The sequence below is a fragment of the Streptomyces sp. NBC_00683 genome (assembly GCF_036226745.1).
In the GTDB taxonomy this organism is placed as follows: Bacteria; Actinomycetota; Actinomycetes; order Streptomycetales; family Streptomycetaceae; genus Streptomyces.
Genome location: NZ_CP109013.1, coordinates 7,448,150 through 7,505,820, shown reverse-complemented (window position 1 = coordinate 7,505,820; position 57,671 = coordinate 7,448,150). Strand labels below are relative to the sequence as shown.

Here is a 57,671-nt window from a genome sequence, read left to right as displayed (position 1 = left end):
GCCCGTGTCGTAGGGCCATGACCATCTTGATCACGCCTGCCGCTCCGGCGGCGGCCTGGGTGTGCCCGATGTTCGACTTGACGGAACCGAGCCACAGCGGCTCGTCGCTCTCACCACGGTCCTGGCCGTAGGTAGCCAGCAGGGCCTGCGCCTCGATCGGGTCCCCGAGACGGGTTCCGGTACCGTGCGCCTCCACGGCGTCGATGTCGGCGCCTGTGAGGTGGGCGTTGGCGAGGGCCTGGCGGATCACCCTCTGCTGGGAAGGGCCGTTGGGTGCGGTCAGACCGTTGCTCGCACCGTCCTGGTTGACCGCGCTGCCCCGTACCACCGCAAGGATCCGGTGTCCGTTGCGCTGTGCGTCGGAAAGCCGTTCCACCAGCAGCAGACCGACACCCTCACCCCAGCCCGTCCCGTCGGCCGCCGCGGCGAACGCCTTGCACCGGCCGTCCGACGCCAGACCGTCCTGCCGGTCGAACTCCACGAACGCCCCTGGGGTGACCATCACCGTCACACCACCGGCCAGGGCGAGTTCGCACTCACCGGCCCGCAGTGCCTGCCCCGCCCAGTGCAGTGCGACCAGCGACGACGAGCACGCCGTGTCCACGGTGACCGCCGGGCCCTCCAGCCCGAAGGCGTACGAGACCCGGCCGGACAGCACCGCCGCCGCGTTCCCGACAGCCGCGTGCCCGTCACCGGCGTCCTGCGACGCCGCGAGGACCTGTGCGTAGTCCTGGCCGTTGGTTCCGGCGAAGACCCCCACACTGCGGCCGCGCTGCGACCGCGGGTCCATCCCCGCCGACTCGAACGCCTCCCACGCGGTCTCCAGCAGCAACCGCTGCTGCGGATCCATCGCCAGCGCCTCACGCGGCGAGATCCCGAACAGGCCCGCATCGAACTCGGCCGCGTCATGGACGAACCCGCCCACACCACTCGCCACGCCGGACACCTCCGCCGGCCATCCCCGGTCGACCGGGAACACCGACAGCCCGTCCACCCCATCGGCGACCAGATCCCACAACTGCTCGGGCGATCCCACCCCGCCCGGGAAACGACACGCCATCCCGACTATCGCAAGGGGCTCATCGGCTCCCGCCGACGGCGCCACCGCACCGGACGCCACCGCCACTCCCGTACCGGCCAGTTCCGTGCGGAGGTGGTCGACGAGGGCGTCAGGCGTCGGATGGTCGAAGACGAGGGTGGTCGGCAACGGCAGCTCGGTGGTCGCAGCCAGGAGGTTGCGCAGTTCGACTGCCATCAGCGAGTCGAAGCCCAGATCCCGGAAGGCGCGATCCGGCTCCACCGCCTGCGCACCCGCATGCCCCAGGACCGCAGCGGCCTGAGCCCGGACCACATCCAGCAGCACCTGACGACGCCTACTGTCCGGCACACCCTCAAGCTGCTCCCGCAGGCTCGGCCCACCGCCACCTGTCGGCAACGCCGGTGCAACAGCAGCTACTTCGGGCAACTCCGCCAGCAGACGGCTGGGACGCGCCGACACGAACCCGGGAACGAACCGCTCCCAGTCGATGTCCGCCACCGTCACATCCACACCACCACGAACCGCCTCACCGAACACCCGCAACGCAAACTCCACGCCCAACGGACGCACCCCACCACGCCGCAACCGCTCCACCACCACACCGTCAGCCGCCATACCCCCCTCAGCCCACGGACCCCACGCCACCGACACAGCCGGCAGACCACGCCCACGACGCCACTCCACCCACGCATCCACACACGCATTAGCCGCCGCGTAATTACCCTGACCCGCACTACCCACCGTCCCCGCCAACGACGAGAACACCACCCACCACTCCACCGGCAAACCCGACGTCACCACATCCAGATTCACCAACCCATCCACCTTCGGCGCCATCACCGACACCAAACGCTCCGACGACAACCCCTCCAACAACCCGTCATCCACCACACCCGCCGCATGCACAACCCCGGTCAACGGCAAGCCGACGGGAACACCCGCAACAACCTCCGCCAACGCCTCCCGATCAGCCACATCACAAGCCACAACAGTGACCCGCGCACCCAGCGCGGACAGCTCCTCGACCAGACCCTCCGGCGCCACACCCCGCCGACTCGTCAACACCAGATGCGGCACACCCCGACCCGCCAGCCAACGCGCCACCTCCACACCCAACGCACCCGTACCACCCGTAACCAGCACCGTCCCCGACGGACACGGATTCCACGACGCATCCACCGCCCCGGCCGGAACCGCACGAACCAACCGCCGACCGAACACCCCGGAACCACGAACCGCGACCTGATCCTCACCACCACCGGCAGCCAGAACCCCCACCAAACGGGCACCCGCCCGGCCATCCAGAACCTCAGGAAGATCGACCAGACCACCCCAACGGTCCGGCACCTCCAACGCCGCAACCCTGCCCAGACCCCACACCGAGGCAAGGCTGGGGTTCACCAGCCGATCCGAACCGCCCACGGACACCGCGCCACGCGTCACCACCCACAGCGGCGCCGTGACCTCACCCAGCCCCTGCACCACGGCCAGCGCCTCCGCCACCCCGGACGCAGACAGCACCACACCCGCCAGGCCAGACAGCCCCGACACCTCTTCGGCAGGAACACCGACCACGGTCGCACCAGCCGAGGACAGTGCCTCGGACACCTCGGGGTCCTCGGTACCGACAACCGCCCACACACCAGTCAGCACCGCCGACGACGACAAGCTGTCCAGCGGCTTCCACATGACCCGATAACGCCACGAATCAAGCGTCGACCGTTCCTGGTGACGCTGCCGCCAGGCGGACAGCGCCGGCAACGCCGACTCCAGACCCGCAAGTTCCTCCAGGTCCTCACGCTCCACCGCATCCCAGAACGCCGCATCGATCAGATCACCGCCACCGCCCGCAGCGGACGTCAGCGAAAGCTCCGGCCAGAACCGCTCACGCTGGAACGCATACGTCGGCAGATCAACGGGCCTGCCGCCCCAACCGGCGAACAGCGCCGTCCAGTCGACATCGACTCCGGACGTCCACAGACTGCCGACCGCCGTGAGTGCGGTGTCGGTTTCGTCGCGATCCTTGCGCAGGACGGGGACGAACTGGGCGTCGGCAGCGGTGTCCTGGGCCATGGCCGACAGGACCCCGTCGGGGCCGAGTTCCAGGTAGCGGGTCACGCCCATCGCTTCGAGGGTCGTGACACCGTCCGCGAACCGGACCGCCTGCCGCACCTGGTTCAGCCAGTACTCCGGCCGCTGCATGACACCGGGGTCGGCGACGGCTCCGGTCAGGTTCGAGACGACCGGAATCCGCGCAGGGTGGAACGTCAGTCCGGACAGCACCGTGGCGAACTCGCCCAGCATCGGCTCCATCAGCGCGGAGTGGAACGCGTGCGACACCGACAAGACGTTGAACCGCAGACCGCGCTCCGCGCACCCGGCCGCGTACCGCTCGATGGCCCCGGCGTCGCCGGACAGGACCACGGAGTTCGGACCGTTCACAGCGGCGACGTCCAGGCCGGAGTCCGCGACATCGGCTTCGGTGGCCTGGACGGCGAGCATGCCGCCACCCTCAGGCAGTGCCTGCATCAGTCGGCCGCGCTCGGCGACCAGCACGCACGCGTCGTCCAGGTCGAGGATCCCCGCGACATGCGTGGCAGTGATTTCACCCAGCGAGTGACCCAACAGCACATCCGGGGTCACGCCCCACGACTCGACGAGCCGGAACAGCGCAACCTCAAGGGCGAACAAGCCGGTCTGCGCCCACACGGTGTGGTTCAGGTCGACGCCGTCGGTGAGGACCTCGTGCAGCGGACGCTCCAGCCGGACGTCGAGCCGGGCACACACCGCGTCGAAGGCTTCCGCGAACACCGGGAACTGCTCGTACAGCCCCAGGCCCATCCCTGCACGCTGCGAGCCCTGACCGGTGAACAGAAACGCAATCCGGCCCTCCACAGTCGCACCCGCAGCGAGCACATCCCCACCAGCAGCCAGCACCACGCGATGCTCCAGCGCGGCCCGGGTTGTCGCCAGCGACCAGCCCACGTCCACCGGATCCAACTCCGGCCGCTCCGCCACGAACTCCCGCAGCCGCTCCACCTGCGCCCGCAACGCCGCATCGGAGTTGGCCGACACCACCCACGGCACCAGCCCGGGACGTATCACCGACGGCTCGGCCGCCACCGGCTCCCGCTCGACGGACTCCGGAGCCTGTTCCAGGATGACGTGCGCGTTGGTGCCGCTGATACCGAACGAGGACACCGCAGCGCGGCGCGGACGTTCCACCTCGGGCCAGGAACGCGCCTGGGTGAGCAGTTCCACGGCGCCCGCCGACCAGTCCACCTGAGGCGACGGCTCATCGACATGCAGTGTCGCCGGAAGCACACCGTGCCGCATCGCCATCACCATCTTGATCAGGCCCGCGACACCCGCCGCGGCCTGAGTGTGACCGATGTTGGATTTGACCGACCCCAGCCACAACGGCTCACCGGTCTCGCCCCGCTCCTGGCCGTAGGTCGCCAACAGCGCCTGCGCCTCGATCGGGTCACCCAGCCGCGTCCCCGTCCCGTGCGCCTCCACGACGTCGACATCCGCGCCAGTCAGCCGGGCGTTGGCCAGTGCCTGCCGGATCACCCGCTGCTGCGACGGACCGTTCGGCGCCGTCAGACCGTTCGACGCACCGTCCTGATTCACCGCACTGCCACGCACCACCGCAAGAATCCTGTGCCCGTTGCGCTGAGCGTCCGACAGCCGCTCCACCAACACCAGGCCCACACCCTCGGCCCAGCCCGTCCCGTCCGCAGCACCCGCGAACGCCTTGCACCGACCATCCGCAGCCAGCCCGTCCTGCCGGTCGAACTCCGTGAACGCAGCCGGCGACACCATCACCGTCACACCACCGGCCAACGCCATGTCGCACTCACCCGACCGCAACGCCTGCCCCGCCAAATGCAACGCCACCAACGACGACGAACACGCCGTGTCCACCGTCACCGCCGGCCCCTCCAACCCGAACACATACGCCGCCCGGCCAGAAATCACACTGTTCGCCGCACCCGACAGCACATGCCCCTCACCACCAGCCACATACCCCGACGACAACGCCCCCGCAAACACACCCACACTCCGCCCCCGCAGAGAACGCGGATCCATCCCCGCCGACTCGAACGTCTCCCACGCCGCCTCCAACAACAACCGCTGCTGCGGATCCATCCCCAACGCCTCACGCGGCGAAATCCCGAACAACGCCGCATCAAACCGATCCGCCCCATCGACGAACCCACCCACACCGGCACCCCGGTCCACCAGGTCCGCCGGCCAACCCCGGTCGGCCGGGAACTCCGACAGCCCGTCCACCCCGCCAGTGACCAGGTCCCACAGCTGCTCGGGCGACCCCACCCCACCCGGCAGCCGGCACGCCATACCCACAATCGCCAACGGCTCATCGGACCCGGCCACCGCGACCTGCCGCACCGGCTCCGCAACCGCCTCCAACCCACCGAAGAACTCCGACAACAAACGCTCACTCAGCGCCGCCGGACTCGGATGGTCGAACACCAACGTCGCCGGCAGCCGCAAACCCGTAGCCCCGGTCAAACGGTTACGCAACTCCACCGCAGTCAGCGAATCGAACCCCAGATCCTTGAACGCCTGACGCTCACCCACCGCATCAACCGACGCATGACCCAGCACCGCCGCAGCACTCCCACGCACCAACTCCAACAACATCTGCCCACGCTGAACACCAGACACCGACCGCAACCGCTGCGCCAACGCCAAACCCGCACCCGACGCCTGCGCAACCCCACGCCGCACCCGACCCGACACCAAACCACGCAACAACGCCGGAACCTCACCACCCGCCCGCACCACCGCCAGATCAAGATTGATCGGCAGCAACTGCGCCTCGGCACACCCCAATGCCGTGTCGAACAACGACAGAGCCTGCTTCGTCGACATCCCGCTCGAAAGCTGGTCGCGGAGATGACCGGTCATGCCGCTGGCCTGTTCCCACAGGCCCCAGGCCAGAGACAAACCAGGAAGGCCCTCTGTGCGGCGGCGGACGGCGAGGGCGTCGAGGTAGGCGTTGGCGGCGGAGTAGTTGGCCTGGCCGGGAGTACCGAAGGTCGCCGACGCCGAGGAGTAGAGGACAAACATGGCGAGGTCCGTGTCGCGGGTCAGCTCGTCTAGGTTCGCGGCGGCGGTCGCCTTCGCCCGCAGGACCGTTTCCAGGCGCTCCTGGGTCAGTGCCGTGAACACACCGTCGTCGAGAACACCCGCCGCATGCACCACGCCGGTCAGCGGATCCGCGGCGGGGATTTCCGCGAGAACGGCAGCGAGAGCGTCCCGATCGGCGGCATCGCACGCCACGATCCGCGCCCGCGCACCGAGCGAAGCGAGTTCTGTGGTGAGTTCTGCAGCGCCAGGGGCGTCGGGGCCCTGGCGAGAGAGCAGGAGAAGGTGCCGGATGCCGTGTTCGGTGACCAGGTGGCGGGCCAGCAGTCCGCCGAGCGTTCCAGTGCCACCGGTGATCAGTACGGTGCCGTCAGCATCCAGCGCCACAGCCTCCTCCCGGCCCACGGCACGGGCCAGGCGGGGTACCAGGAGTGCACCGTCGCGGATGGCGACCTGCGGCTCGTCGACGCCGGCCAGCAGCGCCAGGTCCAGATCCTGTTCCTCGGTGGCCGGGTCGGTGTCCACCAGGACGATCCGGTCCGGGTGCTCCGACTGCGCCGAGCGCACCAGACCCCACACCGCCGCACCCACCACGTCCACGACCGCACCGGAACCAGCAGACATGGCACCGCGGGTCACTACCGCCAGACGCGAGCCGAACGAACCCTCGTCAGCCAGCCACTCCTGCACACCACGCAGGACCTCACCCAGCACCTGATCCACCGGACCGTCACCAGCCGGCAACACCGTCCACGCCGAAACATCGTCCGCCTCGCCGGAAGCAGCACCATCCGGCGGCAACGCAACCCACTCCACCGCGAACAAAGCGTCATCACCACGCCCGGCAGTCGACAGCTGCTCCGCCGACACCGCACGCGACATCAAGGAACGGACGACCGCGACCGGCGCACCGGTCCCGTCTGCCGCCTGAACGGTGATGCCCTCACCCTCCGGGCGGATCGCCACCCGCAGCGTGGTCGCCCCCACCGCGAACAGCTCCACACCCGACCACGCGAACGGCAAACGCGGCCCCTGCTCCCCCGGCCCTTCCGACAGGAGATTGGCCGGATGCAACGCGGCGTCCAACAGCGCCGGGTGGATGCCGAACGTATCGACCTGGCCCACACCCGGCTCCGGCAGCACCACATCGGCGTACACACCGGACCCATCGCGCCAAGCCGCCTGAACACCCTGGAACGCCGGCCCGTAGCCGAAGCCCACCCCGGCCAACGCCTCGTAGAACCCGTCGACATCCACCGCGTCCGCGCCCTGCGGCGGCCACACGCTCAGATCGAACCCGGGCGCTCGGGTGTCCGAGGCGGCGAGGAAGCCCGATGCATGCAGCGTCCACTCGTCCGTGCCTTCTGCGCGGCCATGGATGTGGACCGGCCGGTCACCCGAGGCATCCGGGCCCTCGACCCGCACCTGGACCTGGACGCCACCGGACTCCGGCAGCACCAGCGGCGCCCGCAGCACCAACTCCCGCAGCACACCGCAGTCCACTTCCTGACCGGCCCGCAGCACCATCTCCACCAACGCGGCACCCGGCACCACAACCCGGTCCAGCACGAGATGCTCGGCCAGCCAGGGCTGTGCACCCACCGCGAGCCGGCCGGTCAGCACCACCGCATCCCCATCGGCGAGCTCTACGGCCGCACCCAGCAAGGCGTGCCCGGCATCCGTCATACCGACAGCGGTCAGGTCCCCCGCGCCCATGTTCGGCTGCGGCCAGAACCGCTCCCGGTGGAACGCATACGTCGGCAGATCGACCACACGGCCGCCCCAACCGGCGAACAGCGCGGTCCAGTCGACATCGACTCCGGACGTCCACAGGCGGCCGGCCGCAGTGAGCGCGGTGTCGGTCTCGTCGCGATCCTTGCGCAGGACTGAGATGAACTGGGCGTCGGCAGCGGTGTCCTGGGCCATGGCCGACAGGACGCCGTCGGGGCCGAGTTCCAGGTAGCGGGTCACACCCATCGCTTCGAGGGTCGTGACGCCGTCGGCGAACCGCACCGCCTGCCGCACCTGGTTCAGCCAGTACTCCGGCTGCTGCATGACACCGGGGTCGGCGACGGCTCCGGTCAGGTTCGAGACGACCGGAATCCCGGCCGGGTGGAACGTCAGTCCGGACAGCACCGTGGCGAACTCGCCCAGCATCGGCTCCATCAGCGCGGAGTGGAACGCGTGCGACACCGACAGCACGTTGAACCGGCGCCCCTGCTCCGCGCATTGGGCCGCGTACCGCTCGATGGCTTCGGTAGTGCCGGACAGGGCCACGGAGTTCGGGCCGTTCACAGCGGCGACGTCCAGACCGGAGTCTGCGACATCAGCCTCGGCCGCCTGGACGGCGAGCATGCCACCACCCTCAGGCAACGCCTGCATCAGTCGGCCCCGCTCCGCCACCAGCACGCAGGCGTCGTCCAGGTCGAGGATGCCGGCCACGTGCGCGGCGGCGATCTCACCCAGCGAGTGCCCCAACAGTACGTCCGGGACTACACCCCACGACTCGACGAGCCGGAACAGCGCAACCTCAAGGGCGAACAAACCGGCCTGCGCCCAAACAGTGTGGTCCAGGTCGACACCGTCGATCAGGACCTCGCGCAGCGGACGCTCCAGCCGGACGTCGAGCCGGGCACACACCGCGTCGAAGGCTTCCGCGAACACCGGGAACTGCTCGTACAGCCCCAGGCCCATCCCTGCACGCTGCGAGCCCTGACCGGTGAACAGAAACGCAATCCGGCCCTCCACAGTCGCACCCGCAGCGAGCACATCCCCACCAGCAGCCAGCACCACGCGATGCTCCAGCGCGGCCCGCGTCGTCGCCAGCGACCAGCCGACATCCACCGGATCCAACTCCGGCCGCTCCGCCACGAACGCCCGCAGCCGCTCCACCTGCGCCCGCAACGCGGGCTCGGACTGCGCTGAGACCGGCCACGGCACCAGATCCGGAGCCTTCGGCGTCACATCGAGCGCTGCCGGTCCGGGCTGAGGCGGCGCCTCGAGGATCACATGCGCGTTGGTACCGCTGATACCGAAGGACGAGACACCCGCACGCCGCGGCCGACCCGACTCCGGCCAAGAACGCGCCTCGGTCAGCAGCTCCACCGCACCCGCCGACCAGTCCACCTGCGGCGACGGCTCATCGACGTGCAGCGTCGCCGGAAGCACACCGTGCCGCATCGCCATCACCATCTTGATCAGGCCCGCAACACCCGCCGCGGCCTGAGTGTGCCCGATGTTCGACTTCACCGACCCCAGCCACAACGGCACGTCGCCCTCACCACGGTCCTGACCGTAGGTCGCCAGCAGCGCCTGCGCCTCGATCGGGTCACCCAGCCGCGTCCCCGTCCCGTGCGCCTCCACGACGTCGACATCCGCGCCAGTCAGCCGGGCGTTGGCCAGTGCCTGCCGGATCACCCGCTGCTGCGACGGACCGTTCGGCGCCGTCAGACCGTTCGACGCACCGTCCTGATTCACCGCACTGCCACGCACCACCGCAAGAATCCTGTGCCCGTTGCGCTGAGCGTCCGACAGCCGCTCCACCAACACCAGGCCCACACCCTCGGCCCAGCCCGTCCCGTCCGCAGCACCCGCGAACGCCTTGCACCGACCATCCGCAGCCAGCCCGTCCTGCCGGTCGAACTCCGTGAACGCAGCCGGCGAGACCATCACCGTCACACCACCGGCCAACGCCATGTCGCACTCACCCGACCGCAACGCCTGCCCCGCCAAATGCAACGCCACCAACGACGACGAACACGCCGTGTCCACCGTCACCGCCGGCCCCTCCAACCCGAACACATACGCCGCCCGGCCAGAAATCACACTGTTCGCCGCACCCGACAGCACATGCCCCTCACCACCAGCCACATACCCCGACGACAACGCCCCCGCAAACACACCCACACTCCGCCCCCGCAGAGAACGCGGATCCATCCCCGCCGACTCGAACGTCTCCCACGCCGCCTCCAACAACAACCGCTGCTGCGGATCCATCCCCAACGCCTCACGCGGCGAAATCCCGAACAACGCCGCATCAAACCGATCCGCCCCATCGACGAACCCACCCACACCGCTCGCGACGCCTGACACCTCCGCCGGCCATCCCCGATCCCCCGGGAACGCCGACATGCCATCCACTCCATCGGCAACCAGGTTCCACAGCTGCTCGGGTGACCCCACCCCACCCGGCAGCCGGCACGCCATACCCACAATCGCCAACGGCTCATCGGACCCGGCCACCGCGACCTGCCGCACCGGCTCCGCAACCGCCTCCAACCCACCGAAGAACTCCGACAACAAACGCTCACTCAGCGCCGCCGGACTCGGATGGTCGAACACCAACGTCGCCGGCAGCCGCAAACCCGTAGCCCCGGTCAAACGGTTACGCAACTCCACCGCAGTCAGCGAATCGAACCCCAGATCCTTGAACGCCTGACGCTCACCCACCGCATCAACCGACGCATGACCCAGCACCGCCGCAGCACTCCCACGCACCAACTCCAACAACATCTGCCCACGCTGAACACCAGACACCGACCGCAACCGCTGCGCCAACGCCAAACCCGCACCCGACGCCTGCGCAACCCCACGCCGCACCCGACCCGACACCAAACCACGCAACAACGCCGGAACCTCACCACCCGCCCGCACCACCGCAAGGTCGAGGCTGATCGGCACCAGGTGTGCCGCAGGGCGTGTCAGGGCTGTGTCGAAGAGAGCAAGGCCTTGCTCCGTGGACAGGGCGGCGCCGGCACTGGTCACCCGGGACCGGTCGTTCTCGGCGAGTCGGCCGGTCATGCCGCTGGCCTGCTGCCACAGACCCCAGGCGAGGGAGAGGCCGGGCAGGCCTTCCGCACGGCGGCGGGTGGCGAGGGCGTCCAAGTAAGCGTTGGCAGCCGAGTAGTTGGCCTGACCCGGAGTACCGAAGGTCGCCGACGCCGAGGAATACAGCACAAACATGGCGAGATCCGTGCCGCGGGTCAGCTCGTCCAGGTTCGCGGCGGCGGTCGCCTTCACCCGCAGGACCGTCTCCAGGCGCTCCTCGGTCAGGGCGGTGAACACACCGTCGTCGAGGACACCCGCCGCGTGGACGACGCCGGTCAGCGGTGTGTCGGCAGGGATGTCCGCGAGGACGGCTGCGAGGGCATCGCGGTCGGCGGCGTCGCAGGCCACGATCCGTGCCTGGGCGCCGAGTTCGGCGAGATCTGCGACCAGATCGGATGCGCCGGGGGCGTCAGGGCCCTGGCGGGAGAGCAGGAGCAGGTGCCGGATGCCGTGCTCGGTGACGAGGTGGTGGGCCAGCAGCCCGCCGAGGGTGCCGGTACCGCCGGTGATCAGTACGGTGCCGTCACCGTCCAGCGGAACAGCCTGCTCGCCGCCCCCGGCACGGGCCAGGCGTGGCACCAGCAGTGCACCGCCGCGGATGGCGACCTGTGGCTCGTCGACGCCGGCCAGCAGCGCCAGATCCACGCCCTCTTCCTCGGTGGCCGGGTCGGTGTCGACCAGGACGATCCGGTCCGGGTGCTCCGACTGCGCCGAGCGCACCAGACCCCACACCGCCGCACCCACCACATCGACCGCACCGGATTCCGCCGGAACCGCGCCCCGAGTCACCACCGCCAGACGCGAACCGAACGAACCCTCGTCAGCCAGCCACTCCTGCACACCACGCAGAACCTCACCCAGCACCTGCTCCACCGGACCGTCACCAGCCGGCAACACCGTCCACGCCGAAACATCCTCCGCCTCGCCGGAAGCAGCACCACCCGGCGGCAACGCAACCCACTCCACCGCGAACAACGCGTCATCACCACGCCCGGCCGACGACAACTGCTCCGCCGACACCGCACGCGACACCAGCGAACGAACGACCGCGACCGGCGCACCGGTCCCATCGGCCGCCTGAACGGTGATGCCCTCACCCTCCGGGCGGATCGCCACCCGCAGCGTGGTCGCCCCCACCGCGAACAACTCCACACCCGACCACGCGAACGGCAACCGCGGCCCCTGCTCCCCCGGCCCTTCCGACAGGAGATTGGCCGGATGCAACGCGGCGTCCAACAGCGCCGGGTGGATGCCGAACGTATCGACCTGGCCCACACCCGGCTCCGGCAGCACCACATCGGCGTACACACCGGACCCATCACGCCAAGCCGCCTGAACACCCTGGAACACCGGCCCGTAGCCGAAGCCCACCCCGGCCAACGCCTCGTAGAACCCGTCGACATCCACCGCGTCCGCGCCCTGCGGCGGCCACATGCTCAGGTCGAAGTCCGCCTGCGAAGACGTCTGTTCAGCCAGCGAACCGGACGCATGCAGCACCCACTCGTCCGCGCCTTCGGCATAGGCATGGATGTGGACCGGCCGGTCACCCGAGGCATCCGGGCCCTCGACCCGCACCTGGATCTGCACGCCACCGGACTCCGGCAACACCAGCGGCGCCCGCAGCACCAACTCCCGCACCAGAGCGCAGCCCACCTCCTGACCGGCCCGCAGCACCATCTCCACCAACGCGGCACCCGGCACCACAACCCGGTCCAACACGAGATGGTCGGCCAGCCACGCATGCGCACCCATCGACAGGCGGCCGGTCAGCAGTGCCCCGTCGCCCTCGGCCAGCGTCACTGCCGCGCCGAGCAAGGCATGCTCGGCACCCGTCATACCAACAGCGGCCAGGTCCCCCGCGCCCATGTTCGGCTGCGGCCAGAACCGCTCCCGGTGGAACGCATACGTCGGCAGATCGACCACACGGCCGCCCCAACCAGCGAACACAGCCGTCCAGTCGACATCGACTCCGGACGTCCACAAGTGGCCGACCGCCGTGAGCGCCGTGTCGGTCTCGTCACGATCCCTGCGCACTACGGGTATGAACTCGGCACCGACGACCGTGTCCTGAGCCATGGCCGACAGGACACCGTCCGGGCCGAGTTCCACGTACCGCGTCACACCCATCGCTTCGAGCGCTGTGACGCCGTCGGCGAACCGCACCGCCTGCCGCACCTGGTTCAGCCAGTACTCCGGCCGCTGCATGACACCGGGCTCGGCCACCGCGCCCGTCACGTTCGACACGACCGAGATCCGCGCAGGGTGGAACGTCAACCCGTTCAGGACGGTCGCGAACTCGTCCAGCATCGGTTCCATCAGCGCAGAGTGGAACGCGTGCGACACCGACAGCACGTTGAACCGCAGGCCCCGCTCCGCGCACTCGGCCGCGTACCGCTCGATGCTCTCGAGGTCGCCGGAGAGGACCACGGAATTCGGGCCGTTCACGGCGGCGATGTCGAGGCCGGAGTCTGCGACGTCGGCTTCGGTGGCCTGGACGGCGAGCATGCCGCCACCGGCGGGCAGTGCCTGCATCAAGCGGCCCCGCTCCGCCACCAGCACGCACGCGTCGTCCAGATCGAGGATGCCGGCCACGTGCGCGGCGGCGATCTCACCCAGCGAGTGCCCCAACAGTACGTCCGGGACCACACCCCACGACTCGACGAGCCGGAACAGCGCAACCTCAAGGGCGAACAAACCGGCCTGCGCCCACACGGTGTGGTCCAGGTCGATGCCATCGATCAGGACCTCGCGCAGCGGACGCTCCAGCCGGACGTCGAGCCGGGCACACACCGCGTCGAAGGCCTCGGAGAACACCGGGAACTGCTCGTACAGCCCCAGGCCCATCCCTGCACGCTGCGAGCCCTGACCGGTGAACAGAAACGCAATCCGGCCCTCCACAGTCGCACCCGCAGCGAGCACATCCCCACCAGCAGCCAGCACCACGCGATGCTCCAGCGCGGCCCGCGTCGTCGCCAGCGACCAGCCGACATCCACCGGATCCAACTCCGGCCGCTCCGCCACGAACGCCCGCAGCCGCTCCACCTGCGCCCGCAACGCGTCCGGCGACTTCGCCGATACCGGCCACGGCACTGGAGTGGGACGCCCGGTACGCGTAGGCGCCGCCTCGACGGCCTGCGTGGCGGGCGGCTCCTCCAGGATGACGTGCGCGTTGGTGCCGCTGATACCGAACGAGGACACCGCAGCGCGGCGCGGACGGCCCGCCTCGGGCCAGGGGCGTGCCTCGGTGAGCAGTTCCACCGCGCCTGCGGACCAGTCCACCTGGGGAGAGGGGGCGTCGACGTGCAGGGTCGCCGGCATCAGGCCGTGTCGCAGGGCCATGACCATCTTGATCACGCCTGCCGCTCCGGCGGCGGCCTGGGTGTGCCCGATGTTCGACTTGACGGAACCGAGCCACAGCGGCTCGTCGCTCTCACCACGGTCCTGGCCGTAGGTAGCCAGCAGGGCCTGCGCCTCGATCGGGTCCCCGAGCCGGGTGCCGGTGCCGTGGGCCTCGACGACGTCGATGTCGGCGCTGGTGAGGTGGGCGTTGGCCAGTGCCTGACTCATCACCCGCTGCTGGGACGGACCGTTGGGTGCGGTCAGGCCGTTCGACGCGCCGTCCTGGTTGATGGCACTGCCGCGGACGACGGCGAGGATGTGGTGTCCGTTGCGCTGTGCGTCGGAGAGCCGTTCCACGACCAGTACCGCCGCGCCCTCTGCCCAGCCGGTGCCGTCCGCGGCAGCAGCGAAGGATTTGCAGCGGCCGTCGAAGGCCAGTCCGCCCTGCCGGGCGAAGTCGACGAAGACGCCCGGTGTGGACAGCACCGTCACACCGCCGGCCACCGCCAGATCACATTCACCGGCCCGGAGTGCCTGAGAAGCCAGGTGCAGAGCGACCAGCGAGGACGAACATGCCGTGTCCACCGTCACCGCCGGACCCTCGAGCCCGAAGGTGTAGGCCACCCGCCCGGAGAACACGCTTCCGGCGTTGCCCGTGGCCAGAAAGGCCTCCACGCCCTCCGGCACGACGCCCAGACTCTGCGCGTAGTCGTGGTACATCACGCCCGCGTACACGCCGGTCGACGAACCGCGGAGCGACATCGGGTCCAGCCCCGTCGACTCGAAGGCCTCCCAGACGCCTTCCAGCAGCAGCCGCTGCTGCGGGTCCATGGCCAGCGCCTCACGCGGGCTGATCCCGAACAGGCCAGCGTCGAAGTCCCCGGCACCGGTGACGAAGCCACCGGATCCGGAGACCCCGCCCCAGGTCACGTCCCAACCGCGATCGTCCGGGAAGTCCGTCACCCCGTCACCGCCGGCCGTGACCAGATCCCACAGCCCTGCCGGGGAGACCACACCGCCCGGCAGCCGGCAGGACATACCCACGATCGCGATCGGCTCGTCGACGGCCGCCGGGACCATCCGCCGTGGTGCCACCACGGCCGGATCACCGGCACCGGACAATGCCCCCGCCAGATGACCGGCGAGCACCTGAACGTTCGGGTAGTCGAATACCAGCGTCGCGGGCAGTCGAAGCCCGGTGGCGGCGTTGAGCCGGTTGCGGAGCTCCACCGCGGTGAGCGAGTCGAAGCCCAGGTCCTTGAACGCCTGACGCTCGCCGACGGCATCCGCGGAGGTGTGCCCGAGGACGTGGGCCACCTCGGTGAGGACCATCTCCTGCAACAGCGCGCCCCGCTCGGCCGACGACAGACCGGCCAGCTGCCGCAACAGTTGAGGCTCGCCTCCGACCGTTCGGCCTGCCCTTCGTACGACGGCGGCCGGGACGAGGCCGCGCAGGAGTGCGGGTATGGGGGTGGTGCCGTTCCAGGAGCGGAGGGCGCGGGTGTCGAGGAGCATGGCGACCACGTCGGCGCGGTCCGCGTTCAGGGCGGTGTCGAACAGGGCCAGGCCCTGTTCGTCCGTGAGTCCGGGGCCGAGCCGGCCGGTCCGGTCCTGGAGGTGGCCGGTCATGCCGCTGGCCTGCTCCCACAGGCCCCAGGCCACGGACAGGCCGGGCAGACCTTCCGCACGGCGGCGGGTGGCGAGGGCGTCCAAGTAGGCGTTGGCGGCGGAGTAGTTGGCCTGGCCGGGAGCACCGAAGGTCGCCGACGCCGAGGAATACAGCACGAACATGGCGAGGTCGGTGTCGCGGGTCAGCTCGTCCAGGTTCGCGGCGGCGGTGGCCTTGGCGCGCAGGACGGTTTCGAGGCGTTCTTGGGTGAGGGCGGTGAACACACCGTCGTCGAGGACTCCGGCGGCGTGGACGACGCCGGTCAGCGGTGTGTCGGTGGGGATGTCGGCGAGGACGGCTGCGAGGGCGTCGCGGTCGGCGGCGTCGCAGGCCACGATCCGTGCCTGGGCGCCGAGTTCGGCGAGTTCGGTGGTGAGGTCTGCGGCGCCGGGCGCGTCCGGTCCTCGCCGGGAGAGCAGGAGGAGGTGTCGGATGCCGTGTTCGGTGACCAGGTGGCGGGCCAGCAGCCCGCCGAGGGTGCCGGTACCGCCAGTGATCAGTACGGTGCCGTCACCGTCCAGCGGCACAGCCTGCTCCCCGCCCACAGCACGGGCCAGGCGGGGTACCAGGAGTGCACCGTCGCGGATGGCGACCTGCGGCTCGTCGACACCGGCCAACAGGGCCAGATCCACTCCCTCTTCCTCGGTGGCCGGGTCGGTGTCGATCAGCACGATCCGGTCCGGGTGCTCCGACTGCGCCGAGCGCACCAGGCCCCACACCGCCGCACCCACCACATCGACCATGCCGTCAGGACCCGCGGGCATGGCGCCCCGCGTCACCACCACCAGGCGCGAACCGAACGAACCCTCGTCCGCCAGCCACTCCTGCACACCCCGCAGGACCTCACCCAGCACCTGCTCCGCCGGACCGTCACCAGCCGGCAACACCGTCCACGCCGAAACATCGTCCGTGACGGCTGCGGTGACCCCAGGCGATGCCGGGACCGGCACCCACTCCACCGCGAACAACGCGTCACCGGCATTCCCGGCCGACGACAACTGCTCCGCCGACACCCCACGCGACATCAAGGAACGGATGACCGCGACCGGCGCGCCGGTACCGTCGGCGGCTTGAACGGTGACGCTCTCACCCTCGGGACGGATCGCCACCCGCAGGGTGGTCGCCCCGACCGCGAACAGCTCCACACCCGACCACGCGAACGGCAGCCGCGCCCCGGACCCTTCACCGTCGCCGGTCAGCAGCCCCGATGGATGCAACGCCGCGTCGAGCAGGGCGGGATGGATACCGAACCCGTCCGCCGACTCCGCGACCACCACCTCGGCGTACACACCGGATGCGTCGCGCCAGGCCGCCTGCACTCCCTGGAACGCCGGGCCGTACTCCAAGCCCGCCCCTGCCAGGACGTCATAGAACCCGACCAGGTCGACTGCCGTGGCATCCTGCGGCGGCCACAGCTCCAGATCGAACCCGGGCGCCCCGGTGTCCGACGCGGCGAGGAGGCCCGACGCATGCAGCGTCCACTCGTCCGTGCCTTCGGCGCGGGCGTGGATGTGGACCGGTCGGTCGCCCGAGGGGTCGGGATCATCGATCCCTATCTGGACCTGGACTCCGCTGCTCTCCGGCAGCACCAGGGGTGCCCGCAGGACCAGTTCCCTGAGCAGACCGCAGTCCACTTCTTGACCAGCGCGCAGCGCCATCTCCACCAGTGCGGTGCCGGGGACCACGATGCGGTCCAGCACGACGTGGTCGGCCAGCCATGGCTGGGCGACCACCGACAGGCGGCCGGTCAGGAGCACGCCGTCTGCGTCGGCCAACGCCACCACGGAGCCCAGCAGCGCGTGCCCGGCGCCCTCGATACCGAGCGCACCCGCATCCCCGCCGAACACGCCCGGCTGCGGCCAGAACCGCTCCCGCTGGAACGCATACGTCGGCAGGTCGACCACGCGGCCGCCCCAGCCGGCGAACACGGCCGTCCAGTCGACGTCGGTGCCGGTGGCCCACAGGCGGCTGATCGCGGTGAGTGCGGTGTCGGTCTCGTCGCGGTCCTTGCGCAGGACGGGGACGAACTCGGCGTCGGCGGCGGTGTCCTGGGCCATGCCCGACAGGACGCCGTCGGGGCCGAGTTCCACGTACCGCGCCACGCCCATGGCTTCGAGGGCGGTGACACCGTCGGCGAAACGCACCGGCTGCCGCACCTGCCGCAGCCAGTAGTCCGGCTCCTGCATCAGTCCGGGTTCGGCGATCGCGCCCGTCAGGTTCGAGACGACCGGAATCCCGGCCGGGTGGAATGTCAGTCCGGACAGGACGGTCGCGAACTCGTCCAGCATCGGTTCCATCAGCGCAGAGTGGAAAGCGTGCGACACGGACAGCACGTTGAACCGCAGTCCCCGCTCGGCGCATTGGTTCGCGTACCGCTCGATGGCGTCGGTAGTGCCGGACAGGACTACGGAGTTCGGACCGTTGACGGCGGCGATGTCGAGGCCGGAGTCCGCGACGTCGGCTTCGGTGGCCTGGACGGCGAGCATGCCTCCACCGGCGGGCAGTGCCTGCATCAGTCGGCCGCGTTCGGCGACCATGGTGCAGGCGTCGTCCAGGTCGAGGATGCCTGCGACATGGGCTGCGGTGATCTCGCCCAGGGAGTGCCCCAGGAGCACGTCAGAGGTGACGCCCCAGGACTCCACCAGCCGGAACATTGCGACTTCGAGGGCGAACAAGCCGGCCTGCGCCCACACAGTGTGGTCCAGGTCGACGCCGTCGGTCAGGACCTCCTTCAGGGGGCGTTCCAGCCGGACGTCCAACCGGGCACACACCGCGTCGAAGGCTTCCGCGAACACCGGGAACGCCTCGTAAAGCCCCAGGCCCATGCCCGCACGCTGCGCGCCCTGCCCGGTGAACAGGAACGCGGTCCGGCCCTCTCGGGCGATACCAGTGGCAAGTGTCGCTTCCCCGGCCAGCACCGCACGGTGCTCCAGCGCGGCTCGGCTGGTGGCCAGCGACCAGGCGACGTCCACCGGATCCAGCTCCGGCCCATCCGCCGCGAACGACCGGAGGCGCTCCACCTGCGCCTGCAGTGCGGGCTCGGACTTCGCCGACACCACCCACGGCACCTGCCCCGGGGGGCAAGTCTGTACAGGCTCCTGAGCCGGTTCAGGCTCCGGAGCCTGTTCCAGAATCACGTGTGCGTTGGTGCCGCTGATGCCGAAGGAGGAGACTGCGGCGCGGCGTGGCCGGTTGTCGGTCTCGGGCCAGGGGCGTGCTTCGGTGAGGAGTTCCACCGCGCCGGCGGTCCAGTCGACCTGGGGGGTGGGCTCGTCGATGTGCAGGGTGGCGGGCATGAGGCCGTGGCGCATGGCCATGATCATTTTGATGATGCCTGCGACGCCGGCGGCGGCCTGGGTGTGGCCGATGTTCGACTTGATCGAGCCGAGCCAGAGGGGTCCGTTGCCCTCACCACGGTTCTGGCCGTAGGTGGCCAGGAGCGCCTGGGCCTCGATCGGGTCGCCGAGACGGGTGCCCGTCCCGTGGGCTTCGACGACGTCGACGTCCGCGGTCGTCAGCTGGGCGTTGGCGAGAGCCTGGTGGATGACGCGTTGCTGGGAGGGGCCGTTGGGTGCGGTGAGGCCGTTGCTGGCGCCGTCCTGGTTGACGGCGCTGCCCCGCATGACGGCGAGGATGTGGTGGCCGTTGCGCTTGGCGTCCGACAGCCGCTCGACCAGCAGCAGGCCGACGCCTTCGGCCCAGCCGGTCCCGTCGGCGGTGGCGGCGAAGGATTTGCAGCGGCCGTCGGAGGCCAGTCCGTCCTGGCGGTCGAACTCGGCGAACGCGCCCGGGGAGACCATCACGGTGACGCCACCGGCGAGCGCCAAGTCGCATTCACCTGTCCGCAGTCCCTGGGCGGCCAGGTGCAGGGCCACAAGGGAGGACGAGCACGCGGTGTCCACCGTCATCGCCGGGCCTTCGAGCCCGAAGACGTAGGCGAGGCGGCCGGAGATCACACTGTTCGCGGTTCCCGACAGCAGATGTCCCTCGGCGCCGGCGACACCGTTGCTGCCATATCCCGACGAGGACGCTCCCGCGAACACACCCACCCGCTCGCCACGCAGTGAGCGGGGGTTCACACCGGCTGCCTCGAGGGTCTCCCACGCGGCTTCCAGCAGCAGGCGCTGCTGGGGGTCCATCGCGAGGGCCTCACGGGGGCTGATGCCGAACAGGGCAGCGTCGAACTCGTCGGCGTCGTGGACGAACCCGCCCACCGCGGCGGTTGCGTCGACCAGGCCGGTGGGCCAGCCCCGGTCGTCCGGGAACGCAGTGATCCCGTCCGACCCGGCGGCGACCAGCTCCCACAACTGCTCCGGCGACGTCACACCACCGGGATAACGGCAGGCCATACCTACGATCGCCACCGGCTCGTCCTGCGCCGCGCCCGCGACGCGCGTCCCAGGAGCAGGGCCCTCCTGGGTGTCCCCCGCCAGTTCCGACAGTAGATGTTCGCTGAGGGTGGTCGGGCTGGGGTGGTCGAAGACCAGGGTCGCGGGCAGTGACAGTCCGGTGTCCGCGGTCAGAAGGTTGCGCAGCTCGACCGCCATCAGCGAGTCGAAGCCCAGGTCACGGAACGCCCTACCGGGCTCGACCGCATCCGCGCCCGCGTGTCCCAACACCGTGGCGGCCCGGTCGCGCACCAGATCCAGCAGGATCCGGGCCCGCTCCGTGGCGGGTGCGTCGCCCAGCCGCTGCAGCAGCCCTGCCCCCGGTCCACCCCTCAAGGCATCACCGGACACGGTCCTGAGTGCGTCGGCCGCTTCGGGGAGGTCGGAGAGTAGGGCGCTGGGACGGGAGGAGGTGAAGGCCGGGGTGAACACCGACCAGTCCATGTCGGCGACGGTCACGTACGGTTCCCTGCCGTCCACCGCTGCCGCCAGGGCCCGGACCGCCAGGGCCGGATCCATCGGCAGCAGCCCACGCCGCCGCAGACTCCGGGCCGCTTCCGGATCCATGGCCATCCCGGCCCCGGCCCACGGACCCCACGCCACCGACGTCCCCGGAAGCCCACGGTCGTGTCGGTGCTGCGTCCACGCGTCGAGGAAGGCGTTGCCGGCTGCGTACGCGCTCTGGCTGCCGCTGCCCCATGTGGCGGCGATCGAGGAGAACACCACGAACAGATCCAGCGGCAGATCCGCGGTCAGCTCGTCCAGCAGCACCGTGCCCTCGATCTTGGCACGCACCACGTCCGCGAACGCCGCAGCGTTCGTTTGCTCCAGCCCCTCCGTGTCGACGACCCCGGCCGCATGCACGATCCCGGCCAACGGCCACTGCTCCGGGACACCGGCGATCACCGCGGCCAGATCGTTCCGGTCGGCCACGTCGCAGGCGGCGACCGTGACCTGTGCGCCCAGCCCGGACAATTCCTCAACCAGGCCATCGGGTGCCACGCCACCACGGCTGGTCAGCACCAGATGCGGCACACCCCGGCCTGCCAGCCACCGCGCCACCTCCGCGCCCAATGCGCCCGTGCCACCGGTGACCAGGACGGTTCCCGAGGGCTGCCATCCCTCGCCGACCACAGCCGCCGGAACCGCACGAGCAAGCCTTCGGCCGTACACACCGGACCCACGTACCGCAACCTGGTCCTCGCTGCCACCGGCGGCCAAGACACTTACCAGCCGGGCACCGGCCCGGGCGTCCAGGACCTCGGGAAGGTCGATCAGACCGCCCCAGCGTTGCGGGAATTCCAGTGCCGCGACCCGGCCCAGACCCCACACCGCCGCCAGGTCCGGGCTCTCCAGCCGGTCCGAACCACCCACGGACACCGCACCACGCGTCAGCACCCACAACGGTGCCGTTACCTCGCTCAGGCCTTGCACCACGGCCAGCGTTTCCGCCCACCCCGACGCGGACAACACCACACCCGCCAGGTCAGGCAGACCCGACACCTCCTCGACCGGGACACTGACCACGGTCGCACCAGCCGAGGACAGGGCCTCGGACACCTCGGGGTCCTCGGTACCGACGACCGCCCACACACCGGTCAACACCGCCGACGACGACAAGCTGTCCAGCGGCTTCCACGTGACCCGGTAACGCCACGAATCGAGCGTCGACCGTTCCTGGTGACGCCGCCGCCACGCGGACAAGACCGGCAACGCCGACTCCAGACCTGCGAGTTCCTCCAGGTCCTCCCGCTCCACCGCATCCCAGAACGCCGCATCGACCAGATCACCGCCCGCCGCCTGAACGACCGGCTCCGGCCAGAACCGCTGCCGCTGGAAGGCGTACGTCGGCAGGTCGACGACCCCGCCGCCCCAGCCGGCGAACAGCTTCGTCCATGCGACGTCGACTCCGGACGTCCACAGACGACTGACCGCGCCCAAGGCGGTGTCCGTCTCGTCCCGGTCCTTGCGCAGGACGGGGATGAACTCCGCGCCTGCGACCGTCTCCTGGGCCATGCCCGACAACACGCCGTCCGGGCCCAGTTCCACGTACCGTGTCACGCCCATCGCTTCGAGCGCTGTGACGCCGTCGGCGAACCGCACCGGCTGCCGCACCTGGTTCAGCCAGTACTCCGGCTGCTGCATGACACCGGGTTCGGCGATCGCTCCGGTCAGGTTCGACACGACCGGGATTTCGGCCGGGTGGAAGGTCAGGCCGGCCAGGACGGTCGCGAACTCGTCCAGCATCGGTTCCATCAGCGCGGAGTGGAACGCGTGCGACACCGACAGCACGTTGAACCGCAGGCCCTGCTCGGCGCATTGGGCCGCGTACCGCTCAATGGCCTCGGTGGTGCCGGACAGGACTACGGAGTTCGGGCCGTTCACTGCCGCGATGTCCAAGCCGGAGTCCGCGACATCGGCTTCCGTGGCCTGGACGGCGAGCATGCCACCACCCTCGGGCAGCGCCTGCATCAGGCGGCCGCGCTCGGCGACCAGCACGCACGCATCGTCCAGGGACAGAATCCCGGCCACATGGGCCGCGCTGATCTCCCCCAGCGAGTGACCCAACAGCACGTCCGGGGTCACGCCCCACGACTCGACCAGACGGAACAGCGCGACTTCCAACGCGAACAGGCCGGCCTGGGCCCACACGGTGTGGTCCAGGTCGGTCCCGTCGGTCAGGACCCCGCGCAGCGGACGCTTCAGCCGAACGTCCAGCCGGGCACACACCGCATCGAACGCCTCGGCGAACACCGGGAACTGCTGGTACAGGCCCAGTCCCATGCCCGGACGCTGTGAGCCCTGGCCGGTGAAGAGGAACGCGGTCCGGCCCTCGACCGCGACACCGGTGGCGAGGGTCGTGTCCCCGGCCAGCACCGCACGATGCTCCAACGCCGCCCGCGTCGTCGCCAGCGACCGGCCCACGTCCACCGGATCCAACTCAGGCCGATCCGCCACGAACTCCCGCAGTCGCTCCACCTGCGCCCGCAACGCGTCCGCCGACTTCGCCGACACCACCCACGGCACCAGCCCGGGACGTATCGCCGACGGCTCGACGACCGGCTCCCGCTCGACGGACTCCGGGGCCTGCTCCAGAATCACATGCGCGTTCGTCCCGCTGATACCGAAGGCCGAGACACCCGCCCGCCGCGGACGGTCCACCGCAGGCCACGGACGCGGCTCGGTGAGCAACTCCACCGCACCCAACGACCAGTCCACGTGCTGCGACGGCTCGTCGACGTGCAGCGTCGCAGGCAGCACGCCGTGCCGCAGCGCCATGACCATCTTGATCACACCCGCGACACCGGCCGCAGACTGCGTGTGACCGATGTTCGACTTCACCGACCCCAGCCACAACGGCTCACCACCCTCGCCCCGGCTCCGGCCGTAGGTGAGCTGGAGCGCTTCCGCCTCGATCGGGTCGCCCAGCCGCGTTCCCGTCCCATGGGCCTCGACCACGTCCACGTCCGCACCCGTCAGCCGGGCGTTCGCGAGCGCCTGACGGATCACCCGCTGCTGCGACGGACCGTTCGGCGCAGACAGACCGTTGGACGCCCCGTCCTGGTTCACCGCGCTGCCCCGCACCACCGCGAGAATCTTGTGGCCGTTGCGCCGCGCGTCCGACAGCCGCTCCACCAGCAGCACACCGACGCCCTCGGACCACCCGGTGCCGTCCGCAGCCGTCGCGAACGACTTGCACCGGCCGTCCGAGGCGAGACCGCCCTGCTTGGCGAAGGCGCCGAACGAGCCGGGCGTCGCCATCACGGACACTCCGCCGACCAGCGCCATGCGGCACTCTCCCTGGCGGAGTGCGTGCGCGGCCAGGTGCAGTGCGACCAGCGACGAGGAACACGCCGTGTCCACGGTCACCGCGGGGCCTTCAAGGCCGAAGACGTAGGACACGCGGCCCGACAGGACGCTGCTGGCGCCACCGGTCAGGGCGAACGACTCGGCGTCCTCGGAGCCCTGATCGATCAGGCCGTAGCCGGAGGGCGAAGCCCCGATGAACACCCCCGTGGGCGTTCCGGCGAGCGAGCGCGGGTCGACCCCCGCCGTTTCGAACGCCTCCCACGCAGCCTCCAGCAGCAAGCGCTGCTGCGGGTCCATCGCGAGCGCTTCGCGCGGGCTGATGCCGAACAAGTCGGCGTCGAACAGGTCGGCGTCGTGGACGAAGCCGCCTCTGGGGGCGTACGTCTCGTGTCCTTGCTCCCGCTCGGATTGTTCCCAGCCGCGGTTGGCGGGGAAGTCCGTGATGGCGTCTCTGCCGGTGCTCACCAGGCGCCAGAAGCCATCGGGGTCGGCGACGTCTCCGGGGAGGCGGCAGCTCATGGCCACGATGGCGACCGGCTCGCTGTTCGCCGCCAGGATCTCCCGGTTCTGGGTGCGGAGCCGCTCGACCTCTTTGAGAGAGGTCCGCAGCGCTTCGACGATTCGGTCGGCCGAGTCAGCGGTCATTGGATTCTCCAGAACTGGCCTCGTGCCGTGCGGCGTCGAGCGCGATTTCGATAAGGGCTTCGGCGTCCAGGTCGTCCAGCGAGTCGAGCCTCTCGGTCGAGGAGGGCTCGACGGCGCCGGTAGGTTCCGCCAGTTTCAGCAACGTGTCCACGAGCCCGGCCTCCCGCAGCCGCTCGATCGGGATCGCGGCGAGGACGCCACGGATCTCGGCGTCACGGGTGTCGGAGGCGTCCGGTGCGGTCGGTTCCGGCATGAGCTCGGCGAGGAGCAGGTCGGCCACCGCCTGCAGCGAACGGAAGTTGAAGACGAGACTCACCGGGAAGCTCAAGCCCGTCTGCCGGTTGAGGTGATCGCGGAACTCGACGGCCATGAGGGAGTCGAACCCGAGGTCCTTGAACGCCTCGCCGGCTCCGATCGCGTTCGGATCACGGTGTCGCAGGACGGTCGCGGCCGTGGCCCGGACCATGTCCAGCAGGATCCGTTGACGTTGTCCGGCCGGAGCGTCCGCCAACCGCTGCCGCAACTCGGCACCGGCATTCGCCTCCGGCTCGTCGGCCGGAGCCGCTCCGGCGTTCAGGGCTTCGGCTGTTCCGGTGAACTCGTGGAGCAGCGGGCTGGGCCGTAGGAGTGTGAAGGCTTCGGCGAAGCGTGTCCAGTCGACGTCGGCGACCGTGAGGCTGCTGTCACCGTGGTCGACCGCCTCGGCCAGGGCCCGGATCGCCAGGGCCGGGTCCATCGGCAGCAACCCACGCCGGCGCAGACTTTGAGCCGCTTCCGGGTCCGCGGCCATTCCTGCCCCGGCCCACGGACCCCAGGCCACCGACGTGCCGGGAAGTCCTCGGTCGTGGCGGTGCTGTGTCCAGGCGTCGAGGAAGGCGTTGCCCGCCGCGTACGCCGACTGGCCGCCGCTGCCCCAAGTGGCGGCGATCGAGGAGAACACCACGAACAAGTCGAGTGGCAGATCCGCGGTCAGCTCGTCCAGGTGCTTGGTTCCGTCGACCTTGGCCCGAAGCACCGAGGCGAAGGCCTCGGGGGTGGCTTCCTCCAGCCGCTGCGGAACATCGAGACCGGCCGCGTGCACGACGCCGGTCAGCGGCCACTGCTCCGGAACACCAGCAATCACCGCGGCCAGGGCGTCGCGGTCGGCCACGTCGCAGGCGGCAACCGTGACCTGTGCGCCCAGCCCGGCCAGTTCCTCGGCCAGGCCTTCCGGTGCAACGCCCGATCGACTGGTCAGCAGCAGGTGCGGCACACCCCGAGCGGCCAGCCAACGGGCCACCTCCACGCCCAGGGCACCCGTACCACCCGTAACCAGCACGGTGCCGGACGAGTCCGGGTTCCACAGCGTGCCCGGCACCGCGCCAGACAGCGGACGAGCCAGCCGACGGCCGTACACCCCGGACTCGCGGACCGCGACCTGGTCCTCACCACCACCCGCAGCCAGGACCTGGACAAGCCGCTCGACGATCACCGAGTCCACGGCCTCGGGCAGGTCGATCAGACCACCCCAGCGTTGCGGGAACTCCAGTGCCGCCACGCGGCCCAGACCCCACACAGCGGCCAGGTCCGGATCGCCGAGCCGGTCCGAACCAACCACGGACACCGCACCACGCGTCACCACCCACAGCGGCGCCGTGACCTCACCCAACTCTTGAACCACGGCCAGCGTCTCCGCCCAACCGGACGCGGACAACACCACGCCCGCCAGGCCCGGCAGCCCAGGCACTTCCTCGACCGGGACACCCACCACGGTCGCGCCCGCGGCCTCCAACGCGGCGGACACCTCCGGGTCCTCGGTACCGACGACCGCCCACACACCGGTCAACACCGCCGACGACGACAAGCTGTCCAGCGGCTTCCACGCGACCCGATAGCGCCACGAATCGAGCATCGACCGTTCCTGGTGACGCTGTCGCCACGCAGACAAGGCCGGCAACGCCGACTCCAGACCCGCGAGTTCCTCCAAGTCCTCCCGCTCCACCGCATCCCAGAACGCCGCATCCACCAGCTCACCGCCACCGCCCGCAGCGGACGTCAGCGATAGCTCCGGCCAGAACCGCTCCCGCTGGAACGCATACGTCGGAAGATCAACGGCCCTGCCGCCCCAACCGGCGAACAGCGCCGACCAGTCGATGCCGGCGCCGGACGTCCACAGGCGGCCGGCCGCCGTGAGCGCCGTGTCGACCTCGTCTCGGTTCTTGCGCAGTACCGGCACGAACTCCGCTTCTGCCCTGGCCTCTTGAGCCATGGCGGACAGAATTCCGTCCGGACCGATCTCCACGTAACGACTGACACCGAGTTCTGCGGTGGCCGCGAGGCCCTCGGCGAAACGGACAGCCTGACGGACCTGACCGAGCCAGTATCGGGGCTCCTGCATCAGGCCCGGTTCGGCCACCGAACCCGTCAGGTTCGACACGACCGGGATCTGCGCCGGGCGGAACGTAAGACCGTCCAGAACCCTGGCGAACTCCTCGAGCATCGGTTCCATCAAGGCCGAATGGAACGCGTGCGACACCGACAGAACGTTGAACCGCAGGCCGCGGGCCGCGCACTCGGCCGCGTACCGCTCAATGGCTTCGGTGGCGCCGGACAGGACCACGGAGCTCGGCCCGTTGACTGCGGCGATGTCCAGGCCGGAGTCCGCGACGTCGGCTTCGGTGGCCTGTACGGCAAGCATGCCACCGCCGGCGGGCAGGGCCTGCATGAGCCGGCCCCGTTCGGCAACCAGGACACATGCGTCGTCCAGGTCGAGGATGCCTGCCACGTGCGCGGCGGTGATCTCGCCCAAGGAATGACCCAGCAGGACGTCCGGGGTGACGCCCCAGGACTCGACGAGCCGGAACAGTGCGACTTCGAGGGCGAACAGGCCGGCCTGGGCCCACATGGTGTGGTCGAGGTCGGTCCCGTCAGCCAGGACGTCGGGCAGCGGGTGTTCCAGCCGGACGTCGAGCCGGGCACAGACCGCGTCGAACGCCTCGGCGAACACCGGGAACGCCTCGTACAGGGCCAGGCCCATGCCGGCGCGTTGCGAGCCCTGGCCGGTGAACAGGAACGCGGTCCGACCCTCGGCGGCCGCACCCGCGGCAAGCACGTCGCCGCCGGATGACAGCACCATGCGATGCTCCAGCGCGGCACGCGTCGTCGCCAGCGACCAGCCGACATCCACCGGATCCAGCTCGGGCCGCTCGGCTACGAACGACCACAACCGCTCCACCTGCGCCCGCAGCGCGGGCTCGGACTTCGCCGACACGACCCACGGCACCAGCCCCGGCGCCTTCGGCGTCACATCGAGCGCTGCGGGTTCGGACTCCGGAGCCTGCTCGAGGATCACATGCGCGTTGGTACCGCTGATGCCGAACGACGACACCGCGGCGCGGCGCGGACGGCCCGTCTCGGGCCAGGGACGCGCCTCGGTGAGCAGCTCCACCGCGCCCGTCGACCAGTCCACCTGCGGCGACGGCTCATCCACATGCAGCGTCGCCGGGAGCGCACCGTGCTGCAGCGCCATCACCATCTTGATCACACCGGCCGCACCCGCGGCCACTTGCGTATGACCGATGTTCGACTTCACCGACCCCAGCCACAACGGCTCGCCGCTCTCACCTCGCTCCTGGCCGTAGGTGGCCAGCAGCGCCTGCGCCTCGATCGGGTCACCCAGCCGCGTGCCGGTACCGTGCGCCTCCACCGCGTCGATGTCGGCGCCGGTGAGCCGTGCGTTGGCCAGTGCCTGGCGGATGACCCGCTGCTGGGACGGTCCGTTCGGCGCCGTAAGGCCGTTGGACGCGCCGTCCTGGTTCACTGCGCTGCCCCGCACCACGGCGAGAATCTTGTGGCCGTTGCGCTCGGCGTCCGACAGCCGCTCCACCAGCAGCACACCGACGCCCTCGCCCCAGCCCGTCCCGTCCGCTGCAGCCGCGAACGACTTGCAGCGGCCATCGGCGGCCAGCCCGTCCTGCCGGTCGAACTCCGCGAACATGCCTGGCGTGACCATCACCGTCACACCGCCGACGAGAGCGAGTTCGCACTCACCGGCGCGGAGCGCCTGCCCCGCCCAGTGCAACGCCACCAGGGAGGACGAGCATGCCGTGTCCACAGTGACGGCCGGACCTTCCAGCCCGAACACATAGGCGACTCGACCGGAAATCACACTCGGCGCGTTGCCGGTCAGGAGGTGCCCGTCTGCGCCCAGCGCTCCAGGGACGCTGTATCCGGACGACGAGGCCCCCGCGAACACACCCACGCTGCGGCCCCGCAGAGAACGCGGGTCCATTCCCGCCGACTCGAACGTCTCCCACGCGGCCTCCAGCAGCAACCGCTGCTGCGGGTCCATGGCGACGGCCTCGCGCGGCGAGATGTTGAACAAGGCGGGATCGAACCGGTCCACATCATGAACAAATCCGCCCAAGCCGGCGGCACCGCCGGGGACCTCGGCCGGCCAGCCGCGATTCGCCGGGAACGCCGACATACCGTCCACCCCGCCGGTGACCAGGTCCCACAGCTGGTCGGGGGACGTGACCTCGCCCGGGAACCGGCACGCCATACCCACGATCGCCAGTGGTTCGTCGAGTGGCACAACCCGGGCCGGCGAGGTCGGCACCGGCTCCTGAGCGCCGAAGAATTGCTGGGCCAGGTAATCGCTCAGCACGGCCGGGTTGGGGTAGTCGAACACCAGAGTTGCCGCCAGCCGCAGGCCGGTGGCTGCGGTCAGCCGGTTGCGGAGCTCGACCGCGGTGAGCGAGTCGAAGCCCAGGTCCTTGAACGCCTGACGCTCACCGACCGCATCGGCCGAAACATGCCCCAGCACGGTAGCGGCGCTGCCGCGCACCAACTCCAGCAGCATCGGCAGCCGCCGGCCCTCGGAAACCGACCGCAGCCGCTGGACCAACGCCAGACCGGTACCGGACGCCTGCGCAACCCCACGCCGCACCCGGCCCGACACCAGACCACGCAGCAACGCCGGAACCTCACCGGCCGCCCGCACAGCCGCCAGATCCAGATTCACCGGCACCAACTGCGCCTCCGCACGGCCCAGCGCAAGGTCGAACAACGACAGCGCCTGCTCCGTAGGCAGCCCCCGTACGAGCCGGTCCTGCAGATGACCGGTCATCGCACTGGCCTGCTGCCACATGTCCCAGGCGAGGGAAAGGCCCGGCAGGCCCTCCGCACGGCGGCGGACGGCGAGGGCGTCGAGGTAGGCGTTGGCGGCCGAATAGTTGGCCTGTCCGGGAGTACCGAACGTCGCCGACGCCGAGGAGTAGAGGACGAACATGGCGAGGTCGGTGTCGCGGGTCAGTTCGTCGAGGTTCGTGGCGGCGGTGGCCTTGGCCCGTAGGACGGTTTCGAGGCGTTCTTGGGTGAGGGCGGTGAACACACCGTCGTCGAGGACGCCGGCGGCGTGGACGACGCCGGTCAGGGGAGCCTCGGTGGGGATGGTCGCGAGGACGGCTGCGAGGGCGTCGCGGTCTGCGGCGTCGCAGGCCACGACATCCACCACGGCCCCGGCTTCCTGCAGCGTGTCCACCAGATCCGTTGCGCCGGGGGCGTCAGAGCCCTGGCGGGAGAGCAGGAGAAGGTGTCGGATGCCGTGTTCGGTGACCAGGTGGCGGGCGAGGAGTCCGCCGAGGGTGCCGGTGCCGCCGGTGATCAGTACGGTGCCGTCGGGGTTCGGGCGGGCGGGGAGTGACAGGACGTTCTTACCGATGTGCTTGGCCTGCGCCATGTGACGCCAGGCGGTGACCGCTTGGCGCACATCCCACACGGTTAGCGGCAGGGGTTCGAGCACACCCTGCTCGAACAGTGCGACGACCTCGCCAAGGATCTGGCCCATGCGCTCCGGACCGGCTTCCGCCAGGTCGAACGCGAAGTACGGGACGTCGAGACCGGCGCGTACATCGGTCTTGCCCATCTCGACGAATCGGCCGCCCGGTGTCAGCAGGCGTAGTGAGGCGTCCACGAACTCGCCTGCGAGGGAGTTGAGGACGACGTCGATGCCCTGGTCGCCCGTCGCGGTGCGGATCCGCTCCTCGAAGTCGAGGTCACGGGAGGACGCGATCCTTGCGGGGTCAACTCCGTTGGCGATGAGAGTGGGCCACTTGCCGGGGCTGGCGGTGGCGAACACCTCCAGCCCCCAGTGCCGGGCCAACTGCACCGCGGCCATCCCGACGCCGCCGGCGGCAGCGTGGATCAGTACCGACTCACCAGCCCTGACCTCGGCCAGATCCTGCAGCCCGTACCAGGCCGTCGCGAACACCAGCGGAACTGCTGCCGCCTGCGCCCACGACCAGCCCACCGGAACCTTCACGATCAGTTCCCGGCCGGCCACCGCCTCCGCAGCGAAACCCCCGTCGAAGAACCCGAACACCCGATCCCCGACGGCGAGATCGTCGACACCGGGACCGGTTTCCACGACCACACCGGCCGCTTCCGAACCCATCGTTCCCGGCTCCGGATACATCCCCAGCCCCAGGAGCACGTCACGGAAGTTCACACCCGCAGCACGAACCTCGACACGCACCTGGCCGGTTTCCAGCGGCAACGTGCCGACGGTTTCGATGTGGAGAGACTCCAGCGTGCCGTCCGTCCCGGGCAGCAGGTGCCAGTTGTGGTCCGGCAGCACCAGACCACCGCCCCCGCCGGCCCGGGCCAGCCGGGGTACCAGCAGTGCACCGCCGCGGATAGCTACCTGCGGCTCGTCGACACCTGCCAGCAGCGCCAGATCCACGTCCTGTTCCTCGGTGGCAGGGTCGGTGTCGACCAGGACGATCCGTTCCGGGTGCTCCGACTGTGCCGAGCGCACCAGGCCCCGCACCGCCGCACCCACCGGGTCGACGGCTTGACCGGCATCGGCCGGGACCGCGCCGCGGGTCAGCACCACCAGGCGTGAGCCGAACGTGCCCTCGTCCGCCAGCCACTCCTGCACACCGTGCAGGACCTCACCCAGCACCTGCTCCACCGAACCGTCACCGGCCGCCGGCAGCACGGTCCATGCCGGAGCCTCCGCCGTTTCGCCGGAAGCGGCGGCACCCGGAGGCAAAGTCACCCACTCCACCGCGAACAAGGCGTCACCGGCATGCCCGGCCGACGACAACTGCTCCGCCGACACTGCCCGCGACACCAGGGAACGGACGATCGCGACGGGCGCACCGGTCCCGTCGGCCGCCCGGACGGTGATCCCTTCGCCCTCCGGGCGGATCGCCACCCGCAGCGCCGTTGCCCCGACCGCGAAGAGTTCCACACCCGACCACGCGAACGGCAACCGCGGCCCGGCAGTCTCGGTGCCGTTGCTGGGGATCAGGCCGGAGGGGTGGAGTGCGGCGTCGAACAGGGCGGGATGAATACCGAACCCGTCCGCCGACTCCGCGACCGTGACCTCCGCGTACACACCGGACGCGTCGCGCCAGGCCGCCTGCACACCCTGGAACACCGGGCCGTAGCCGAAACCCACCCCGGCCAACGCCTCGTAGAACCCGTCGACATCCACCGCGTCCGCACTCTGCGGAGGCCACACACTCAGATCGAAGTCAGCCTCCGAACCGGCCTGTTCAGCCAGCGAGCCGGACGCGTGCAGCGTCCACTCGTCCGTGCCCTCGGCACGGGCGTGGACGTGGACCGGCCGGTCGCCCGACGGGTCCGGGTCCTCGACCCGCACCTGAACCTGGACACCACCCGACTCCGGCAGCACCAGCGGCGCCTGCAGCACCAACTCCCGCAGCAAACCGCAACCCACCTCCTGGCCTGCCCGCAGCACCATCTCCACCAACGCGGCACCAGGGACCACAATGCGGCCCAGTACGAGGTGGTCGGACAGCCACGGCTGGGCGTCCACCGACAGCAAGCCGGTCAGAAGAGTTCCGGCCCTCTCGGCCAACGAGACAACTGTCTCCAGCAGCGCATGTCCGGATGCGAACTGACCGGTCCCACTTGGCAGTGACTGCGGCCAGTACCGCTGGCGCTGGAACGCGTAAGTGGGCAGCGGGACTTGACGGCCGGTGAGCACCCTAGACCAGTCCACGTCGACGCCGGCCGCCCATGCCTCGCCCAGGGAGGACAGGACGCGCCGCATCCCGCCCTCACCACGCCTCAGCGTGCCCAGCACCACAGCCTCGACACCAGCCGAGTCAACAGTCTCCTCAACGCCCACCGTCAACACCGGGTGCGCGCTGACCTCGATGAACGTGCGCATGCCCCGTTCGAGGAGGGAACGGACCGCGGTCTCGAACTGGACCGTGGAGCGAAGGTTGTCGAACCAGTACTGGGCGTCGAGATCACCGTTGACAGCGTCACCGGTCAGCGTGGAGAGCATCGGAACCGCACCGGCAGCCGGGGACAACCCGGCCAGATCTGCAAGGATCCGCTCCCGCAGCTGGTCCATCCGCTGCGAGTGGGAGGCGTAGTCCACCGGGATCCGGCGTGTGCGGATTCCCCGCTGTTCGCACTCGGCCATGAGCTCGTCGAGAGCCTCGGCGTCGCCGGAGACCACGGTGGAGGACGGGCCATTCACCGCCGCCACCGACACCCGGTCCGACGTCAGCTCCTCGACCGTCCCGAGCCCGGCCGCGACGGACACCATGCCTCCGCCGCCGGCCACAGCCACCAGTGCCTTCGACCGCAACGCCACAACCCGGGCCGCGTCGTCCAGCGAAAGCCAGCCCGCCACACACGCAGCGGCGATCTCACCCTGCGAATGACCCACGACCGCGGACGGCACCACACCCGCAGACCGCCACACCTCCGCCAGAGCGACCATGACCGCCCACAGCACCGGCTGGATCACGTCCACCCGGCCCACATCACCGTCATGCAGGACGACGTCGGTCAGCGACCAGTCCACAAACGGGGCCAGTGCCGTCTCGCACTCGGTCAGCCGCTCGCGGAACACAGGGGAGGTGTCCCACAGCTCGCGGGCCATGCCCACCCACTGCGACCCCTGGCCCGGGAACACGAACACCACACCGCCAGGACCCGCGACAGACCCGACGGCCGTGGTCAGGGAGGCCAACAGCTCGTCCCGGCTCTCCCCCACCACCATCGCACGATGCTCCAGCGCCGCCCGAGTCGTCGCCAGCGACCAGCCCACATCCACCGGATCCAGCTCAGCATCGCCCGCGACATACGCCCCGAGCCGCTCCACCTGCGACCGCAGCGCCGCCTCGGACTTCGCCGACACCACCCACGCCGACACACCCGAAGCCGGAGCTGCCGGAACCCGCACCGGAACCCCAGGCGACGCCTGCTCCAGAATCACGTGCGCATTCGTGCCCGACATCCCGAACGACGACACCGCCGCACGCCGCGGACGATCCACCTCAGGCCACGGACGGGACTCCGTAAGAAGCTCCACCGCACCCGCCGACCAGTCCACCTCCGGCGACGGCTCATCCACATGCAACGTCGCAGGCAGGACGCCGTGCCGTAGCGCCATCACCATCTTGATCACACCCGCGATGCCTGCCGCGGACTGCGTGTGGCCGATGTTCGACTTCACCGACCCCAGCCACAGCGGCTCGTTGCCGTCGCGGTCCTGGCCGTAGGTGGCCAGCAGCGCCTGTGCCTCGATCGGGTCGCCCAGCCGCGTGCCGGTCCCGTGCGCCTCGACCGCGTCGATGTCGGCGCCGGTGAGCCGTGCGTTGGCCAGTGCCTGTCGGATGACCCGCTGCTGCGACGGACCGTTCGGCGCGGTCAGACCGTTACTCGCACCGTCCTGGTTGATGGCACTGCCGCGCACCACCGCCAGTACCTGGTGCCCGTTGCGCTCGGCGTCCGACAGCCGCTCCAGCATCACCAGACCGACGCCCTCGGACCATCCCGTCCCGTCGGCCGCCGCGGAGAACGCCTTGCACCGGCCGTCACCGGCCAGCCCGTCCTGCCGGTCGAACTCGATGAACGCGCCCGGCGTGGCCATCACCGTCACACCACCGGCCAACGCCATGTCGCACTCGCCGCTGTGCAACGCCTGCGCCGCCAGGTGCAGGGCCACCAACGACGAGGAACACGCCGTATCCACCGTCACCGCAGGACCTTCGAGCCCGAACGTGTACGAAAGGCGGCCCGAAATGACGCTGCTCGCCGTACCGGTCAACATGTGCCCTTCGGCACCCGGTATCCCTGCCGCCCCGTACCCGGACGAGGCCGCACCGGCAAAAACGCCCACGCTCCGACCGCGGAACGCACGCGGATCCATGCCTGCCGACTCGAACGTCTCCCAGGCCGCCTCCAGCAGCAGCCTCTGCTGCGGGTCCATGGCAAGGGCCTCACGAGGGCTGATCTCGAACAGCCCGGCGTCGAAGCTGTCCGCGCCCTGGACGAACCCGCCCAGTCGCACCATGTCAGCAAGCGCCGGCCAGCCGCGGTCGAGAGGGAACGGCGAGATGCCGTCCATCCCGTCGGCGACGAGGTTCCACAGCTGGTCGGGGGAAGCAACTTCCCCCGGGAACCGGCACGCCATACCCACGATCGCCAGCGGCTCGTCGTTCCGGTCCGCCGTAACCTGCCGCGCCGCGACCGGCTCCAACTCGCCGAAGAACTGCTGAGCCAAGTACTCGCACAGCACGGCCGGGTTGGGGTAGTCGAACGCCAGCGTCGCGGGCAGCCGCAGGCCGGTGGCGGCGGTCAGCCGGTTGCGCAGTTCCACCGCGGTGAGCGAGTCGAAGCCCAGGTCCTTAAAGGCCTGACGCTCACCGATCGCGTCGGCCGAAGCATGCCCCAGTACCGTGGCGGCGCTGCCGCGCACCAACTCCAGAAGCGCCTGAAGCCGTTGGGCCTCGGGAACGGACCGCAGCCGCTGCATGAGCGCCAGCCCGGTACCGGACGCCTGCGCGACCGCACGCCTCACCCGCCCGGCGACCAGACCACGCAACAGGGCAGGCACCTCACCGGCAGCCCGAATCCCGGCCAGGTCGAGATTGACCGGCACCAGGTGTGCCGTCGGGCGTGTCAGGGCTGCATCAAAGAGGGCGAGGCCTTGCTCGGTGGCCAGCCCTCGCCCGAGCTGGTCCTGCAGATGACCGGTCATCGCGCTGGCCTGCTGCCACATGTCCCAGGCGAGGGAGAGGCCGGGGAGGCCTTCGGTGCGGCGGTGGGTGGCGAGGGCGTCGAGGTAGGCGTTGGCGGCGGAGTAGTTGGCCTGGCCGGGAGTGCCGAAGGTCGCCGATGCCGAGGAGTAGAGGACGAACATGGCGAGGTCGGTGTCGCGGGTCAGTTCGTCGAGGTTCGCGGCGGCGGTGGCCTTGGCCCGCAGTACGGTTTCCAGGCGTTCCTGGGTGAGGGCGGTGAAGATGCCGTCGTCGAGGACACCCGCCGCGTGGACAACGCCGGTCAGCGGGGCATCCTGCGGAATCTGTGCGAGGACGGCTGTGAGGGCGTCGCGGTCGGCGGCGTCGCAGGCCACGATCCGTGTCTGCGCGCCGAGTTCGGAGAGATCTGCGACCAAATCGGATGTGCCGGGGGCGTCGGGGCCCTGGCGGGAGAGCAGGAGGAGGTGCCGGATGCCGTGTTGGGTGGCGAGGTGACGGGCGAGGAGTCCGCCGAGGGTGCCGGTGCCTCCGGTGATCAGTACGGTGCCGTCGGGGTTCGGGCGCGCGGGGAGGGTCAGGACGTTCTTACCGATGTGCTTGGCCTGTGCCATGTGGCGCCAGGCGGTAACCGCTTGACGTACGTCCCACACGGTCAGCGGCAGGGGTTCGAGCACTCCTTGTTCGAAGAGGGCGACGACCTCGGCGAGGATCCGGCCCATGCGTTCGGTGCCTGCGTCGGTGAGGTCGAACGCGAAGTACGGGACGTCGAGACCTGCGCGGACGTCAGCCTTGCCCATCTCGATGAATCGGCCGCCCGGTGTCAGAAGGCGTAGTGAGGCGTCTACGAAGTCGCCTGCCAGGGAGTTGAGGACGACGTCGATGCCACGGCTGCCCGTCGCGGTCCTGATCCGCTCCTCGAAGTCGAGGTCACGGGAGGACGCGATCCTTGCGGGGTCGACTCCGTTGGCGGTGAGAGTGGGCCACTTGCCGGGGCTGGCGGTGGCGAACACCTCCAGTCCCCAGTGCCGGGCCAGCTGCACCGCGGCCATCCCGACGCCGCCGGCGGCAGCGTGGATCAGTACCGACTCACCGGCCCTGACCCCGGCCAGGTCCCGCAGCCCGTACCAGGCCGTCGCGAACACCAGCGGTACTGCTGCCGCCTGCGCCCACGACCAGCCCACCGGAACCTTCACGATCAGTTCCCGGCCGGCCACCGCCTCGGCAGCGAACCCGCCGTCGAAGAACCCGAACACCCGGTCCCCGACAGCGAGGTCGTCGACACCGGGACCGGTTTCCACGACCACACCGGCCGCTTCCGAACCCATCGTGCCGGGCTCCGGGTACATCCCCAGCCCGAGGAGTACGTCACGGAAGTTCACGCCTGCCGCACGGACCTCGATCCGTACCTGGCCGTTCCCCAGAGGCAACGTGCCGGCTGCCTCGATGTGGAGAGACTCCAGCGTGCCGTCCGTCCCGGGCAGCAGGTGCCAGTTGTGGTCCGGCAGCACCAGCCCACCGCCCCCGGCCCGGGTCAGACGGGGCACCAGCAGTGCACCGCCGCGGATAGCTACCTGCGGCTCGTCGACACCTGCCAGCAGCGCAACATCTAGTTGCTCTTCGGTGGCAGGGTCGGTGTCGATCAGCACGATCCGGTCCGGGTGCTCCGACTGCGCCGAGCGCACCAGACCCCACACCGCCGCACCCACCACATCGACCGCACCGGAACCAGCCGGAACCGCGCCCCGAGTCACCACTGCCAGACGTGAACCGAACGTGCCCTCGTCCGCCAACCACTCCTGCACACCGTGCAGGACCTCACCCAGCACCTGCTCCACCGGGCCGTCACCGGCCGCCAGCACCTTCCACGCCGGAACCTCCGCTGGCTCGCCGGAAACAGCAGCACCCGGCGACACCTCGACCCACTCCACCGCGAACAGCGCGTCATCGTCACGTCCGGCCGACGACAACTGATCCGCCGACACCGCCCGCGACACCAGAGAGCGGACGACGGCGACCGGCGCACCGGTGCCGTCAGCAGCCTGAAGGGTGATGCCCTCGCCCTCGGGGCGGATCGCCACCCGGAGAGTGGTCGCCCCGACCGCGAACAGCTCCACACCCGACCACGCGAACGGCAGTCGCGGCCCGGCAGTCTCGGTGCCGTTGCTGAGGATCAGGCCGGAAGGGTGGAGCGCGGCGTCGAACAGGGCGGGATGAATACCGAACCCGTCCGCCGACTCCGCGATCGTGACCTCTGCGTAGACACCGGACGCGTCGCGCCAGGCCGCCTGGACACCCTGGAACACCGGGCCGTAACCGAAGCCCGCGTCGGCCAACGCCTCGTAGAACCCGTCGACGTCCACCGCGTCCGCACCCTGAGGCGGCCACACACTCAGATCGAAGTCAGCCTCCGAACCGGCCTGTTCAGCCAGCGAGCCGGACGCGTGCAGCGTCCACTCGTCCGTGCCCTCGGCACGGGCGTGGATGTGGACCGGCCGGTCGCCCGAGGCGTCCGGGTCCTCGACCCGCACCTGAACCTGGACACCACCGGACTCCGGCAGCACCAGCGGCGCCCGCAGAACGAGTTCCCGGACCAGACCGCAGCCCACCTCCTGACCGGCCCGCAGCACCATCTCCACCAACGCCGTGCCCGGCACCACCACATGCCCCGACACCACGTGATCAGCCAGCCACGGCTGCGCCCCCACCGACACCAGACCGGTCAGCACAACTCCGTCACCGTCGGCCAACGCCACCACAGAACCCAGCAGCGCATGCCCCGCACCCTCGATACCGAGCGCACCCGCATCCCCGCCGGTCACACCCGGCTCCGACCAGAAACGCTCACGCTGGAACGCATACCTCGGCAGATCGACCACCCGGCCGCCCCAACCGGTGAACACGGCCGTCCAGTCCACGCCGGCGCCCACCGCCCAGAGGCGGCTCATGGCAGTGAGCGCAGTGTCGGTCTCGTCGCGGTCCTTGCGCAGGACTGGAATGAACTCGGCGCCTACGACGGTTTCCTGGGCCATGCCGGACAGCACACCGTCCGGACCCAGCTCCACGTACCGCGTCACGCCCATCGCTTCGAGCGCCGTGACACCGTCCGCGAATCGCACCGCCTGCCGCACCTGCCGCAGCCAGTAGTCCGGCTCCTGCATCAGCCCGGATTCGGCAATCGCACCCATCAGGTTCGACACGACCGGGATCTGTGCCGGGTGGAAGGTCAACCCGTTCAGCACGCCTGCGAATTCGTCCAGCATCGGTTCCATCAGGGCCGAGTGGAACGCGTGCGACACCGACAGGACGCTGAACCGCACGCCACGGTCGGCGCACTCCGCCGCATACCGCTCGACGGCCCCGACCTCGCCGGAGAGCACGACGGAGTGGGGGCCGTTGACGGCGGCGACGTCCAGACGGGAATCCGCGACATCCGCCTCGGTGGCCTGCACGGCGAGCATGCCTCCGCCCTCGGGCAGCGCCTGCATCAACCGGCCGCGCTCCGCCACCAGCACGCACGCGTCGTCCAGGTCGAGGATCCCCGCGACATGCGCGGCGGTGATCTCGCCCAGCGAGTGGCCCATCATCACGTCCGGGGTCACGCCCCACGACTCGACGAGACGGTACGACGCCACTTCGAGCGCGAACAGGCCCGCCTGCGCCCACATCGTCTGATCGAGACCGACCCCATCGGTCAGAACCTCGCGCAGCGGACGCTCCAGCCGGGCGTCAAAACGGGCGCACACCGCGTCGAAGGCCTCGGAGAACACCGGGAACGCCTCGTACAGCCCCAGGCCCATGCCCGCGCGCTGCGAACCCTGTCCTGTGAACAGGAACGCGGTCCGGCCCTCGGCGGCGACGCCCGCGGCGAGGACATCCCCACCGGAAGCCAGAACCGTGTCGCCGGCCAGCACCACGCGGTGCTCCTGCGCGGCACGCGTCGTCGCCAGCGACCAGCCGACGTGCACCGGATCCAGCTCCGGCAGCTCGGTCACGAACGACCGCAGCCGCTCCACCTGCGCCCTCAGAGAGGCTTCGGACTTCGCCGACACCACCCACGGGACCACCGCCGGTGTCCGCGTCGGCAGGTCCATCGGGGCCTGCACCGGCTCGACGACGTCCGGGGCCTGCTCCAGAATCACGTGCGCGTTCGTGCCGCTGATACCGAACGACGACACACCCGCCCGCCTCGGACGGTCCGACACCGGCCAGGAACGCGGCTCGGTCAGCAGTTCCACCGTGCCCGCCGACCAGTCCACCTGAAGGGACGGCTGATCCACGTGCAGGGTCGCCGGCAGCACACCATGCCGCATTGCCATGACCATCTTGATGACACCGGCGACACCCGCGGCAGCCTGGGCATGGCCGATGTTCGACTTCACCGAACCCAGCCAGAGCGGCTCGTCCTCCGCGCCGCGCTCCTGGCCGTAGGTCGCCAGCAGGGCCTGGGCCTCGATCGGATCGCCCAGCCGCGTGCCGGTCCCGTGCGCCTCCACGACATCGACGTCCGCGCCGGTGAGGTGGGCGTTGGCGAGTGCCTGGCGGATCACCCGTTGCTGCGACGGACCGTTCGGCGCCGTCAGACCATTGCTCGCACCGTCCTGGTTCACGGCACTGCCCCGCACCACCGCCAGCACGTGATGCCCGTTGCGCTCCGCGTCCGACAGCCGCTCCAGCATCAGTACGCCGACGCCCTCGGCCCAGCCCGTCCCGTCGGCCGCCGCCGCGAACGACTTGCACCGGCCGTCGGTCGCGAGCCCGTCCTGCCGATCGAACTCGGTGAAGACGTTCGCCGAGGCCATCACGGTCACGCCACTCGCCAGCGCCAGGTTGCACTCTCCGGCACGCAGCGCCTGCGCCGCCCAGTGCAGCGCCACCAGCGACGACGAACACGCCGTGTCGATCGTGGCCGCCGGACCCTCGAGCCCGAACACATACGCCACACGTCCGGAGATCACGCTGTTCGCCGTACCGGTCAGCAGGTGGCCGTCGGAACCCGGCACACCGCCGTAGCCGTATCCGGACGAGGAAGCGCCGGCGAACACGCCCACGTTCCGGCCACGGAGAGACCGCGGATCCATCCCCGCCGACTCGAACGTCTCCCACGCGGCCTCCAGCAGCAGCCGCTGCTGCGGATCCATCGCCAGCGCCTCACGCGGCGAGATACCGAACAGGCCCGCATCGAACTCGGCCGCGTCATGGACGAAACCACCCAGGCCGCCGGCTGCGTCAGCCACGTTCGCCGGCCATCCGCGATCTGTCGGGAACGCCGACATGGCGTCCGTCCCGCCGGCGACAAGGTCCCACAACCGCTCCGGCGAATCGACCCCGCCCGGGTAGCGGCACGCCATCCCCACGATCGCGATCGGCTCGTCGGCGGCGCCCACCGAGGTCGGCACCAGGTCCGCGGGCTGCGCCGCATCAAGCAGCAGTGTCCGGAGGTACTCGGCCAGGAAACGCGGCGCGGGGTAGTCGAACACCAGGGTCGCGGGCAGGGTCAGCCCGGTGTGCGTGGCCAGCAGGTTGCGCAGCTCGACCGCCATCAGCGAGTCGAAGCCCAGGTCGCGGAACGCCCGTTCGGGTTCGACCTCGTCCACGCCGGAGTGGCCCAGCACCGTCGAGGCCAACCCTCGTACCAGGTCCAGCAGCATCTCCTGCTGTCGTACCTGGGACACGGCCGTCAGTTCACCGCGCCACGGCAGGTCGGCGTCGGCGGTACCGCCGACGGCCCCGTCGGCCCGGCCTGCCTCGGGCAGGTCGGCGAGCAGCGGACTGGGCCGGGCAGAGGTGAACGCGGACATGAAGGCGGGCCAGTCGACGTCCGCCACCGTCAGCGCATCCAGTCCCCCGTCGACCGCTTCGGCCAGCGCCCGCATCGCGAGCGCCGGATCCAGCGCGTTCAGCCCGCGTCGACGCAGGTAGTCCTCCGTCTCCTCCCTGGTGGCCATGCCTCCTTCGGCCCACGGGCCCCAGGCCACCGACGTCCCCGACAGCCCGCGGTCGCGGCGGTGCTGCACCCAGGCGTCCAGGAACGCGTTGGCGGCCGCGTACGCACCCTGACCGCCGCTGCCCCACGTCGCCGAGATCGACGAGAAGACCACGAACAGGTCTATCGGCAGACCGGCCGTCAGCTCGTCCAGGTGCACGGTCCCCTCGGTCTTCGCCCGGAGCACGGAAGCGAACACCTGCGGTGCGGCCTCTTCCAGCCGCTGCGGAGCGTCCAGGCCGGCGGTGTGCACGATGCCGGTCAGTGGCCATTCCGCCGGAATGGCGGCGATCACCGCGGCGAGGGCGTCCCGGTCGGCGACGTCGCACGCGGCAACGGTGACCCGGGCGCCGGACTCGGACAGTTCCTCCACCAGGCCCTCGGGCGCCACGCCGCCGCGGCTGGTCAGCACCAGGTGCGGCACACCCCGGCCGGCGAGCCAGCGCGCCACCATGGAGCCCAGCGCACCGGTGCCTCCCGTGACCAGCACCGTTCCCGACGGACTCCACGTCCCGCTGGTCGGTGCCACGGGCTCGGCCCGCAGGACGCGCCGGCCGTGGACGCCGGACCCGCGAACGGCGACCTGGTCCTCGCCGCCGTCGGCCAGGACGCCGGCGAACCGGGCGGCGGCACGGGCGTCCAGTTCGGCCGGCAGGTCGACCATGCCGCCCCATTGCTGGGGGAACTCCAGCGCGGCGACCCGGCCCAGGCCCCAGACGGCGGCCTGGCCCGGACTCCGCAACGGATCCGACTTCCCGGTCGACACCGCGCCACAGGTCGCCACCCAAAGCGGAACGGTCAAGTCGGCATCGGCCAGCGCCTGCAGCAGCGACAGCACGACCGCGAGAGGAGCCGGGACCCCGCTACGCGCGGGCAAGTCCTCGACCGCATCGGCCAGCAGCACGACACCGGACAGGTCGTGGGCTTCGCCGGCAAGGCGTTCGAGTGTCGCCGCCAGGTCCTGCCGCCCTGTCGAACCGTCGTCGAGGGGCACATTGATCACTGAAGCCCCGGCACCGGTCAGCGCCGCGGCCACATCCGTCCGCCCGGAACCGACGACCACCCATGTCCCCGTCAAGGACGCCGTGGACGGAGGGCCGGTGAGCGGCTTCCATGTGACCCGGTACCGCCAGGAGTCCACGACGGAGCGTTCGCGTCGTCGTCGCCGCCAGGTCGACAGCACCGGGAGCACGTCGCCGAGCGCGGCGGGGGCTTCGGACAGTTCCAGTTCGGAGGCCAGTTGCTGGAGGTCTTCGCGTTCGACGGCGTCCCAGAACCGGGTCTCTGTCAGGTCGCCGTTACTCGGAGCGGCGGTGGGTTCGGCGGCCGGCTCCGGCCAGTACCGGGCGCGCTGGAAGGCATACGTCGGCAGGTCGACGACCCTGCCACCCCAGCCGCCGAATACGGCTGTCCAGTCGACGGGGGCGCCTGTGGCCCATAGGCGGCTGATCGCGGTGAGTGCGGTGTCGGTTTCGTCGCGGTCCTTGCGCAGGACGGGGACGAACTCGGCGTCGGAGGTGGTGTTCTGGGCCATGGCGGACAGGACGCCGTCGGGGCCGAGCTCCACATACCGTGTCACGCCCATGGCATCGATGGCGGTGACACCGTCGGTGAATCGCACCGGCTGCCGCACTTGGTTCAGCCAGTACTCCGGCTGCTGCATGACACCGGGTTCGGCGATGGCTCCGGTCAGGTTCGAGACCACTGGGATCCGGGCCGGGTGGTACGTCAGTCCGGACAGGACGGTCGCGAATTCGCCCAGCATCGGTTCCATGAGGGCGGAGTGGAACGCGTGCGACACGGACAGGACGTTGAACCGTAGGCCGCGGGCGGCGCATTGGGCTGCGTAGTGCTCGATGGCTTCGGTGGTGCCGGAAAGGACTACCGAGTTGGGGCCGTTGACGGCGGCGATGTCCAGGCCGGAGTCCGCAACATCGGCTTCGGTGGCCTGGACGGCGAGCATGCCGCCGCCGGCGGGCAGTGCCTGCATCAGCCGGCCGCGTTCGGCGACCAGGGTGCAGGCGTCGTCCAGGTCGAGGATGCCCGCGACGTGCGCGGCGGTGATCTCGCCCAGGGAGTGGCCCAGGAGCACGTCCGGGGTCACGCCCCAGGACCCCACCAGCCGGAACAGGGCGACCTCAAGAGCGAAGAGGCTCGCCTGCGCCCACACGGTGTGGTCCAGGTCGGTGCCGTCGGTGAGGACGTCGCGCAGCGGGCGTTCCAGGCGGACGTCGAGCCGTGCGCACACCGCGTCAAAGGCTTCCGCGAACACTGGGAACTGCTCGTACAGCCCGAGGCCCATGCCGGTGCGCTGCGAACCCTGACCGGTGAACAGGAACGCGGTTTTGCCTTCGCCCGCGACATCCTGGGTGAGAATCCCGTCCCCGGCCAACACTGCGCGGTGCTCCAAAGCGGCCCGCGTGGTCGCCAGCGACCAGCCGACGTCCACCCCGTCCAGCTCGCGACAGCCGGCCGCAAACGACTGCAACTGCTCCACCTGTGCCCGTAGAGCGGCCTCGGACTTCGCCGAGACAATCCACGGCACCAGTCCTGGTGCCTGCCGTGTCGGAACAGTCGGCTGGGGTTCCGGGGTGGGGGCCTGTTCGAGGATGACGTGGGCGTTGGTGCCACTGATGCCGAAGGAGGACACCGCGGCACGGCGCGGCCGGTCGTCGGACTCGGGCCAGGGGCGTGCTTCGGTGAGCAGTTCCACCGCGCCCGCCGACCAGTCCACCTGCGGGGTGGGCTCGTCGATGTGGAGGGTGGCGGGCATGAGTCCGTGGCGCAGGGCCATGACCATCTTGATCACACCGGCCACGCCCGCGGCGGCTTGGGTGTGGGCGATGTTGGACTTTACGGATCCGACCCACAGGGGTTGGCCTGTGTCGCCCCGGGTTTGGCCGTAGGTGGCCAGGAGTGCCTGGGCTTCGATCGGGTCGCCGAGGCGGGTGCCGGTTCCGTGGGCTTCGACGAGGTCGATGTCGGCGCCGGTGAGGTGGGCGTTGGTGAGGGCTTGGTGGATGACGCGTTGTTGGGAGGGGCCGTTGGGGGCGCTGAGGCCGTTGGAGGCGCCGTCCTGGTTGACGGCGCTGCCGCGCAGGACGGCGAGGATCTGGTGGTTGTTGCGGTGGGCGTCGGAAAGTCGTTCGACGAGGAGGAGGCCGACGCCTTCGCCCCAGCCCATGCCGTCGGAGGAGGCGGCGAAGGACTTGCAGCGGCCGTCGGAGGCGAGTCCGCCCTGGCGGTCGAACTCGGCGAACACGCCGGGGCTGGCCATCACGGTCACACCGCCGGCGAGCGCCATGTCGCATTCGCCGGTGCGTAGGGCTTGTGCGGCCAGGTGCAGGGCGACCAGGGAGGAGGAGCATGCTGTGTCGACGGTGACGGCGGGGCCTTCCAGGCCGAATGTGTAGGAGACCCGCCCTGACATGACGCTGGTTGCGTTGCCGGTCAGCAGGTGGCCTTCGGCGCCTTGGGGCATCTGTGTCCCGGTGCCGTAGCCGGACGCGGTGCCGCCCACGAACACCCCGGTGGAGGAGCCGCGCAGCATGCCGGGGTCGAGGGCTGCCGACTCGAACGCTTCCCACGCTGTTTCGAGGAGGAGTCGTTGCTGTGGGTCCATGGCCAGGGCTTCGCGGGGGCTGATGCCGAAGAGGTCGGCGTCGAATTCGTCGGCACCATCGAGGAACGCACCCCAGCCGGCGATCGAGGCTGGCCAGCCACGGTCGGAGGGGAACGGGCCGACCGCGTCGCCCGCACTCTTCACCAGGTCCCAAAAGGATTCGGCGGAGGTCACACCGCCGGGGAAGCGGCAGGCCATGCCCACAATCGCGACCGGCTCATCGGCGCCGATCGCAGTTGACACCGGTCGTGTCTGCGACGGTGCGCCGGGTTCGTTCCCCGTGAGTTCGGCCAGGAGGGACTCTGTCAGTACGAGTGGTGTGGGGTGGTCGAAGACCAGGCTGGCGGGAAGCCGCAGGCCTGTGACTGACTGCAGGCGATTGCGGATTTCTACGGCCATGAGGGAGTCGAAGCCCAAGTCCCGGAAGGCCCGGCCCGCCTCCACCGACTCCGCCCCCGCATGCCCGAGCACGGCTGCCGCATGGGTGCGCACGACGTCGAGGACCAGTTGCCGACGCTGGGCGGTCTGCATCCCGTCGAGTTGGCCTCGCAGACCGGTCGATGCGTCATTCTCGTCCGACGAGACCGGCGTGCTGATGGCTTCCGGTAGTTCGGCGAGGAGCCGGCTGGGGCGGATCGCGGTGAATGACGCGGCGAACGTGGGCCAGTTGATGTCGGCGACCGTGAGTCCCGACTGGTCGGTGTCGACGGCTGCCGCGAGGGTACGTATGGCGAGTTCCGGGTCCATCGGCGACATGCCACGCCTGCGCAGAAGCTGCTGCGTGTCGCCCTGGACGGCCATTCCGGCGCCGTCCCAGGGTCCCCAGGCCACCGACGTTGCGGGCAGGCCCCGCTCCCGGCGGTCCTGTGCCCAGGCGTCGAGGAACGCGTTGCCAGCTGCGTAGGCGCCCTGGCCGGCACCGCCCCAAATGGCGGCGCCGGAGGAGAACACGATGAACAGGTCCAGCGGCAGGCCGACTGTCAGCTCGTCCAGGTGCACGACACCGTCGACCTTCGCACCGACCACCGCGGCCGTCGTGTCCCGGTCGGCCACCTCCAGCAACTGCGCATCCCCGACACCAGCCGCATGCACCACACCCGTGAGCGGCCACTCGGCGGGAACACCAGAGATCACCTCAGCCAGCGCATCACGGTCGGCCACATCACACGCGACGACGCTGACACGAGTGCCGAGCGCGGCCAGCTCTTCCACCAGGCCCTCCGGCGCCACGCCGCGGCGGCTGGTCAGCACCAGATGCGGCACACCCCTGCCCGCGAGCCAGCGCGCCACCTCCACACCCAGCGCACCGGTGCCACCGGTGACCAGCACCGTCCCCGAGGGCTGCCATCCCTCATCCGCCACAACCGTCGGCACTGCGTGTGCCAGCCTGCGCCCGTACACCCCGGAGCCGCGCACAGCGACCTGGTCCTCGGCAGCGTCGGCAAGAACCGCGGCCAGTCGGCCGGAGGCTCGGGCATCGAGTTCTGCCGGCAGGTCGATCATGCCGCCCCAGCGCTGCGGGAACTCCAGGGCAGCGACCCGGCCCAGACCCCACACCGCAGCCTGCACCGCATCGACCACCCGGTCCGAGGCGCCCACAGCGACCGCACCCCGCGTCGCCACCCACAACGGGGCGTCGAACCCGGCATCACCCAGCGCCTGCAACAGCACCGTCAGATGGGTGAGTTCGTCCGCGACCACACCGCCACCGGCAGCCGCCCGGCCGGCCGAAGCCGACCCGGCCACCAGCACCACACCACGCACGTCCCGGGCCTCGGCGATCCGCACGGCCAGAGCGGCACGGTCCGACACCGCGTCCACCGGCAGGCCCACCACCTCGGCACCCGCACCGGTCAATGCCCCAGCCACATCGCTGCCTTCAGGCCCCACTACCAACCAGGTGCCCGACAGGGTGGCGGTTTGCGTGGCCTCCAGGGGCTTCCACACCACCCGATAGCGCCAGGTGTCGATGACGGACCTCTGCCGTCGCTCCCGGCGCCATGACGCCAGCGCAGGAACCACCGACCCCAGCAGTTGCGGGGCCTCCGACAACTGGAGCGTGCCCGCGAGCTCGTCGAGATCACCGCGCTCCACGGCATCCCAGAACCGGGACTCGACCGCATCCACCACCCCGGCGGTGCCCTGGACCGACGGCGACGGCGACGGCGCGTCCAGCCAGAACCGCTCATGCTGGAACGCATATGTCGGCAAAGAGACTTGACGGCCGGTGAGCACCGCAGTCCAGTCCACGTCGACGCCTGCCGTCCACGCTTCGCCCAGGGAGGACAGGACGCGCCGCATCCCGCCCTCACCACGCCTCAGCGTGCCCAGGACCACGGCCTCGACACCGACCGCGTCGACCGTCTCCTCAACGCCCACGGTCAACACCGGGTGCGCGCTGACTTCGATGAACGTACGCATGCCCTGTGCGAGGAGAGACCGGACCGCGGTCTCGAACTCCACCGTCGACCGCAGGTTGTCGAACCAGTACTCGCCATCCAGACCGCCCTCGACGACGCCACCGGTCAGCGTGGACAGCATCGGAACCGTACCCACAACCGGGGACAACCCGGCTAGATCCGCAAGGATTTGTTCCCGCAGCTGGTCCATCCGCTGCGAGTGGGAGGCGTAGTCCACCGGGATCCGGCGTGTGCGGATGTCACGCCCCTCGCACTCCGCCATGAACGCGTCCAAGGCTTCGTCATCGCCGGAGACCACGGTGGAGGACGGGCCGTTCACCGCCGCCACCGACACCCGGTCCGACGTCAGCTCCTCGACCGTCTCCCGCCCGGCGGCGACCGACACCATGCCCCCGCCACCGGCCACCGCAACCAGTGCCTTCGACCGCAACGCCACAACCCGGGCCGCGTCGTCCAACGACAGCCAGCCCGCCACACACGCAGCGGCGATCTCACCCTGCGAATGACCCACCACCGCGGACGGCACCACACCCGCCGACCGCCATACCTCGGCGAGGGCGACCATCACCGCCCACAGCACCGGCTGGATCACGTCCACCCGGTCCACGTCACCGTCATGCAGGACGACGTCGGTCAGAGACCAGTCCACAAACGGGGCCAGTGCCGTCTCGCACTCGGTCAGCCGCTCCCGGAACACCGCCGACGTGTCCCACAACTCCCGTGCCATGCCCACCCACTGCGACCCCTGGCCCGGGAACACGAACACCACGCCACCAGAACCAACGGTGCCCGAAGTGGCCATGGGCAGGGCAGCCAGCAGCTCGTCCCGGCTCTCACCGACGACCACCGCGCGGCGCTCCAGCGCCGCCCGCGTCGTCGCCAGCGACCACCCCACATCCACCGGATCCAGCCCCGGATCATCCGCGACATACGCCCCGAGCCGCTCCACCTGCGCCCGCAAAGCCGCCTCGGACTTCGCCGACACCACCCACGCCGACACACCCGGAACAGAGGCAGCCGGAACCGGAACCCGGACCGGAGCCTGCTCCAGAATCACGTGCGCGTTGGTACCGCTGATCCCGAACGACGAAACGCCCGACCGGCGCGGACGATCCACCTCAGGCCAAGCCCGGGACTCCGTAAGAAGCTCCACCGCACCCGCCGACCAGTCCACCCCCGCCGACGGCTCATCCACATGCAACGTCGCAGGCAACACACCATGCCGCAACGCCATCACCATCTTGATCACACCCGCGACACCCGCCGCGGCCTGCGTATGACCGATATTCGACTTCACCGACCCCAGCCACAACGGCTCATCGGACTCACCCCGCTCCCGGCCATACGTCGCCAGCAACGCCTGAGCCTCGATCGGATCACCCAGCCTCGTCCCCGTCCCGTGCGCCTCCACAACATCGACATCCGCACCCGTCAACCGGGCATTCGCCAACGCCTGCCGGATCACCCGCTGCTGCGAAGGACCATTCGGCGCCGTCAGACCGTTCGACGCACCGTCCTGGTTCACCGCACTGCCACGCACCACCGCCAACACCCGATGCCCGTTGCGCTCCGCGTCCGACAGCCGCTCCAGGAGCAGCAGGCCGACGCCTTCGCCCCAGGCCGTTCCGTCGGCCGCCGCGGCAAACGCCTTGCAGCGCCCGTCGCCGGCCAGCCCGTCCTGCCGGTCGAACTCCGCGATCATGCCCGGCGTGACCATCACCGTCACTGCGCCGGCCAATGCGAGCTCGCACTCACCGCCCCGCAACGCCTGGGTGGCCAGATGAAGGGCCACCAGCGACGACGAACACGCCGTGTCCACGGTGACCGCCGGGCCCTCCAGGCCGAACGTGTAGGCGATGCGGCCGGAGATCACACTGGTCGTGCTGCCGGTCACCTGGTGTCCATCGGCGCCTTCCGGCAGCCGCGCGTTCACGCCGTACCCCGAGGAGGCGGCACCGGCGAACACGCCTACGCTACGGCCCCGCAGCGACCGGGGATCCATTCCCGCGGTCTCGAAGGCCTCCCAGGCAGACTCGAGCACCAGCCGCTGCTGCGGGTCCATGGCGACGGCCTCGCGCGGAGAGATGCCGAACAGTTCGGCGTCGAAGCCGTCCATGTCCTGGATGAATCCGCCCACACCGGCAGCTCGGCTCGTCAGGCCCGTGGGCCAACCGCGATCCGTCGGGAACGGTGACATGCCGTCCACTCCGTCGGCGACCAGGTCCCACAAGTCCTCCGGCGAGGTGACCCCGCCGGGGAACCGGCAGGCCATGCCCACGATCGCGATCGGCTCGTCGGTACCCGTTACAGCTAGCTGCCGTGTCGGTTCGACGGCCGCGTCCGACGTATCGAAGAACTGCGTCAGCAGATGGTCGCTGAGGACAGTCGGATTCGGATAGTCGAACACCAGTGCCACGGGCAGTCGCAGGCCGGTGTCCGCCGTCAGCCGGTTACGGAGCTCGACCGCGGTGAGCGAGTCGAAGCCCAGGTCCTTGAACGCCTGACGCTCACCGATCGCGTCGGCAGAAGCATGCCCCAGCACGGTCGCGGCGCTGCCGCGCACCAAGTCCAGCAGCATCGGCAGCCGCCGGCTCTCGGGAACCGACCGCAGCCGCTGCGCCAGCGCCAGACCGGTACCGGACGCCTGCGCAACCCCGCGCCGCACCCGGCCCGACACCAGACCACGCAGCAACGCCGGAATCTCTCCGGCCGCCCGCACCGCCGCCAGATCCAGATTCACCGGCACCAACTGCGCCTCCGCACGGCCCAGTGCACTCTCGAACAACGACAGGGCCTGCTCCGTAGGCAGCCCCCGTACGAGCCGGTCCTGCAGATGACCGGTCATCGCACTGGCCTGCTGCCACATGTCCCAGGCGAGGGAGAGGCCGGGGAGGCCTTCCGTGCGGCGGTGGGTGGCGAGGGCGTCGAGGTAGGCGTTGGCAGCCGAGTAGTTGGCCTGTCCGGGAGTACCGAACGTCGCCGACGCCGAGGAGTAGAGCACGAACATCGCGAGGTCGATGTCACGGGTCAGCTCATCCAGGTTCACCGCAGCGGTCGCCTTTGCCCGCAGGACTGTCTCCAGGCGCTCCTGGGTCAGTGCCGTGAACACACCGTCGTCGAGAACACCCGCCGCATGCACCACGCCGGTCAGCGGGGTGTCGGCGGGGATGTCGGCGAGGACAACCGCGAGGGCGTCGCGGTCTGCGGCGTCGCAGGCCACGAGCCGTGCCTGCGCACCCAGCTCGGCGAGATCTGCGACGAGGTCGGACGCGCCGGGGGCGTCAGAGCCCTGGCGGGAGAGCAGGAGAAGGTTGCGGATGCCGTGTTCGGTCACAAGGTGGCGGGCCAGCAATCCGCCCAGCGTGCCCGTCCCGCCGGTGATCAGTACGGTGCCGTCCGGGTTCGGGCGGACGGGGAAGGACAGGACGTTCTTACCGATGTGCTTGGCCTGTGCCATGTGACGCCAGGCGGTGACCGCTTCACGCACATCCCACGCCGTCAGCGGCAGCGGTTCGAGCACACCCTGCTCGAACAGAGCGACAACCTCGGCGAGGATCCGGCCCATGCCTTCCGGACCCGCCTCCGACAGGTCGAACGCGAAGTACGGAACGTCGAGACCGGCGCGGACGTCAGCCTTGCCCATCTCCAGGAACCGGCCACCCGGCGCGAGCAGTCTCAGCGAGGCGTCCACGAACTCGCCCGCCAGGGAGTTGAGGACGACGTCGATGCCACGGCCGCCCGTCGCGGTCCTGATCCGCTCCTCGAAGTCGAGGTCACGGGAGGACGCGATCCTTGCGGGGTCAACTCCGTTGGCGATGAGAGTGGGCCATTTGCCGGGGCTGGCGGTGGCGAACACCTCCAGTCCCCAGTGCCGGGCCAACTGCACCGCGGCCATGCCGACACCGCCGGCGGCAGCATGGATCAGTACCGACTCACCGGACCTGACCCCGGCCAGGTCCCGCAGCCCGTACCAGGCCGTCGCGAACACCACTGGCAACGACGCCGCCTGCGCCCACGACCATCCCTCGGGCACTCGGGCCAGCAACTTCCGGTCCGTCACCGCCTCGGCGGCGAACACACCGGTGAAGAAGCCGAACACCCGGTCCCCGACGTGAAGGTCTTCGACGTCGGGGCCCACTTCGACGACCACACCGGCCGCTTCCGAACCCATCACTCCGGGTTCCGGATACATCCCCAGCCCCAAGAGCACGTCACGGAAGTTCACGCCCGCCGCACGAACCGCGACCCGCACCTGGCCGGCTTCCAGAGGCAGAGTCAGCGTGTCGGCCGCCTCGATGTGGAGAGACTCCAGCGTGCCGTCGGTACCGGGCAGCAGACGCCAGTTGTGGTCCGGCAGCACCAGCCCACCGCTCACGGCACGGGCAAGTCGCGGCACCAACAGCGCACCGTCGCGAACTGCGACCTGCGGCTCGTCGACCCCCGCCAGCAGCGCAAGATCCAGCCGCTCTTCGGTGGCCAGGGTGGCCGGGGTGGCCGGGTCGGTGTCGACCAGGACGATCCGTTCCGGGTGCTCCGACTGCGCCGAGCGCACCAGACCCCACACCGCCGCACCCACAGGGTCGACGGCTTGACCGGCATCAGCCGGGACCGCGCCGCGGGTCAGCACCACCAGGCGTGAGCCGAACGTGCCCTCGTCCGCCAGCCACTCCTGCACACCCCGCAGGACCTCACCCAGCACCTGCTCCACCGAACCGTCACCGGCCGCCCGCAGCACGGTCCAGGCCGGAGCCTCCACCGTCTCGCCGGAAGCAGCGGCACCCGGAGGCAACGTCACCCACTCCACCGCGAACAGCGCCTCATCCGCGTGCCCGGCCGACGACAACTGCTCCGCCGACACCGCCCGCGACACCAGCGAACGGACGACCGCGACGGGCATACCGGTCCCGTCGGCCGCCTGCACGGTGATGCTCTCGCCCTTCGGGCGGATCGCCACCCGCAGCGTGGTCGCTCCGACCGCGAACAACTCCACACCGGACCAGGCGAACGGCAGCCGCGGTCCCTGCTCCCCCGGCCCTTCGGACAGGAGATTGGCCGGATGCAGTGCGGCGTCCAACAACGCAGGGTGGATGCCGAATCTGTCGACCTGGCCCACACCCGGCTCCGGCAGCACCACATCGGCGTACACACCGGACTCGTCACGCCAGGCCGCCTGAACACCCTGGAACACCGGGCCGTAACCGAAGCCCACCTCGGCCAACGCCTCGTAGAACCCGTCGACGTCCACCGCACTCGCACCCTGCGGCGGCCACACGCTCAGGTCGAAGGCAGCCTCCGCACCGACCTGTTCAGCCAGCGAACCCGAAGCATGCAACGTCCACTCGTCCGTGCTGTCCACCCGGCCGTAGATCTCAACCGGCCTGTCTCCGGACTCATTCGGTCCGGTGACACACACTTGGACCTGCACGCCTCCGGACTCGGGCAGCACCAGCGGCGCCCGCAGCACCAACTCCCGCAGCAGACCGCAGCCCACCTCCTGACCGGCCCGCAGCACCATCTCCACCAGTGCGGCACCCGGCACCACAACCTGGTCCAGTACAAGATGATCAGCCAGCCAGGACTGTGCACCCAACGCAAGCCGGCCGGTCAGCACCACCGCATCCCCGTCGGCGAGCGCTACCGTCGCGCCCAGCAAAGCGTGCCCTGCACTCGTCAGGCCGACAGCTGCCAGGTCCCCGGCGCCCGGGTTCGGCTGCGGCCAGAACCGCTGCTGCTGGAAGGCGTACGTCGGCAGGTCGACGACCCCGCCGCCCCAGCCGGCGAACAGCTGCGTCCATTCGACGTCGACTCCGGACGTCCACAGACGGCCGGCCGCCGTAAGCACCGTGTCGGTCTCGTCCCGGTCCTTGCGCAGGACGGGGATGAACTCCGCATCCGCGACGTTCTCCTGGGCCATTCCGGACAGGACGCCGTCGGGGCCGAGTTCCAGGTACCGCGTTACTCCCATGGCTTCGAGGGCTGTGACACCGTCGGCGAATCGGACAGCCTGCCGCACCTGGTTCAGCCAGTACTCCGTCTGCTGCATGACACCGGGTTCGGCGACGGCACCGGTCAGATCGGAGATGATCGGGATTTCGGCCGGGTGGAAGGTCAGGCCGGCCAGGACGGTCGCGAACTCGTCCAACATCGGTTCCATCAGGGCCGAGTGGAACGCGTGCGACACCGACAGAACGTTGAACCGCAGGTCGCGGGCCGCGCACTCGGCCGCGTACCGCTCAATGGCTTCGGAGGCGCCGGACAGAACCACGGAGTTCGGCCCGTTGACTGCGGCGATGTCCAGGCCGGAGTCCACGACGTCGGCCTCGGTCGCCTCGACCGCGAGCATGCCGCCACCGGCGGGCAGCGCCTGCATCAACCGGCCGCGCTCCGCGACCAGCACGCAGGCGTCGTCCAGATCGAGGATGCCGGCGACATGGGCTGCGGTGATCTCACCCAGGGAGTGGCCCAGGAGCACGTCAGGGGTGACCCCCCAGGACTCCACCAGCCGGAACAGGGCGACCTCGAGAGCGAAGAGGCCCGCCTGCGCCCACGCCGTCCGGTCCAGGTCGACGCCGTCGGTCAGGACCTCGCGCAGCGGACGCTCCAGCCGAACGTCCAGCCGGGCGCACACTGCGTCGAAGGCCTCGGCGAACACCGGAAACGCTTCGTACAGGCCCAGGCCCATGCCGGCGCGCTGCGAACCCTGACCGGTGAACAGGAAGGCGGTCCGGCCCTCGCTCGCGACACCGGTGGCGAGCGTCCCCTCCCCGGCCACCAGCACCGCACGATGCTCCAACGCCGCCCGCGTCGTCGCCAGCGACCAGCCCACGTCCACCGGAGCCAGCTCCGGCCGCTCCGCCGCGAACTCCCGCAACCGGTCGACCTGCGCCCGCAGCGCGGGCTCGGACTTCGCCGACACCGGCCACGGCACCAGCCCGGACGCCTGCCGCGTCACAGCGATCGGCTCGGGCTCCGGAGCCTGCTCCAGGATCACGTGCGCGTTGGTACCGCTGATACCGAACGACGACACACCCGCACGTCGCGGACGATCCGCCCCAGGCCACGGACGCGCCTCGGTCAGCAGCTCCACCGCACCCGCCGACCAGTCCACCTGAGGCGACGGCTCATCCACGTGCAGCGTCGCCGGCATCACACCGTGCCGCATCGCCATGACCATCTTGATCAGGCCCGCGACACCCGCCGCGGCCTGGGTGTGACCGATGTTCGATTTGACCGACCCCAGCCACAACGGCTCACCGGTCTCGCCCCGCTCCTGACCGTACGTGGCCAGCAGGGCCTGCGCCTCGATCGGGTCACCGAGCCGCGTGCCCGTCCCGTGCGCCTCGACCACATCGACGTCAGCGCCGGTGAGACGGGCGTTGGCCAGCGCCTGCCGGATCACCCTCTGCTGCGACGGACCGTTCGGCGCCGTCAGACCATTGCTTGCACCGTCCTGATTGATCGCGCTGCCCCGGACCACCGCGAGGATCCGGTGTCCATTGCGGTGTGCATCCGACAGCCGCTCCAGCAGCAGCAGACCGACGCCCTCGCCCCAACCCGTTCCGTCGGCGCCTGCCGAGAAAGCCTTGCAGCGGCCGTCGGCGGCCAGCCCGTCCTGCCGGTCGAACTCCACGAACGCCGCCTGAGTGGACATCACCGTCACACCGCCGACCAGTGCCAGCCCGCACTCCCCCGACCGCAGCGCCCGCGACGCCAGATGGAGTGCCACCAGCGACGACGAGCACGCCGTGTCCACCGTGACCGCCGGGCCCTCCAGCCCGAACGCGTATGCCACCCGGCCGGAAATCACACTGGCGCTGGCACCGGTGGAGACGTAGCCCTCCGCCTCGTCGGCGTTCAGCAGGGAAGCGTAGTCCTGGCCGTTCGTGCCGACGTAGACGCCGGTCCGGGTACGCCGCAGCGACCTCGGGTCGATCCCGGCGGACTCGAAGACCTCCCAGGCAGACTCCATCAGCAGACGCTGCTGCGGGTCCATGGCGAGCGCCTCGCGCGGCGATATCCCGAACAGCGACGCGTCGAACCGGTCGGCGTCGTGAAGGAAGCCGCCTTGACGGACGAAGTCGCCCTCGTCGCTCCAGCCACGGTTGTCCGGAAAGTCGCCGATGCCGTCGACGCCGTCGCGGACCAACCGCCAGAGGTCTTCCGGGGAGCGGACGCCGCCGGGGAAGCGGCAGCTGACACCGACGACGGCGATCGGCTCGTGTTCGCGTTCCTCGACCTGGCGCAGCGACCGCTGGGCCTGGCGCAGCTCCGTGGTCATCCACTTGAGCTGGTTGAGGAGCTGTGCTTCATCCGCCATGGCCGTCGCCCTTCACGGGAGGTGTCTGAACGCTGTTCACTTCGGTCCCCCGAATTCCTTCTGGATCAGCTGCAGTACTTCGTCGGCGCTGGCAGCCCGATCCAGCACGTCGTCGGCGACTGTCTCGTCGTCCGGGGCAGTGCCCTTACGCCAGTTCGCCAGGAGGGCCTGCAGCCGGCCCGAGACGTCGAAACGCTCGCCGTCGGCGCGGGACAGCGTCAGCAGGGATGTTTCGAGGCGGTCGATCTCCTCGGCTATCGAGGCCGCCTGCCGCGCCTCGCCGGGGGTGAGTTCCGTGCGGAGGTGGTCGACGAGGGCGTCAGGCGTCGGATGGTCGAAGACGAGGGTGGCGGGCAGTCGTAGCCCGGTCCGCGCGGACAGCAGGTTGCGCAGTTCGACTGCCATCAGCGAGTCGAAGCCCAGATCCCGGAAGGCGCGATCCGGCTCCACCGCCTGCGCACCCGCATGCCCCAGGACCGCAGCGGCCTGAGCCCGGACCACATCCAGCAGCACCTGACGACGCCTGCCATCCGCCACACCCTCAAGCTGCTCCCGCAGGCTCGGCCCACCGCCACCTGCCGGCAACACCGGTGCAACAGCAGCAACTTCGGGCAACTCCGCCAGCAGACGACTGGGACGCGCCGATACGAACCCGGGAACAAACCGCTCCCAGTCGATGTCCGCCACCGTCACATCCACACCACCACGAACCGCCTCACCGAACACCCGCAACGCAAACTCCACGCCCAACGGACGCACCCCACCACGCCGCAACCGCTCCACCACCACACCGCCGGCCGCCATACCCCCCTCAGCCCACGGACCCCACGCCACCGACACAGCCGGCAGACCACGCCCACGACGCCACTCCACCCACGCATCCACACACGCATTAGCCGCCGCGTAATTACCCTGACCCGCACTACCCACCGTCCCCGCCAACGACGAGAACACCACCAACCACTCCACCGGCAAACCCGACGTCACCACATCCAGATTCACCAACCCATCCACCTTCGGCGCCATCACCGACACCAAACGCTCCGACGACAACCCCTCCAACAACCCGTCATCCACCACACCCGCCGCATGCACAACCCCGGTCAACGGCAAGCCGACGGGAACACCCGCAACAACCTCCGCCAACGCCTCCCGATCAGCCACATCACAAGCCACAACAGTGACCCGCGCACCCAGCCCCGACAACTCCTCGACCAGACCCTCCGGCGCCACACCCCGCCGACTCGTCAACACCAGATGCGGCACACCCCGACCCGCCAGCCAACGCGCCACCTCCACACCCAACGCACCCGTACCACCCGTAACCAGCACCGTCCCCGACGGACACGGATTCCACGACGCATCCACCGCCCCCGCCGGAACCGCACGAACCAACCGCCGACCGAACACCCCGGAACCACGAACCGCAACCTGATCCTCACCACCACCGGCAGCCAGAACCCCCACCAAACGGGCACCCGCCCG

3 protein-coding genes (2 of these 3 running past the window's edge) are annotated in these 57,671 nt (G+C 70.2%); all 3 read right to left on the bottom strand.

Annotated features, from left to right (window positions below):
- Tightly spaced (at most 36 nt apart), the 3 genes in view from OG257_RS32645 to OG257_RS32635 form a layout consistent with a single transcriptional unit that may run on beyond the window.
- A protein-coding gene (locus tag OG257_RS32645) for a type I polyketide synthase (RefSeq protein ID WP_329213252.1) crosses the window boundary here: on the bottom strand, window positions 1-24,832 show its 5' portion. Its footprint begins 3,482 nt before the window's first position; 24,832 of the gene's 28,314 nt are visible here — the first part of the coding sequence; it begins with the start codon at window positions 24,830-24,832; its stop codon lies off the left edge, out of view.
- The gene (locus OG257_RS32640; protein WP_329213250.1) at window positions 24,822-56,186 is read right to left on the bottom strand and encodes a type I polyketide synthase; all 31,365 of its coding nucleotides are present in this window, start codon (window positions 56,184-56,186) and stop codon (window positions 24,822-24,824) included. Before OG257_RS32640 ends, OG257_RS32645 begins: the two co-directional genes overlap by 11 nt.
- 36 nt (window positions 56,187-56,222) lie before the next feature.
- A protein-coding gene (locus OG257_RS32635; protein ID WP_329213248.1) for a type I polyketide synthase crosses the window boundary here: on the bottom strand, window positions 56,223-57,671 show its 3' portion. Its footprint extends 31,428 nt past the window's final position; the window shows 1,449 of its 32,877 coding nt (coding positions 31,429-32,877); the start codon falls outside the window, past its right edge; its stop codon occupies window positions 56,223-56,225.

Excerpts from the sequence above, each read along its gene's own strand:
- OG257_RS32640 (WP_329213250.1), bottom strand. The coding sequence starts at position 56,186 with ATGGCGGATGAAGCACAGCTCCTCAACCAGCTCAAGTGGATGACCACG.